Source organism: Vibrio amylolyticus (assembly GCF_023145695.1).
GTDB lineage: Bacteria > Pseudomonadota > Gammaproteobacteria > Enterobacterales > Vibrionaceae > Vibrio > Vibrio amylolyticus.
Genome location: NZ_JAJHVV010000014.1, coordinates 1 through 57,671 on the forward strand (window position 1 = coordinate 1; position 57,671 = coordinate 57,671).

The window sequence follows — 57,671 nt, forward strand, 5'->3', positions numbered from 1 at the left end:
ATGGTTCGAATCCGTCCCCCCCCACCATATTCTTAAAAAGAATCGAAAGCCAACTCATTGAGTTGGCTTTTTTTGTTTCTGGAAAGAAAGAATTCTAGCGAATAAAAAAGGCCTCGATTACTCGAGACCTAAACGATTGATTCAAACATTCATCGTATCTAATTGGGGGCATCTAGCTAGATACTAAGACTCAATCAAAATAATCTTCGTTTCATAAGGTTTAAGCACTTGGTGGCGAGAAACCGCGCTACTCTCACCCCCTACACCCTTATCTAATAAATAATCACCTAATAGATAGTTACCTAATAAGTAGCGAGCACCTTCTACGTTTAAATGCTCTGGCAACACACACTCAACCTCATCTGCATAATAGTTATTTAAGCAGATCAACGTCTGTTTATCTGATTTCCTCTGATAAGCGAAAATCGCGTTGTGCTCGGGGAATAAGTCAACATAGCTACCTGATGTGATGACATCGACCTCTTTACGTAGCTGAATCAGCCTCTGGTAGAAATAGAACACGGAATTCGGATCATCAACGGCCTGATTGGCATTGATGTCTAGGTAATTCTTAGCAACTTCAAGCCACGGTAACCCTTTAGAAAAACCCGCAAACTCAGAGGTGTCCCACTGCATCGGGGTACGAGAGTTATCACGAGATTTTTGTGCGAGGATTTTGATCATCTCATCATGACTTGTACTTTGATGGTTCACCATGATGTCGTACATATTGGTACTTTCAACATCTTGGTACTGAGATAATTCCGTATAACCAGGATTGGTCATTCCTATCTCTTCACCTTGGTATATGTACGGTGTCCCTTGCATCATATGGACCGATGCGGCCAACATCTTCGCAGATTCTAGTCGATATTCAGTATCGTTCCCCAATCGGCTAACAACACGAGGCTGGTCGTGGTTACACCAAAACAGTGCGCCCCATCCTTTACCGTTTAAACCCGTTTGCCAATGATTAAAAATCTGTTTAAGTTGCAGAAAATCAAACGGAGCATTAGTCCACTTTTCTCCGTTTTCATAATCCGCTTTTAAATGATGAAAATTGAACACCATCGATAACTCTTTTCCATCATTTGAAGAGTACTGCTGGCAATGTTCTAGTGTGGTTGATGACATTTCACCTACGGTAACGCTGCCATACTTCTGAAATACCGCTTCGCTTATCTCTTGTAGGTATTCATGAACACGGGGACCATCAGTATAAAAACGTCGTCCATCACCTACATCATCACTGGCGTAATCTTGCTGTTTGGAAATAAGGTTTATGACATCGAGCCTGAAACCGTCCACACCTTTTTCAGCCCAGAAACTAATGACCTGTTTAACTTCTTCACGAACCTTAGGGTTTTCCCAATTGAGATCCGCTTGTTCTTTAGCAAAGAGGTGGAGGTAGTATTGACTCGTCTTTTCATCCATTTCCCAAGCACTGCCACCAAACTTTGATTGCCAGTTATTTGGAATATCGCCTTTAACGGGATCTTTCCAAATGTAGAAATCACGGTAAGGGCTATTTACATCGCCAAGCGCCGATTGAAACCACTGATGGGCCGTTGAAGTGTGGTTGACCACGATATCCATAACAATTCGAATCCCACGTTGATGCGCTTGTTTCAATAGCTCATCAAAATCGGCCATGGTGCCAAAGTCTGGGTTAACAGTGTAGTAATCAGCAATATCATAGCCGTTGTCGATCATTGGAGAATCGTAAATCGGCGTCAACCAAATCGCATCAACACCTAGCAATTTAAGGTAATCTAATTTGGAGATGATTCCTTGAATATCTCCCGTTCCTTTATTGCCACTATCACAAAAGCTTTTTGGGTAGATTTGATAAATCGTCGCTTTTTTCCACCACTCTTTATCTTGAATAATCGTTGTCATTAATAGGCTCACTTACCAAATAAACTAAAAAGTGGAGTGGTAAAAGCACCACTCCAATCTAACGTACTGAATATAATTAAGCGCTGACAGGCTCTAGCTCACCTTTTAACTGTGCTCGTTTGTAGAAGAACAGCGTCAGTGCTGCAGGAACAAGAATGGCAACAAGCATTGCGATTGCGTAGATACCCCAGTATTGTGGTTGAATCGACAAAATACCCGGCAAGCCACCAACACCAATACCATTCGCCATCACACCTGCACTGCCACATATTGCTGCAGCCAGTGCACTGCCCACCATTGCGCTCAGCATTGGAAATTTGTATTTCAAGTTAATCCCGTACATTGCCGGTTCAGTTACCCCAAGGTATGCAGAGATAGCAGCAGGAACTGAGATATCACGCTCGCCATGTTTTTTACTGATAATAATGATCCCAACAACCGCAGACGCTTGTGCAATGTTTGACAGTGCAATCAATGGCCAGATTGGCGTGCCACCGAGATCTTGCATGAGTTGTAAGTCGACTGCATTGGTTGTGTGGTGAATACCAGTAATAACTAGAGGTGCGTAAAGAAACGCAAACACCATCGACCCGATAATCGCAAAATCTCCAGTCATGGCTGCTTTTGCGGCAAATGCAACGCCATTACCTAACACTCGGCCAAATGGGCCAATTAACGCATGAGCAAGTACAACAGATAGAATGATCGAAACAAACGGAACTACAACAAGGTAAAGGTAAGAAGGAACAATACGTTTTAAATTAGTTTCGATAAAGGCCAATGCAACACCAGCAAGCATGGCAGGAATAACTTGTGCTTGATAACCCACTTTTTCAATAACGAACAACCCGAAGTCCCAGACTTCTGGCACCTCCTTACCAATAAGATAAGCATTCATTAGCTGAGGAGACACTAACGTGACACCCAATGTGATACCTAAAATAGGCGTACCACCGAGTTTTTTCACTGTTGCCCAACAAACACCAACCGGTAAGAAGAAGAAGATCGCTTCACCAATCAACCATAAAAACGAGTGCACTGTCGCCCAAAATTGGCTGATTTCCGTGAGAGACTGACCATCAAACATCTTGATGTCACCAATCACATTACGGAAACCCAGAATAAGACCACCAGTAATAATGGCAGGAAGCAATGGGACAAAAATTTCGGCTAGGTGAGAAATACCGCGCTCTAGAATGTTCATATTCTGACGAGCCGCCAACTTTGAATCGTCTTTTGAAGACTCTGATTTACCAGACAGTTCGATTAGGATGGCGTACACTTCATCAACTTCAGTTCCAATGACCACTTGGAATTGCCCTGCATTCGTAAAGCACCCCTTAACGACACTGAGTTCCTCAAGTGCTTTCTCATCCGCTTTATCTGTATCATTCAATACAAATCGGAGTCTCGTTAAGCAGTGACTAACACTCGCTATATTATCGCTACCGCCGACCAGTTGTATAAGACGCGCAACGTCTTGTCTCGCTATCTTGCCCATATCCTTGTCCACCCTATTGGAGTCTTACTTGATTCTAATTTTGTTACCACCACAAAATGGGAACATTCCCATAACTTAAGATTATAATGACAGATGCAAACAAAAACCAAAATGGGAACAGTCCCATTAATTGAGTGTGATCACAGTATAATTTTAATTCAACTAGAAATTAATGAGTTAAGAAATGATCGGATTCTGAGTGAGGTGAACCAGATCCTGGTTACCATTTACATGAGAGATCAACAAGTTAGCTGCTTGTTGCCCAGCCAAAGTGTAGCCAGGATCAATACTATGTACTTTGGGGAAAAGAAACGAAAGTAGCTCATTACCACCAACACCCGTTACCATGACATCTTCACGCCCTAGTTCTTGAAGTCGCTTTATTACCCCAAGAGCAAGAGTGTCACTGGCACACACAATGGCCTGCGTCGAGTCAACGAGTACTTTATCCACCAGTTGATAAGCGCTTTCATGATGCAATTGACCCGTTTGATAAACAGGGGTGATCTGATGAGACTGACACCACGTCAGGTAAGAATCTAAACGCAGTTTCCCAGTTGTTTTATCACTAGGATCAACGCCAATAAACGAAATCTCATTTAAGTTAAGATCCGTTAAATACTGCAGAGCATGATAAATGACACCGGAATTATCGTAATTGATCGATGACGTGACCTCGGTATCCATAGCGATAACAACCGATCGTCCTTGCCAGTGTTCTAACTGTTCTGTATCTAAATCGGTAAAGCCAAAAACAATCACGCCATCAACGTTACGCTTTTTTAATACATCCAAATGCTCATTGGTTTTTTCTCTGTCAAACTGACTCTCCATGATCACAGCGTCGTAGCCTGCTTCATAAAGTGTACTTAACATACTTCCCACCGCTTTATTCTCAGACGGAGAATCAAGGCGAGAAATAATCACTCCCACCACCTTCTGACTTCCACCACGCATAGACTGAGCAGACTTAGAGGGAATGTAGCCAGACTCTTGAATGATCTTCTCTACTTTTTCTCGTGTCGCAGGTTTCACTTTCGGATCATTCGTCAATACTCGTGAAACGGTTGATTTCCCAACCCCAGAAAGCTTTGCTATGTCATGAATTGTGAGTTTTTTGGTCATACTATTTGAAAGAAGTCGGCAAAGGGAAAGTACACCGGTGAACCTATAACTCATCGGCAACAAGAAATGGATGTGTCACCTATTGGGCTTTATTCTCCTGTTGTGGAGATAAGCTCAATAGACTGATGGTAGATAACTTATTGTGTTTTACAGTTTTTGTAAACTTGCTGATTATATTCTAAACGAGCTTCATCGCCTTTTGTGCGTAACGTAACAGGGTTTGTTACCTCCGCAGTGCCATCATTAAGAATATAGCGAGTACCCGAACCTGAGCGGATTTGAATTAACGCGTACTCCATCTCTTCAACACGCAACACCGCAATTTCACTGTCTGGGATATAGGCGACATCAAAACTCATATCAGACTGACAACGATAAGTGTGATAAAGACTCTCATCAATCTTCATCTCATTAACTGAAGATTGCGAGCAACCCATTAAGCTTAGCCCTAAGGCCAAAAGAAAAAACATTCGTAACCGCATTGTTCCCTCCAAACTTTATCTTATCTTGCCTCTCTATCTGCTCTAGTTCGAAGCAACAAATAAAAAAGGCCGCTAGGCGACCTCTTACTTCGATAGATAAGCGGGGACATCTCTGATGCTATCGAGCACGGTGGTCGCTAAGGCTTCACCTTTGTCCGTAACAGGCTTGCCCGTACGAACCAAAATCTTAGTGCCAACACCAGCTGCTTCTGCCGCCATCATATCTTCGGCTTTGTCACCGACCATGATGGATTTCGCCATATCAATCTTGAGGAAGTCTCTTGCTGATATAAACATGCCTGGTTTTGGCTTTCGGCACTCACACTCTTCTTTGTATTTACCCACGCCATGTTCAGCATGATGGGGGCAATAATAGAAGCCATCAAATTCAACACCATGGTCAACAAAGTTCCAATCCATCCACTGAGTGAGTGAAAGGAATCGCTCTTCATCAAACATGCCTCGTGCAATACCTGACTGGTTAGTGACTAATACAAGCATATACCCCATATCTTGAAGTTGCTTAGTTGCCTCAAAAACCCCTTCAACAAACTCAAAGGAGTGTTCGTCGTGAACATAACCATGATCCACGTTAATCACGCCGTCTCGGTCTAAAAACACTGCTAGTTTAGCCAAAATTCATTCTCACTTACTCTATATTGCCTAGAATTATCGCACGCTTTATTTCTTTCATCACTATCTAATTACTTTTGATACTAGCACAAATGAACGTTTAGACGTCTAGACGTAAAAATATCTATTGACTTGATTCTGTGAAAGCCATAGCATCCTCTGCTAAATGAGATACAGTTCAAAATATTATTCTGTTGTCCCTGCACAGGAAAGAAAATGATTGAGATAAATCAAGTAAATAAAGTTTTTTACCAAGGTACAAAAGAAATTGTCGCGGTAAAAGACATCAACCTTCACATCGAGCAAGGCACTATCTTTGGTGTCATTGGCTCATCAGGTGCAGGGAAAAGCACCCTGATCCGTTGTGTGAATATGCTATCAGCGCCAACGACAGGTTCTATTATCGTCGACGGCGTGGACTTAACTAAGTTAAGTAAGTCAGAGCTAAGCGAAGCTCGTCGTAACATCGGCATGATCTTCCAGCACTTTAATCTGCTTTCATCTCGTACGGTATTTGACAATATCGCGTTGCCACTAGAATTGGCCGGAAAAAGCAAACAACACATTGAAGAAAAGATTAGCGAGCTGCTAAAGCTTGTTGGTTTAGCGGATAAACGTGATACCTACCCAGCGAACTTAAGTGGTGGTCAAAAGCAACGTGTTGCTATCGCACGAGCATTGGCGTCCGATCCAAAGGTATTACTATGTGATGAAGCAACCAGTGCGCTTGATCCAGCAACGACGCAGTCAATCTTAGAGCTGCTACGTGAAATCAACAACAAACTAAAAATCACGATTCTACTGATCACACATGAAATGGATGTGGTGAAAGGTATCTGTCACGAAGTGGCGATTATCGGTGATGGTGAACTGGTTGAGAAAGGCACTGTTGGTGAGATATTTGCTCACCCTAAAACAGAGCTTGCACACGAGTTTATCCGTTCAACCTTAGATTTGACGATTCCAGAAGATTATCAAGTTCGCCTACAAGAAACGCGTGTTGAAGGTAGTTACCCATTAGTTCGCTTAGAGTTTACGGGCGAAACGGTTGATGCGCCTTTGATGTCTCAAATCTCTCGTAAATTCAATATCGACGTAAGCATTCTAAGTTCGGACCTCGATTACGCGGGCGGTGTTAAGTTCGGCATGATGGTCGCTGAGCTATTTGGTAACGAACAAGACGACAACGCAGCCATTGAGTTCCTGCGTGAGCATAAAGTAAAAGTAGAGGTACTTGGTTATGTCCTTTAATAACGTAATGGAATGGCTTAGCCTAAATGGAAACCTACTGCTAGGTGCAACATGGGAAACCATCTACATGGTCGGTGTTGCAGGTATCGTTGGTTTCGGCATTGGTATCCCTCTAGGGGTTATTCTGCACACCACGAAAAAAGGCGGTTTACTTGAGAACACGAAACTCAACGCTGTCTTAGGTGCGATCGTTAATATCGGCCGTTCAGTGCCCTTCTTGGTGCTTATGGTTGCGATTATTCCGGTCACTAAGCTACTCGTAGGCACATTTATTGGTACAACGGCTGCGATTGTTCCACTGACAATCGGCGCGATTCCTTTTGTGGCACGCTTAATTGAAGGTGCTCTTTTAGAGGTACCAACAGGGCTTGTTGAAGCAGCGCAGTCTATGGGTGCAACACCAACACAAATTATTACCAAAGTTCTATTACCGGAAGCACTGCCTACCATTATTAACTCAGTCACTATTACCTTAGTAACACTTGTGAGTTATTCAGCAATGGCAGGAACGGTTGGCGGCGGCGGTCTCGGTGATGTTGCTATTCGATACGGCTTCCACCGTTATGATGTTGTCATCATGGGTGTTACGGTCGTTATGCTAATTGTACTGGTACAAATTATTCAATCTATTGGCGATGCAATTGTACGCCGAGTTGATCATCGATAACGCTAATCATTGATACAGTTAGTTATTGATAAAAAGTGTCACAGATAAAAATTTAAAAGAGCTCGCGAGTAAAAGCAGCGAATTACACAATATTCATTTTTTAATAAGGAGATAATCATGAAATTTAGCCTTAAAGGTTTACTAACCATCGCAGCAGCAGCGTCTGCACTTGTTCTTGCAGGTTGTGGCGATAAAGCAGAAGACAGCAGCAAAATTAAAGTTGGTGTTATGGCTGGCGCAGAAGCTCAAGTAGCAGAAGTAGCAGCTAAAATTGCTAAAGAGCAATACGGTCTTGATGTTGAGCTAGTTACTTTCACTGATTACGTAACTCCTAACGCAGCGCTGGATGATGGTTCTATCGATCTTAACGCTTTCCAACATAAGCCATACCTTGATCAGCAAGTGATTGATCGTAACTACAAGATCACAATCGCGGGTAACACTTTCGTATACCCAATCGCGGGCTACTCAAAAGAAGTAGAGTCGGTTGATCAAATCGAAGATGGTGCACGTATTGCGGTTCCAAACGATCCAACAAACCTAGGTCGTTCATTACTTCTTCTAGAGCAACAAGGTCTAATTACTCTACGTGAAGGCGCTGGTCTACTGGCTACCGTTCGCGATATCGTAACGAACCCTAAAAACATCACTATTGTTGAACTAGACGCAGCACAGCTTCCTCGTTCACTGGATGACGTAGCGCTTTCTATCATCAACACAACGTACGCAAGCTCTATCAACCTAACACCACAAAACGATGGTATCTTCGTTGAAGACAAAGAGTCTCCATACGTAAACCTAATCGTTTCACGTGAAGATAACCTAGATGCAGAAAACGTTCAGAACTTCGTTAAAGCATACCAAACTGAAGAAGTGTACCAAGCCGCTTCAGAAATCTTCAAAGGTGGCGTAGTTAAAGGTTGGTAATCACTTTTGCTTTCAAAAGTAAAACGCCTTTAATCTAAGTAATACAATCAAAAAAGCCGATACTTTCCACTCATTGCAGTGAGAATGTATCGGCTTTTTGTTATCTACAATATGAACGACAGAGAAGTTCTACCGCTCTTGTAAACGATTAAGAATGATAAGTTTTAATCTGATCCCAAGATATGTTGGAAACAATTCGACAATCATCACACTTGAAATGGAACATATCGTGAGCCGGTTCATCCAGTAACCACTCACCTCCACACTTAGGGCACTTACGTTCTTTCTCTTTAGCTAAGCTCTCTCCACCTACTCTATATTGATAGTAGTAAGTCGGCACTTTAGTTAGAAACTCAATGCGGCCTCTTAAATCCCAACCACGACGAAACAGTAGGCTATCCACATTACAGATCTCAGCTTGAGTCGCATGCTCTGCTTTACAACTGCCTGCCATTTGAATTTCATCGCACGCTTGCCATTCCGTTTGCCACTTGATCAGCGCTTTATGATCGCCATTAAAGGTCGCGGGGTTACGATAAAGGGGAATAGGCAACAATGTCTCGCCACTTCTTAACGGAGAACAGGTATGAACAAAAGTGGTGTATAGAATTTGCCAGCTTGGCGTCTCTTCTTCCGCTGTCTCTTCAGAGTTTAGGTCTCTACCCAGTAATCTCATTTTAGGCGCGAGTAGACTCGCTTCTGATAAACGATTAAAACAAACCTTAACAAAGTCAGAGTGGTTTTTAGGGTGCAAGCTATCTTGCTCTGGGCAAACAGCGCGAACATAGAACTCGCCCTCTCCCATTACAATAGGGAATTCACGACCAAGCACTTGCCCATTGTATCGAAAGGCATCCATCAGGCCATTCACGGCTTTATCAACAGCGCTTACCGTTGTGTTATCAAAACACTCGAATTGCAATTCAACGACGTACATTATTTATTTCCAATCATCAGTTACACCGCAGGCTCTAATTTCGTTAAGAACTCAACGATATCATTGGCCAAAACATCGCGCTTATCCGTTCCAAGGCGTTCTAAAACCACGTTACCTGACAGGTTACAGATGGAGATGACATCTAGCTCGGCGTCGGTCGCAGCGATGAAGACAGTCGGTTTTAATTTTAAACGGCGTTGTGTCACGAGATGCCCTAGAATGTTTTCTTGTAGCATGACAAAGTCGTCGTCGCTCCACACTTGTAATAACGTTAGCTCGTTACCTTCCCATGTGGCGTTCATATCAGCACTGTATTGGCTACAATAAAACGCAACAATGTCCTCATGTAATGTTAATTCAATGCCCTTTTCTACATTCGAAAGATCCGCATTATTTTCGCGAGGGAATGCTTTCCATAGCACACTATCTTGCAGTTTTTTTTCAACACATGGTGACACTAACTCAAATAGGTCTTCGTTTTGAGGAAGAGAGTTATGCGCGACTTGATACGCATCTAAATACCGTTGGCTAAATGAAAAAAGCGCTTGAGAGGCATGAGAAGTCATTGATGTCTCCAGAATATGAGTAAAGAAAGCCATCGAAGTGGCACATCATTTGATGACAGTTCGATGGGGATTGCGTAAAATTCTCGCCATTCTAATCTAATTTAAGACAAAGTATGAGCAAATATTCTGATGCCAAAGAGCTTGCGGGCCTGACGTTAGGCCAAAAGACGCAATACACCAATCAATATGATGTGAGCTTATTGCAACCGGTACCAAGAAGTTTGAATCGGGATGATTTAGACCTTGGTGAGAGTCTGCCATTTCAAGGCTGTGATATTTGGACCATGTACGAGTTGTCTTGGTTAAATAGCAATGGTCTACCCCAAGTTGCCGTTGGCGAAATCGCCATCCCTGCAACAAGTAAAAACCTAATTGAATCAAAGTCTTTTAAACTTTATCTTAATAGCTACAATCAGACTAAGTTTGATAGCTGGGAAGAAGTGACTAAACGCCTTCAAACCGATCTCTCTGACTGCGCTGGAGAGGCCGTTAGTTTGAATATTTTCCCTGTTACGGATTACACAGGGCAAACTATTGTTTCGATGGCGGGTGATTGCATTGATGATCAAGACATTGAAATTGATAGTTACGATTTCGATGACAAGCTTTTAGAAGGGTCAACAAGTGAAGAAGTGGTTGAAGAAGCACTGCATAGCCACTTATTAAAGTCTAACTGCCTAATTACCAACCAACCAGACTGGGGCAGTGTTGAGATTCAATATCAAGGTCAACAAATTAACCGCGAAGCTCTGTTACGATACCTCGTCTCTTTTAGAGAGCACAACGAGTTTCACGAGCAGTGTGTTGAACGAATCTACACCGATATCATGAAATATTGTCAGCCGAGCAAGTTAACGGTATACGCACGCTATACACGTCGTGGTGGCCTAGACATTAATCCTTACCGTTCATCAGAAAATGCTAAGCCAGCCCATAACAAGCGCATGGCCCGTCAATAAGGAATCAAATAGGATGTTACCAATGCGCTGGAAGCGAGCGACTTACCTAGCCTTTTGCTTAATTGCTTGCTTAGTTTCAAGTATTGCCAATGCTACTCTTTACTCTTCGGCAATCTTAAATGAAGCGAGCAGCTTTCTAGATATCGTGCCAGCGCAATCTAAAGCACTAACGCTCAATTATCTATCACAGCGTAAACTGAATACGGATCAGAGCGAAATCCCATCAGCGATGAACCGTGATGAAAGTGACAGTACGATTCGCACACCAACCAGTACCATTGATGCATTAACCATTCTTGCACAAGCTGAATATAACCTTGGTAACATCCCTGCAGCGAATACTCGCTTAGAAGAGGCAGAACAACTGGCGGAGAAACACCGTTTACACTATCTCGGGCTGAGTGTACGACTTCTCCACACTAGGCTCTCGTGGTTACAAACGCGCAATTCGCAACAAACCAATCAAGCTATTGAAGATATTCAACTAAGATACAGTGCTATCAAACACGCCGATCAATTTGCTCGTGTTATCTATTATAAGATTTTCATGCTCAAGGCTGATGTGGCGTCTTACGATGGCCATATCGATTTAGCCAATCAATACTTTGCCAAAGTAAAACCTTATGTCGACTCTCTCAAATCGAGATCGACCTATATTGATTACCATATTGCCGTAGGGCAGCACTACCTCAATCATAAGCTCTATAATCGCGCTCTATCACAGCTTTTGATTAGTTACTGGCAAGCAATTGAAGATAATTCAAGCGCTCAAATTGCAGAGGTAAACCGACTACTTGCTCAAGTTTTTTATGAGAGAAAGGTCTATGACACTGCACTGAGACACCTTTCTCAGGCCGCTGATTTTTATGACAATTACCAAAGCTCCACCATTCTTGCTGAGGTTTTAAAGCAGATGGGTGATATCTACTTCCAACAATCAAAATATAATCTCGCATTGGTTCACTACTTTAACGTGATTGATCATGAGAGAAAGATCAACAAGATAGAAAACGTTATCGATATTCGTCTCTCACTCGCAGCAACCTATCTACAACTCTACAATTTCTCGTTAACTGAGCAGTATTTGAATCGTGCGGAAAACTTGCTTGAATATGCAAAAATCCCTCACCTAAAAGCTGAAGCGCTTCTTCTCAATGCAGGGTTGGCGTACCACAAGAAAGAGCCAGTACTGGTTTATGCTTATGCTAACGAGGCGCTTGAGTTAGGCATTGAACTTAAAGATATCACGATTCAAACCCAAGCCTATCAACTTCTCTACCTTGGCTACGAACAGAAAGGAAAGTTCGCAAAAGCGCTTGAGAACCTAAAACAGTTCAACTCCCTTTCGCGCATTCAACAGCAGTCTCTTAATCAGATCAATGAAGAAGCATTTCGTCAGCAAAAAGAGTTTGTCGAACAAACACTCCACCTTGCTGGGCAAAAAGAAGAACTCAAAGAAACACACGATAAATTCATTAAAACTCGTCGAATTTCATGGGCACTGTTTGCGATGGGGGTGTTGATTTTTATTGTGCTATTGCGTCGAGGCTACGTAATACAAAGACTGAACTCAGATAACACCACGCTCAATGATGCATTGTTTACTCACTCTCGCTCAACATTACCCAATTTGCGTATGCTCAATGACAGGCTACCAACCTCGCTTGCACAAAATCGACATCAGTTTGAACAATGGCAGTCAGGGGAGTTGATCAATGAGCCACTCAATGATCGGTTGAAATTCGTCCTTATTGATATTCCTTTTTTACGTAATATGTATTTACAGCATGGTTATCAAGATGGACTGAAGCTTGAGGCCGCGTTTGGAACATTTCTAAAATCAAAAATCATCGCTCCTGCTCGTATCTATCATTTCTCGGATGCTAACCTTCTCTATATTGAACCTCAAAACGAGGAGAACAGTGATACCGAGCAACTGTTTAATAAAGTCCAAAGTTGGATAGAAGAGTTTGAGTCTGAGTATGACATGACCAGAATCGTTCGAATTGGCATCGCTGACTATCCCTTCTTGCCACGAGCTTATACAGCAATTAGTGATAAAGAGTTGATTGATATATTACTCATGTCGACAAGTGTAGCTCGTACATTAAGTATGAAAGAACATTCAAGCCAATGGGTCTATTTAAAGGCGATAGAAAATGCTCCCGCAGCAAGCCTTGCAACAGGGAACATAAGAAAAGCGTGTAAACATTCGATCAATCAAGGGTTAATTAAAGTGCATTCTTCTTACAAGAATGAGGACAGCATCAAAAAACTATTAAAAGATGGGTAAAACCTGAGCGTTCAAGCATTAGATTCAGTGACGTAATGATTTATTTTGTTATTATCGATGAATTAGTTAATAAGATCATATTTGATCTTTTTTTAATCAGCTTATAGTTAAGTTTGCATGGGCGTTCTCGAAAAAGAATTAGAATCAGAGCTTCAGAAGCTAAAAATCGAACTGGAACAAGTTCGTTTGACACAACGAGATTCATCGTTCAAATTTAAAAGAGAACAAAACGTTCTTAAGCGTATTGTTGCATCTCTAAGTTTTGCTTGTGGCGAAGAAAATTCGAAACTAAGCACTAACTTGGCAGAATTGCGCCATGCCCTTGAGCAACAAAAAGATATCAGCACGCTAATACCGCGATTGGCCGTATTAGAGAGAATGCTGAAACAACAGACGTTGGCTATGGAAAAAAAGACTGTTCAGCTCGATTCACAAGTCAAGCACAGTGGAGAAACGCTCTTGCGCGTGACTGGGTTACCGCCTAGATTAAAACGTGATTTAAGAGATCTCCTTAGCTACTCTGGTGCCCAAGACCCAAAGAATTCTACCCATGCCTTACAGCTGCTCACTATCTATGAGCGTGCGATTAAAATCATCACCTCAAACCCAGATACCGCGCTAACCGAAATAAACAATGCAGCAGACAAAGAATTACTGACTCGTTTATCAGATGAACTTCAGCACCTGATTACAGAATTAGACTTTGAAGGCGAGTCTGGTGATCTGTTAATCGATATACGAGCTAAACTGCTCATTGGTGTTTCAACCCAATCACTGCTTGAGCTGACTTTACAAGTGCTGAAATTGGTTATTGATGGCACTAACTTCGAGCGTAAAACCTCTGAGCAATTCCTCGAGCAAGTCAATTCCTCTCTCTCTTCTACACTGAAAAGTACGGAACAGAGTGTCGATCAAAGCCAAAGTTACTTTGAACAGCGCCAAAATATGAATCAAGAGCTCGATGCCTTGGTGGTCAAATCCAAATCGACCCTCGACGCTTCTGATGATATCGCCACTGTTAAACAAGAAATGACCCCACTGCTTTCTCAACTGGCCGCGTTATCTGAACGGTTAAGCCACGCAGAGCAGCGTGAGCAGGCTCTCATCGAACGTATGGGATATGGAAAGCAACAGTTAGAAGCGTTATCGGAGTTGACTCAAGATCATCGCCGTCGCTTAGATGATCAAGCAAAACGAATGTTACTTGACCCTCTCACTAAGGTTTACAATCGAACCGCATTTAATGATCGGGTAGAGTTGGAATATCGTCGTTGGATCAGAGCACAACATAACCTACGAATTGTTCTGCTTGATATTGATAAGTTTAAAGCGATCAACGACAGTTTTGGCTATGTCGCTGGCGATAAGGCATTAAAGATAATCGCTCGGACCATTTCAAAAGAAATCTCAGACACCGATACCGTAGCTCGATTTGGTGGTGAAGAGTTCATTCTTTTGCTGCCTGAGCGTGAAGACAATGAATGCTACAAGATCATTCAAACCATACAGAGGCAAGTCAGTAAACTGCCATTTAAGTTTAAGGATAAGAGTATTACTATTACTCTTTCCGCAAGTAGCACACTCTTTAAAGAAGCAGACACTCCAGAAGAAGTTCTTGAACGTATCAACCTCAATTTAATGGAAGCAAAGAACCTAGGGAATAATCAAATCGCTTGGAAATAAACGTTAAAGAATCCACAGCCAAACCTACAGCTTCATCCATTCCATTCTCAGCATATTCACCAAATACCCGAGTTCACAACCTTTCACTTTTCTTGCACCAACGTTAATCCCGTAGCACGTTTTTATTGATTTAAATGTTTTCAAATAGTTACATACGGAATTTCTTTGCTAAGATAATAGATACACCTTTATGTTTTGACGTGGTGTGTCTGTTCTCTAACGAGTTATTCTCTCAATAAAAGGAGGCGACTATGATCACTCATATTAGCCCTGCTGGCAGCATGGATCTGCTTTCTCAACTTGAAGTTGAGCGCCTTAAAAAAACCGCTTCAAGCGATATATATCAGCTGTATCGAAACTGTACTCTAGCCGTACTAAACTCTGGTAGCCATACCGATAATTCCAAAGAATTACTAGAAAAATACCGCTCCTTTGATGTCAATGTGGTCCGTAGGGAGCGAGGAATCAAACTTGAATTAAACGATGCTCCCGATCATGCCTTCGTTGATGGGAACATCATTAAAGGCATCCAAGAACACTTGTTTTCCGTACTGCGTGATATTGTTTACGTCAATATGCACCTAGCTGATAACCAGCGCCTTAACCTCACCAACCCTGCCCATATAACCAACCTAGTGTTTGGTATATTACGCAATGCAGGGGCGCTTACGCCGGGTATCGAACCTAATCTAGTTGTGTGTTGGGGTGGTCACTCAATTAACCCAACCGAATATCAATATACTCGAGAAGTCGGACACGAATTAGGGCTTCGGGAACTCAATATCTGTACAGGTTGCGGTCCGGGTGCGATGGAAGGCCCAATGAAAGGAGCCGCAATTGGGCACGCGAAACAACGATACGAAGAACGTCGTTATTTGGGGCTCACAGAGCCATCCATTATAGCTGCTGAACCGCCAAATCCAATCGTGAATGAATTGATCATCATGCCCGACATTGAGAAGCGTTTAGAAGCATTTGTTCGCATGGCGCATGGCATTGTTATTTTCCCAGGTGGTCCGGGCACCGCTGAAGAACTGCTCTATATCCTCGGTATTATGATGCACCCTGATAATGCAGACCAACCTCTACCTATTGTGCTAACGGGTTCAAAAGAGAGCGAAGAATACTTCCGCTCTATTGATCAATTTATCGGCGATACTCTAGGCAAAGAGGCACAAAAGCATTATCAGATTGTTATTGATGACCCAGAAAAAGCCGCACAGATCTTAAGCCAAGCGATGCCTGATGTTAGACAGCACAGAAAAGAGACGGGAGATGCCTATAGCTTTAACTGGTCTCTAAAGATTGCGCCTGAATTTCAGCTTCCTTTTGAGCCTACCCATGAGAGCATGGCAAGTTTAGACCTGCACCTTGATCAACAACCTGAGAACTTAGCAGCGGCTCTGAGACAAGCCTTCTCTGGTATTGTTGCCGGGAATGTTAAGGCGGAAGGTATCCAAGAAATTGAACGTCATGGGCCATTCACCATCAACGGTGACGCTGTGCTGATGAAAAAAATGGATAAGCTACTCAATGATTTCGTTGATCAACATCGAATGAAATTACCCGGCGGTAGTGACTATGTTCCTTGCTATCAAATCGCAACATCCGATGGCGACAAAGGATAGAGACTTCAACTCTTCGCCAATAGTAGCAATCTACGATTGATTCATTACAATAAGGGCTGAATAAGCCCTTATTTTTTGGAACGTTATGTCTATACACCTTGTGATCATTGATGCGCTTAACCTCATTCGCCGCGTCCATTCAGCCCAGCCAGACCCTGCTGATATCACAAGAACAATAGAGACCACCAGCCGTACCTTAAATAGAATCATCAATGAAGCTGAACCAACGCATATCATCGCGGTGTTTGACCATCATTTACAAGATAGAGGCTGGAGGGCAGAAGTCCTTCCTCGCTATAAAGAAAACCGCAAACCAATGCCAGAACCGCTGCTTCACGGGTTAGATAAAATCCAACAAGCATGGTGGGATCTAGGCATAGATTCACTGTTATCTGATGGAGATGAAGCGGATGATTTAGTGGCAACGTTAGCCGTCAAGGTTGCTGAACACGGTGAAAAAGTAACGGTCATCTCAACTGATAAAGGGTATTGCCAGCTACTCTCCCCAACATTGCAAATCCGCGATTACTTTCAGCACCGTTGGTTAGATGCGCCTTTCATTGAACTAGAGTTTGGGGTTAAGCCAAGCCAACTTTCAGATTACTGGGGGCTAACTGGAATAAGCTCAAGTCAAGTTCCGGGTATCCCTGGTGTTGGACCAAAGGCGGCGAAAGAAATCCTTAATTTATACCCAGATATTGAGACAGCTTACTTAGCGGAAGATTTACCTAAAAAGTACCGTAAGAAGTTTGATGAACATATTGACACGGCGCGTACCTGCAAAATTGTCTGCGCACTGAAAACTGACATTGAACTCGGCTTTAACCTTCAAGATATTCGTTATCGTAAATCCAGTTAACTTAGTTCACGCTTATTAGGCTAAACTAACTGAAAATATTGATAATAATTATTAATAACAGGTGACTAATATGCGGACAAAAACAATGCTTACTAACTTGAGTCGACTTAGTTTGTTACTCATCGCATTGTTTACTATTGCTGGATGTGAAGACGTATCCGATCCCGCTTTATTTGAACCTTCAACAGATCTTCCCGACTATCAACAAGCCAGCTTTTCCCTTTACCAGTCAGAAACCAAAGCCTGGTTAAGTCAGCACCGATATTTTTTCACCAATGACAAACTGAGTGAAATAGAACGCATTGCGCCTCAAGAAGTTCTTCCTTTAAAACCTAACGGGAAAGCGGTGCTGCTTGTCCATGGATTGGGGGATAGCCCTTACTCATTTGTCGATGTCGCCGAACACTTAGCAGAACAAGGCTACTTGGTTCGAACGGTACTGCTACCTGGTCACGGAAGTAAACCCGCTGACCTTACCCTACCGGAACTGAATGATTGGCAAGCGATCGTTTCTCACCATGTAACACTCTTAAAACAGAAGCAGATGAATATTTGGTTAGGGGGTTACTCAACCGGTGCTAATCTTGTGACACAATATGCGATAACAGATAATGACATTCAAGGGCTGCTCCTTTTCGCCCCAGCCTATCAACCCGTCTCTTTTTTCACTCAATTTGCTTCATTGGCTAAGCACTTTACGTCATGGGCAACCAGAAACCTTGAGGATAATTATTTACGTTATAACTCGCTTGCTATGAACGGCGTGGCTAATTATCACCAAACAACCCAATTGGTCGAACAGCTTCTATCAACGTCGACCTACAATCACCCTGTTTTCATGATTTTGAGTGAGTATGACAGCGTTATTGATTCTAACTATTCAGCTGAGCAGTTTTCTAGCAAAATGATGAATCCTTCAAGTCACCTAATATGGCTAGGTGAAGAAGCTCAATCGGACACTCGCTCAACCTCCTATTCCATGAGAAGGAACGATCTAAAGATTTCCTCAGGCTCCCATATGGCTATGTTATTTTCACCTGAAAATATAGAGTATGGAGAAAAAGGGAAAAATAAGATCTGTCAAAATGGTCAAGGTTCTGAGAAGCAACAACGCTGTGAAGCGGGTGAAGAGGTATGGTTTTCAGGGCGAGGTTATGTAGAAGAGAACAAGATTTTCGCAAGGACGACCTACAACCCCTATTTTGATCAATCGATGCGTGCGATGGATAATGTAATGAAAGATTCTGAACTAAAAAGGGCTGAATAATCAGCCCTTTTATAACAAGAAAATCGACGTTTAGTGCGCGGAGATATTCGATAAGCACTGAACATGAACAGTGATCTCTTCACGGTCATGATATAAATGCTTGGCTTGAAGTTTAAACTTCACATTGTTCTCTTCTAAGAAAATCTTCAAGTTCTCAATATCTTGCAAAACTTCATCGTAGCGGCCTTTCATTGGCAGCTTAAGGTTAAATATCGCCTCTTTAGCCCAACCACTGATGATCCACTCACCCATTAACTGCGCCACGCGTGATGGCTTCTCAATCATGTCACAAATAAGCCAGGTGATATTCTTACGGTCTGGTTCAAACTTAAAGCCATCAGCTTGATGGTGTTTCACCTGACCTGTTTCCATTAGGCTATCCGCCATCATACCGTTATCAACCGCATGAACGAACATCGAGCGCTTAACCAATTGGTAAGTCCAACCGCCTGGACACGCTCCTAAATCAACACCCCACATGCCAGAAGCTAAACGCTCATCCCACTCATCACGAGGAATGAAAACATGAAACGCTTCTTCCAGTTTCAACGTTGAGCGGCTCGGCGCATCCGAAGGGAACTTTAATCTTGGGATGCCCATAAAGAACTTAGAGTTGTTATTAGCATTAGAAAAGCCAACGTAACAATGGCCTGATGCGATAAAACAGATATGTAGCACTGGCTTCTTTGGGTTATCTTTCGCAAACAGTAGCCCTTTCCCACGCATCGCTTGACGCATTGGAACGGTAAATTTTCGACAGAACTTCAGCAGCTCTTTCGCTTCATTGGTGTCAGGCGTTTCAATTCGAAGATCGCCACAGCGCGGAAAACCTTCTACGCCACTAAGCTGCTCAAGGATCGGTGAGATACGATCTTCGGTTGGCAACTCGCTAAATTCAAGAGCCACGGCAAACATCTGACGTGCAAAAATCAGTGATTGGAAATCAATCGCTTTGACTAGCTTGGCTGCATCGCCATCTTGATAGCACTCAAACAGCACATAGCCAGTATTTTTCTTTACACGAGGAAAGCCAAACACTTCTAAATGGTTCGCTTTATCTTGGATTTCACCTGCGCACTCTTTTTCAAAACCAGAGCGGCAATAGAGCATGACGTGTTTCACTTGTTAACCTCTTTTAACTGTAGTGCTGCGGCAGTAAACAAACCCCAGCCGAAAATAAAGAATAGACCACCAAACGGAGTGATAGGCCCGAACCATTTTATTCCGGTGAGAGCGAGTGCATAAAGACTGCCACTAAAACAAAGGATGCCGATGATAAAGCAAATCGCGGCAAGGAAAAAATACTTTCGTGCTTTTATTCCAATATTTATATGGATTAAAATCGCGCACAATGCAATCGCAATCGTATGAATAAATTGATACTGCACACCCGTTTCAAATACACCGATTAAATACGGTGACAAGATCGCTTTCAGCCCATGAGCTGCGAATGCCCCTAATACGACAGAAAGAATCCCAGACAACCCGCAAAAGGTGAGTAAATACTTACTTTTCATTATCGACCTCTAGGATAAATTGGCTCAGTTTTTCTACCGTTAACGCAATATTTTGAGCTTCCGTAAAGCCAGAACGAACTCTGGGTTTAAAGCTATGATCACCGTCCGGCAGAAAGTTAACCGCTATGCTCTTTGATAAAGCAAACTCAGCAAACTCCTCTTTTTTTCCCATGGTGTCGCGCTCCCCCTGCAAGATAAGGCAAGGCTTACTCAGCGTTGCTAGATGTTCACCTTTATATTTCTCAGGCTTGCCTGGTGGGTGAAAGGGGTATCCTAAGCACGCAATACCGGCAACCTGTTCATCGTCAGCCAACAAGCTCGCCATGCGTCCACCCATTGACTTACCACCGATAACAATTGGCTTATCACCAAGCTCATTCATGACGTGTTGGAAGGCTTCTAAAAGCTTAGGGGCACGGTCAGGTGGACGTCTTTTACCATCCTCAGCACGCTTAATCATGTAAGGGAAGTTAAAGCGAATAACCTGAATGCCTTCTTTCACTAAGCCTTTGGTAACTTGCTTCATAAAATCATGATTCATATCCGCGCCTGCACCATGGGCAAATATAAATCGCGGCCGTCCGTTTTCCCCATCAACAATAACGTTGTTGATATTATCGCACTCATCTCGTTGATAATGGTTCGAAATCACATCGTTACTCATCTAAAAACACCTCTTGCTCACTTTGAGCTTTCGCTAACATCCAGTCCCTAAATGTCGCTATACGTCCCATATCCGCTTGTTTGTCGTGACACACCACGTAAAAAGCATTCTTGGTGACAAACTTTTCATCAAAAGGAGCGATAAGACGGCCCGCTTCAAGCTCAGGTTGGGCAAGAACATTGTTGCCAAGAGCAATTCCTTGTCCATGAGCCGCCGCTTGAAGCACCATTGTAGAGTGACTAAAAATCGGGCCGTGATTTACATTAACGCCTTCCAAGCCATACTGCTTAGTAAATTGTTTCCAATCTTTACGCGATGTATCGTGAAGTAACGTATGCGCTTTTAAATCGTCAAGTGACTCAAGGGGTTTCGCCCCTAAAAGAAGTGCTGGTGAGCACAACGGTACTAAGTACTCTTGATACAGTTTATCTGCACGTAAACCTGGCCAGTTTCCACGACCATAATAGATAGCCACATCAACGTCATCGGTCAGTGAACCGTCATCCATATCAACCGCTTTAATACGTACGTCAATATCCGGCTGCTGCTGATTGAAATCCGCCAAGCGAGGAACTAGCCACTGAATCGCGAAACTAGGCTGTAAACTAATGGTTAACGCCCCTTTCTCACTGCGTTCAAGCACTTTATCCGTCGCTTCGGCAAGAGAAGAAAAAATATCTTTAATATCGAGGAAGTAACTTTGTCCCTCTTCAGTTAAGAGTAACGATCGGTTTCGACGTCGAAAAAGCTTTAAACTCAAAAACTCTTCTAATGCTTTTATTTGGTGGCTGACCGCAGCTTGAGTAACAAATAATTCTTCAGCTGCACGGGTAAAACTAAGGTGCCGTGCCGCGGCTTCAAACACTTTTAACGAATTAAGTGGTGGCAATCTTCTAGACATAGGGGCACTCAATAATATGGATTAGTTTTTTTAATCTGAAACATTATAAATTGTCGATTGCTTAGCGGCTAGAGAAATTCTATATTTCATCCCGCAGCGCTAGCCTGAACGGCTTAATTCTCTCCAGAATTAATTGGTTAGTTGTTGCGATGTTGTGTTTGCAAACTCGTTTTTCGAGTTAGGTAGATTTCTACCAATATTTTGTTTGGGTTACCCCAAAACAAAATCAACTTCCTGTATTTTTGACCTGTCTGTCAAAGAATTTTTCACCGCCTTATTAAAGGCGGTGTTTTTTTATCTGTCCAATTCAACTTTCCTAGCAATCGATCCAACCTTAAATAGTAGGCATAAAAAAAGCGCAAACCGCTTTTACGATTCACGCTTTAATTTCACGACACCAAATGGCGCTAGAAAGGCCTTAGGCTAATCTATGGGCGATATACTTTTACATTGCTATAGCCTTGCTCTTGCAAGTACAGCGCCTGTAAACGGCTCATTACGCCTCTATCACAGTATAGAAGATACTCTTTGCTCTGATCTAGATCGCCAAACTTAGTGCCAAGCTTAAAGAACGGGATGTGTTTCACTTCCACGCCATCAATTTCTAATGGGTTACCGTCTTCTTCTTCAGGGCTACGAATATCAAGAACGATAGCACTAGAGTCTGCTTGTTGAACATGTTCAACTTCAGGCGCCGCTTTTTCACTCTCTTTGGCGATATCACGAATATCCATCACACGAGCATTCGTCACTACATCGTCTAGAATCGCAAAGTCAAACTTGGCTTCTTCCGCTTCAAGCTTACCTTTTACCGCTTTCACTGTTGGCTTCTTAGAAATCACACCACAGTACTCTGGCATGGTTTTAGCGAAATCTTCGGTTCCAATCTCACGAGCAACATCAATGATGTCTTCTTTATCCCAGTTAATCAGTGGACGAAGAATTAAAGAGTCAGTCACGTTATCGATGTGGCGAAGATTAGTCAGCGTTTGGCTCGACACTTGTCCTAGGGCTTCACCGGTTACTAATGCTTGGATACCGAATTTCTCGGCAACCTGACCAGCTGCACGCATAAACATACGCTTGAGCACAACGCCCATTTGACCGTCATCGACTTTTTCTAGAATCTCAGCCACAACAGGATCAAAATCAACAGAGATAAATTTAACCTTGGCTGACGAGCCATATTTGTTCCATAAGAAGTGTGCGACTTGCTTTACGCCAATCTCATGAGCAGGGCCACCTAAATTAAAGAAGCAGTAATGCACTTTAGATCCGCGCTTGATGTGTAGGTAACTTGAAACACCGGAATCAAAGCCACCAGAGATAAGGCTAAGCAGATCTTCTTGAGTACCAAGAGGGAAGCCGCCTAAACCTTTATGACGTGCAATCACTTGGTTTAGTTTCTCGTTAGCAATCTCAACCTTAACTGTGACCTCTGGCTTAGTCAGTTTAACTTTTGCACTCTCAACTGCTTGGTTTAAACCACCACCAACGTAACGCTCAAGCTCTATTGAGGTAAATTCATGCTTACCACGACGCTTTGCGCGTACAGAAAAGGTCTTACCCTCAATGTTTGGACGGTTGAGTTCAAGCACTTGCTCATAGATATCGTGCAGATCTTTAAATTCAGATTGCTGAACTTCTAAAGAGTGATGAATACCAGGCGTGTGCGTCAGTACTTCAAGCGTCTCTTTATAAAACTGATCCGTTTGAGCAGTCACTTCAATATGATCACGACGGTTGAATACCGCGACAGATTCAGTGCGACTCTGTAAAACGTTGCGAATATTACACTCAAGAATCCTTGTGAAGCGCTTACGCACAGAATCACTTTTTACAAAAATTTCTGGATGGGGCTTAACAATAAATTTCATACTTCACTTCACAGGTTGAACGCTTTCGCAACGTGGCTATTGTATTTTCAATCTTCAAATTAGAAGAGAAATAAAATAACCGCTCTATAAGGGCGCAAGATTATACACGAGGTCACAGACATAAAAAAGGTGAGCGTCATGCTCACCTTTTCTCTTTTTCTTAACAGCGACAATTTATCAGCGAAACCAAGTACTAAGGTTCTTGGGGTATCGATGGGACTTCGTCACTATACAAAGGCTCACCTTGCATAATACTGATTTCAACTCGGCGATTTCTAGAACGCTGAACAGCGGTATCATTAGGCTCTAATGGATCAGTATCAGCCATGCCCCTTACTCTCAAACGTTGATGCGAGAATCCACGGACCTTCTCCATCTCTTGTGCGACCGATACAGCACGCTGGGAAGAGAGATCCCAGTTAGAGCGATATAGCTCTGAATCCAAACGTTGATCATCGGTGTGACCTGAGATTCGAACTATACCTGGTACATCTCGAACCAGTTCCGCAATCTGGCGAACCAAAGGTCTAAACTTAGGTTGTAAGAAAGCAGAGCCTTCTGGGAATGCCCCTTTCTCTCGAATTCGGATGACAATCTGCTGCCCTAGATTTTCAACCTCAATCGCCCCTTCTGCAATTTCTCGTTCGAGCGCCTTCTTAATCGCCTCTTCAAGCACCTCTAACTCTTGAGACTGCGCCTGAGCTTGTTGTTGCTGTTGCTGCTCTTGGGGATCGGTATTTTGATTATCTTTGGTTGAGCTTTCAGGTGACTTACCACCCGTTTGTTTACCCTTATCCCGCTGATTACCACCGGCCCTATCAGACTCTCCTTCATGAAACTCTAAGGTCTGCTGGGTAATATCGATAGTTTGCTGCATGATAACATCAATAGGTGTGGGCTCTGGACGACCCGGTCTAAATTCCTGAGCAATAATACTGGTGCCTTTCGGGATGTCTTTTACTTCAAGGCGGTTTTGCACACCAAAAGCAAATTTCATCGAACCTGCTATCTGTTTAAATTTCAGTACGTCCATCTCTGAGAATGATAGCAGCAGTACAAAGAAACACATCAGCAGTGACATTAAATCAGCAAAAGTCCCCATCCAAAGGGGGAGCCCTGGAGGGGGGCATTTACAGCTTTCTTCATCATCCATACTGAATTCCTTACTCGCTATCTACATCAAGAGCACGTTTACCTTCGTGGAGGTAATTCTTAAGGTAGCTGTCGATAACGCGTGGGTTTTGACCATCTTGAATCGCTAATACGCCATCCATAATCAAACGTCGGTTAAGCTTCTCTTGTTCACGCCTCAACGAGAGTTTGTCAGCAATAGGGAAAAACACCATGTTAGAAAGAATGGCACCGTATAACGTGGTCAAAAGAGCTACTGCCATCGCTGGGCCGATAGATTTAGGATCATCCATGTTTGAAAGCATCGCAACCAGACCAACCAGTGTACCGATCATCCCCATTGCAGGGGAAACATCACCAAAGGCTCTAAAAACACTCGCGCCAAAATCATGACGTTCATCGGTTAGCGCGATGTCTTTCTGCAATGCTGCACGAACCACATCCGCATCATGACCATCAACCAACAGGTCGATCCCTTTTTGCATGAAACCATTGGTAATTTCCATCTCTTCGAGTGCTAAAAAGCCCCCTTTACGAGCAGCGTCTGCCATCTCTACAACTTTAGCAATCAGATCTTCAGGCTCATCAGCTTTAAACATGAAGGCTTTTCCGGCGATTTTAGCCGCCCCAAAAAACTGCCCCATCGTAAACTTCATCAATACAACGAAGGTAGAGCCACCTACAACAATCAAAACAGAAGTGACATCAACGAACATCATGATACTTCCGCCTAAAATCATCGCCATGATGACAAAGGCAAAACCACCAATGAGTCCTAATAGCGTTGCTAAATCCACAAAGCACTCCTCATGCTATTTATTAGCGAATATGAGATTTATACCAATCAAAAAACAGACAAGACGAAGGTTTAAGTTAACTCGCTTCAAAATTCGTAAAAATTGGTATTATTTCGTCAGTTAAATTAGTTATCGGCCCGATCATAAGATCTTTAACTAAATTATTGGAATTCCTTTCAAAGTATTTCGCCACACAGATCAATTTATCACGACATTATGGCTAGATTTTTATCACAATTGCCGTTAATTGTATCAATATGGCGTCACACTATTCCATTGATACCTGTGTCATACAATCTTTGATGTATAGATTAGGTATAGAGAAGAGACCGTTTAAGCTCCACTTTTCTAACAATTTCTTTTGGTTAAATTTGACCATAACCACGCCCTGAGGTAACTTTCGTCCATCTTTCTCAACTAGACAGCTAAACCAGACAAATTATGGCGAGCAAAAAACCAGAAAATATGTCGTTCGAAGCGACCATCGATGAACTCGATACCTTAGTTGATCAGTTGGAAAATGGTGATTTAGCACTTGATGACGCATTGAAGAAATTCGAACGCGGCATTGCTTTAGCCCGTTCCGGTCAAACCAAATTAAGTGATGCTGAACAACGTGTCAGCATCTTGCTCCAAAATGACGACGAAGCGCCACTCAGCACTTTTGAGTCTCCTTCAGAATAAGAGTGAAGATCCGTTATGATTGAAGCGTTAACCGCTTATCAGCAACAGAATAATCGCATTCTTAATGCATGGTTAGATCGTCTGCCACACCAAAGCCAAACTCTTATTGAGGCCATGCGTTACGGTCTACTGCTTGGTGGTAAGCGAGCAAGACCTTTTCTTGTTTACGCGACGGGACAAATGCTCGGCTGTGAACAAAATGAATTGGATACCCCAGCAGCTGCGATTGAATGTATTCATGCCTATTCATTAATTCATGACGATCTTCCCGCAATGGATGATGATGAATTGCGCCGTGGACAGCCAACTTGTCATATCAAATTTGATGAAGCAACCGCTATTTTAACCGGTGACGCACTGCAGACGCTTGCTTTCACTATCTTAGCGGAAGGTGAATTAGCGCAAGACGCAGAAAGCTTACGAATTAAGATGATTCAATCTCTTGCACACGCTTCCGGTGCACATGGCATGTGTATTGGGCAGTCATTAGATCTCGAAGCCGAGAATCGACAGGTTAGTTTAGAAGAGTTGAAAGAGATTCATCGCAATAAAACAGGGGCATTGATAAAGTGTGCGGTTCGATTAGGGGCACTTGCCGCTGGAGAAAAAGGCGTTCAAGTACTGCCTCAGCTTGATAAGTTTGCTGACGCTATCGGCCTTGCCTTCCAAGTCCAAGATGACATCTTAGACATCATTGGCGATACTGAAACACTAGGTAAGCCACAAGGCTCAGATCAAGAATTGAATAAAAGCACTTACCCTTCGCTGTTAGGGTTGGACGGTGCGATAAATAAAGCGCACACTCTATTGAATGAAGCCCTTCAAGCACTCGAAGCGATTCCATACAATACTAAAACACTTGAAGAGTTCGCAAAATACGTCATCGAACGCAAGAACTAAACATAATAAGCACGCAAAACTATGACTCTTGATATTTCAAAATATCCAACATTATCACTGGCCAATACGCCAGATGAATTACGAAGCCTTCCTCGAGATACGCTACCTAAGCTGTGTGACGAGCTTCGTTCTTATTTATTGAACTCAGTGAGCCAATCAAGTGGCCACTTAGCATCAGGCCTTGGTACTGTTGAGTTAACAGTTGCTTTGCACTATGTCTATAACACTCCGTTTGACCAGTTAATCTGGGATGTAGGCCATCAAGCTTACCCACACAAGATTTTAACTGGACGCCGTGACCAACTCTCGACCATTCGTCAAAAAGAGGGGCTACACCCTTTCCCTTGGCGTGAAGAGAGTGAATACGATACCCTTTCCGTGGGCCACTCTTCAACGTCAATCAGTGCTGGTCTAGGAATGGCGATTTGCGCTGAAAAGGAGAATAAAGGCCGTAAAGTCGTGAGTGTTATTGGTGATGGTGCGATTACTGCAGGCATGGCATTTGAAGCGATGAACCACGCTGGTGATGTTCACTCTGATATGTTGGTTGTGCTTAATGACAACGAAATGTCTATCTCTGAGAACGTTGGCGCCCTCAATAACCATCTTGCTCAAGTGCTTTCTGGGAATCTATATACCTCTATTCGTGAAGGCGGTAAAAAAGTGCTTTCAGGTGTCCCTCCAATTAAAGAATTGGTTCGACGCACCGAAGAGCATCTTAAGGGTATGGTGGTACCGGGTACTCTGTTTGAAGAACTTGGTTTTAACTATATAGGCCCAGTTGATGGTCACGACGTTAACGAACTCATCAAAACATTAAAGAACATGCGTGAGCTAAAAGGCCCGCAGTTCCTACACATCATGACCAAGAAAGGGAAAGGCTACGAGCCAGCAGAGAAAGACCCGATTGGTTACCATGGTGTACCGAAATTTGACCCAAGCCATACGAGTCTGCCAAAAAGCAGTAATTCAAAACCAACATTTTCTAAGATCTTTGGTGATTTCCTTTGTGACATGGCAGCGCAAGATCCTAAATTAATGGCAATTACGCCTGCAATGAAGGAAGGATCAGGCATGGTTCGCTTTGCCAAGGAGTTCCCGAAACAATTCTTTGATGTGGCGATTGCCGAGCAGCATGCCGTTACACTTGCGACAGGTATGGCAATAGCAGGTGATAAACCCATCGTCGCTATCTACTCGACGTTCTTACAGCGTGGTTACGATCAACTGATCCATGATGTCGCTATTATGGATTTGCCTGTGATGTTTGCCATTGACCGAGCAGGCCTTGTTGGTGCTGATGGTCAAACCCACCAAGGGGCATTTGATTTAAGCTTTATGCGTTGTATTCCTAATATGACCATCATGACACCAAGCGACGAAAATGAGTGTCGTCAAATGCTGTATACCGGCCACCAACACACAGGCCCTAGTGCTGTTCGTTATCCACGTGGTAATGGTCTGGGCAGCGAAATACACGCTGAGTTTAGCGCTCTTAAAATCGGCAAAGGCCGTACACTTCGTCAAGGTGAGAAGGTAGCTATTCTAAACTTTGGTACTTTCCTCCCTGATGCTCTGGAAGCGGCTGAAAAGCTTAATGCCACAGTTGCTGATATGCGCTTTGTTAAGCCTCTTGATGAGACATTGATTGAAGAACTGGCTGCTAGCCATGATGTACTCGTCACTCTAGAAGAGAACGTGATAGCAGGTGGTGCTGGCGCTGGTGTAATTGAGTTTATGATGAGTAAGAAATTACTTAAGCCAGTTTTGAACTTAGGTCTTCCTGACCGATTTATCCCTCAAGGCTCACAACAAGAGTTGTATGCAGATCTTGGGCTTGATTCTGACGGTATTGAAACCTCAATCAGAGGCTATTTAGCTTAATCTGTTTATTTTTCAACTCTCATTTTTGCCACGACATTACACCTATAAACGAAGCCATTGGCTTCGTTTTTTCTTTCTACTAATGAAATAACTCAACGACCTATTCAAGCAAGCGAAGTAAGAAAATAATCAAAAATAGTGACCAAACTTGTGACTCATTACATTTCAACCCCTTCCAACCTTATGCGCAAAGGCGCATATTGATACAAAACCATTCACTTGACCTTGTATTTTCTATGGCTTCTACTAATTTATAAGTAATTAAAATCAGTCAAAGTAACTGTGTAAAAGGCTTATGTAATACAAACATAGAATCGTGTTGCGAAGAACAACATGGCATATTGCTAGGTAGGTGTAAGAGTGAGTAATAAACAAATTGTAGTCATTGATGACTCCAAAGCTATGCTTGTGACAATAAAAAGCATGTTTTTAGAGCTTGGTTATACTAATGTCGTCACATCCTCAGACCCCGAAAAAGCGCTCCAAAACATTCGTAATAATCCTCAACATTATCTCGCTGTATTTACTGACCTTAATATGCCCAACCTAGACGGGATGGCAATCATTAAGGAGTTAGGAAGTATCTCATTTAAAGGTGGCATTTGTATCATTTCTCAAATGGAGACAAGGGTCATTAGGTTAGCGTCAGAAATCGCTAAACAGCATCGAGTCCATCTTATTGGTAACATAGCTAAGCCTGTTGACCTCAATTGCATCAAACAAGTGATGACTAAATTACAGCAAATTGAAGAAAGAAAATTTGTTCATTACCAAAAAATGTCAAAAGATGAGCTAAAGGAATGCATCGAACAAAACTTGATCACTCCTTATTATCAGCCAAAGATCGACACACATAATAGCCAAGTCAAAGGCTTAGAAGTATTAGCCAGAATTTGTAAGCCCGGTACCCCTAATGCCATTTTACCTGGGGCTTTTATACCCACTGCGATACAATTTGATTTAATTAATAACATCACCCTACAAATCATTAAGAAATCTCTAAAAGCCTTTCCTGCTTTAACCAAAGAATTTGGTCAAAATATCAGCCTCAGTATCAATCTATCTCCGAGTCAATTAACCAGCGTTGAGCTTCCGAAAAAACTGGATCATATTCTAAAAAAAGCAGGGGTAGAAAACTCGAGAATAATACTTGAAATAACAGAAGAGTTTTCACTTAAAACGACTGAGCAACTGGAATCGTTAAATCGTTTTCGAATGTTAGGTTTTGGTCTTTCACTGGACGACTTTGGTACGGGCTATACCAACATTCAGCAACTAAGAAGTTTACCCTTTACCGAAGTCAAAATTGATCGCAGCCTTATCTCTAACATCCATTGTGATAAATTTAATCAAGTGGTTGTTAAATCACTGACTGAGCTTTGCCCAGAACTTGATATGAGGTTAATTGCGGAAGGTATTGAAAATGTAGATGATCTTACATATCTAGAAATTAATATGAAACATATCGATATGCAGGGCTTTCTTCTTTGTACACCGAAACCCTTTGATAGCTTAATTCGTTGGTATCATAGTTGGAACTTAACTATGACAAACTAGTGGCAATATCGTTATAAGCTTGATATATACGATTAGAGGCGAGTCATGTTCGGGTAGCTTAAACCAGCTACCCACCGAGCGTTAGATCACCAACCAAATTCCATTAATAACTTTTTCCATGTGTCATCAAAATTAGCCTTAAGCACTACCTCTTTTTTCGTCAATGGATGAGTAAATTTGAGCTCCGATGCATGTAACATCAATTGGTACACATCGTAGTTCTCTCTGAAAAGACGATTATGCTTTCCATCACCATGAGTCGTATCACCTACAATTGGGTGCCTTAAGTGCGCCATATGGCGACGAAGTTGATGCTTTCGCCCAGTTTTTGGTTTCATTTCCATCAAACAATAGCGGCTCGTTGGGAACCTTCCTGTTGAATATGGTACTTCTACTTTGGCTAAAGGTTGGTAAGCCGTCACCGCGTCTTGAGCTTCTTTTTCTTGAGTCGCAAACTTATCGGCAATTTTGTCTAGTTCTACTTTCAGTGGGTAATCGAGTACATCCCCCTCCTCTATCCAACCACGAACAATCGCGTGATAAGTCTTTTCCATCTCATGATTGGCGAACATCGGCATGACTTGTGAAGCCACTTCACTCGACAGTGCAAATACAAGAACGCCTGAAGTTGGTCTATCTAACCGATGTAGCGGAAACACATGCTGACCAATTTGATCACGCAGAGTCTGCATGACAAATTGAGTTTCGTGTTTATCTAACCAACTTCTGTGAACCAACATTCCCGCGGGTTTATTAACGGCAACCAGATACTCGTCTTGATAAATTATCTCTAACACGGTTGGCATACCTTATCTATTTTCTGAGTCACCTTAATCACGCCTTGGCATTGCGGTGCTTCTTGCCATGCTTGTTCAAAATAGGGCGCCATCGAAAACCCACTAGGTAATTCCCCACCTTGCTCTAACATTACCCGTATTTTAGGAATAAATATCCACTGTAACCACTGCTCGGGATCGAGTGTGTCTAGGGCAAAAGGCTGCTCACTTTGTAACACTTGTTCAGAAGGCATATTTGTTTGCCATAGCTGATTTTTCTCTAGCTCTTGCTGCAGTTCATCGAGCAAAAGAAGAAGTTGTTCAGATTGGGTCATAAATCACCCTGAAATTTGTTAATGGACCTTGAAATTACGCACTAGGATACCATGTTATAAGCAAAGAAACTTAAGGTCATTATCTCCATGGAACTGATTCATACACTTACAGAGCTGCTAGAAAACAGCGGCTGCCAATATAAGATTTTTGATCTGGGTCGCCGTATCAAAACGATAGAGAACAAAACGTTTTCTCGAGTAGAAAAAGGGCAGCAACCCTACCCTTACCCGCTTCAACGTAAAGCTCACTTAGCTATCGCGTATTGGAATGAAGAACAACAGCCATGGATCTGGTTCTTAAAGTTTGAGCTTGATGAGCGCGGTTTGTTTAAACAAGCCGAAGTTGGAAACTTCTTAAAATATGTTCTTGAAGCCATGGGATCGCGTATCAACCAAGAGATGAGCGAAGAGCAGCAAGAGAAGCTCTCTAATAACCCTTATACGTTTAAACCAAGCGAAGACAAAATGGCGGTATTCAACAGCCAAATTCGTGCAGAATTAAACCTTGCTTGCAGCCAGTACTATGAGCATGCTCAGCACTACTTTACCGGTGACCTCGGCTGGGACAACTGGCAGACTGTCGGTTTACAAGGAATCACCGATCTTTGTGCTCGATTAGGCCAGTCCCAAAACAATGTTCTCGTTCGTAAAGCGCTGCGTCATCTGCCTAATGAACCGCTTTACGCATTGCTTGGCGCCTTAGAGCATACCGATCTATCGGAAAAACTCGCGCAAACCATCGCTGAAATAACCACTCAAAAGATATCGGAAGACCAACCTGATCTGTTTTTAATCTCAGCGCTTTGTCGAGCTTTATCAGGGGCCGATCGTTCAATCTCTCTACCGGTCATCAATGCCATTTTAGCGAGCCCACGCTTAAGCCACCAAGAAGTATTGATTGGAGTTGCAGGTCGCGCTTGGCACTTATTATCAGAACCAAAAGTGGCAGAGCTATTTCTATTGAGACTTGCACAAAGTGGTAATCAAAATCTGTTTAATCAGCTGTTTTCCGACCTAGTCATGCTACCGGAGCTTCGTTTAGTGCTGTTACCACTTCTACACTCTAATCCATCAGAAGAGCTGACCAATGCGCTGCTGCTCCTACAGCAATCCACTCGGGCATCCTAATCAGTTAGGTGGTTGCTCAAAATCACCCGAGTACTTTGGGTTAGTAAAAAGCGATATGTAGGTTTAGTAGAAGGAGAACTATGATTAATAACTTGATGGCTATCGTAGGCTTAAGCTTAGTCTGTTTCCTATTTTGGCAGCAAAGACGACAAGGTGAGTTAGCGAAAAATGCAATAGAGAGAAAATGTAAACAACTTGATTTGCAATTGGTTTCGGTGGCGCTTGGGCAGCATAAATTGAGAACACCTAAAGGCGATTGGCGTTGGTATACAGTGTATCACTTTGAGTTTTCAGCACTTGGTGATGATTGCTATCAAGGGGAGTTAATGATGAGTGGCTTTAGGCCATTGAACTTTCACTTGCCACCACATCGGATGTAAGCTCATATTCGTAATACGGACCATGAAAATCTTGGTTTTCACCCACTTGTTGGAAACCAAGTTTTTTGAGCAATTTGATTGAGGCGGTATGATGAGTATTCGCCGTCGCAATGACTTTGTTTAATGACAGCTCGCGATAAGCTTTAGGTAGAAATGCTTTAAGTGCTTCCGTTGCTAACCCTTCCCCCCAATAGGCCTTATCCAAAATAAAACCTAATTCAGGCGTTGAATCCAGCTGAGAAATAAAGATATGGCCAATATACTCACGATTATAGTTATCTAATATCGCCATACAGTACATCGATTTATCGTTTAATACTCTCTCAAACAACTCTCTCGCTGAAGAGACTGTATGTGGACCATTCATCTCCGCGCGATTCTTCACACAACAGTGCAGCATCAGAAACTCTGACTGCAATGATTCACTGTAGGGAAGTAACATCAAACGACGGGTTACTATGGTCATATCTAATCCTTGATAGCGACTCGAAAGTCTAATTTCCACGCTAGAAAATGTAATACTTAATTGAGGAGCGAAAAATAAACTAACTGATGGTACGAAGCATTGATCTAGGTTTATTTTCTGCCCTGTTAATGACTTTTATATCAAAAGAATAGGCAACCAAGGATGAAGGTAAAAAAGAAAAACCCCGATACTCGCGTATCGGGGTTATAGTCTTACTCGCAGCAGTCCGGCTACTCGTTAGTGCTCCATGCATCATCCATAATAGTGGCTGAATCCATCAGCATTTCCATACGTCGCCGTCCTAGCGGTGTCCTAATCATCCTGATCGCTAACTATCCTAGTCAGCACTCATCACTTGTTCCTTGAGCGGTGTCCTTTGCATCATCCTAATGCTGTCCTTGCCTCTTCCTAGAGGTGCAGCTACCATCCTCGCAACTGTTGTATCCGTACAATGTCCTTCGCTTCCTGCTGACCGCTTTCCTAGCCGTCATATCTTCTTCCTGAAGATAACCAAATCCTTGGTTGTTCCTGTTCCGTGTTGAACTCCTTTCAACAGGTTCTAATTTACGTGATTTCCCAATTTAGACAATACACCCGACTTTTAATTATTATTATCGTCACAACAAGAATTACAAATAAATATAAAAATCAAAAAGTTAATCAACTTTGCACTAATATATGCGGCGTTATAATGCTGTTCTCTTACGTGTTTTGTAAGAGATCTCTCACACGCAAGTGCCCATTTTGAGATTCGCCAAATTACCGAATAGAAAGTATGATGTTTTCAAGAAGATTTAAGAGGAACAAATGATGTTAACTCAAAATATCACTGATGAACTGACCACTATTTTGTCGAGCCTTGCTCAAGAAGGAAAAGAACCGACAGTCGCGTTAGTAAAAGCACGTTTAAGCACCTCTGTCCCTATACCTGCGCTAATTACTGCGATCAAAAGTTGGAAAGCCTCTAATCGAGTTCCAAAAGTAGAAGTCGCTAAAGCAACAGTAACTGATCAAGACAAGCTCACTCAGTTGGAGCAACAAGTTTCAATGCTTCTTAAACGTGTCGAAGTACTAGAAGATAAACTAAACGAGAAATCATAATGATGAAGATTTGGGTTGATGCCGATGCGTGTCCAAAAGTGATCCGTGAAACCATTGTACGTGCGGCTGAGCGTACTGGTGTCGAATGTACATTCGTCGCAAACCATGTCGTTCCAGTGCCAAAGCGTGCCAATATTCATTCTCTGCAAGTCCCCGCTGGGTTTGATATTGCTGACAACGAAATTGTACGTAGAACCAATGCCGGGGACTTAGTCATTACCTCTGACATCCCTCTTGCCGATGAAGTAATTACAAAGGGAGCTTTGGCTCTGAATACACGCGGTGAACTCTATACGACTGAGACCATTAAAGCGCGCCTCAATATGCGCGATTTTATGGATACACTACGCTCAAGCGGTGTTCAAACCGGCGGCCCAGCCACACTGTCTCAAACTGACCGACGCGAATTTGCCAATCACCTAGATAGAATTCTCGCTAAGCGAAAATAACTGCCTTCACTGCGTCACTCTTTTATTCTCGCCACTCTCCTATTTAAAGTACTCATTTCCGATATATTAAGTACATAAAAAAACCTGCGAAGTTCGCAGGTTTTTTATTTATTTCATAATCATTGACTATGGCGTGTAGTAAGTTTCAGCGCCAGGGCCAACTGGTAAACCTAGTAGGAATACCCAAATGTAGAACATTAAGCTCCAACCCACCATGAATACGACCGAGTAAGGCAGCATGGTTGAGATAAGCGTACCGATACCTAGATTCTTCATGTAGCGAGTTGCAACAGCAAGAATAAGACCGAAGTAGCTCATCATTGGGGTAATGATGTTCGTTGTTGAATCACCAATACGGTAAGCCGCCTGAATCGTTTCTGGTGCGTAGCCTACTAGCATCAACATAGGAACAAAGATAGGCGCTGTTACCGCCCACTGAGCAGATGCAGAGCCGATCATTAGGTTAATGAAGCCACACATTAGAATGAAAGCGAAGAACAGCATTGGACCTGTTAGGCCAATGTTCTGTAGGAAGCTTGCACCACCAACCGCAAATACTTGACCAAAGTTAGTCCAGCTAAAGAAAGCAACGAACTGAGCTGCGAAGAATACAAGAACGATGTATAGGCCCATTGAAGACATTGACTTAGCCATTGCATCAATAACATCACGGTCGTTCTTCATCGTTCCAACAACTCTACCGTATACAAAACCCGGAATAGCAAAGAAGATAAAGATAAAGGCAACGATACTTCTTAAGAATGGAGAACCTGCGATTTCACCCGTTACTGGGTGACGTAAAATGCCATCAGCTGGAACAACCGTCCAAGCTAGTACCGCACTTACTAATAGAACAGCAACACCTGCAAACTTAAGACCTTTCTTTTCAATGTCTGTTAGTTTACCAACTGAATCGTTAGATAAGTCTTCGGCAGCTTCTTCTTCGTTGTATTTACCTAGTTTTGGTTCAACAATTTTCTCAGTAACAAACGCACCAGCAATGGTAATAAAGAAAGTAGAAACAAACATGAAGTACCAGTTCGCTTCAGGGCCAACAGAGTAGCTAGGATCTAGCATCTGTGCCGCTGTCTCTGTAATACCTGACAGTAGCGGATCAACCGTACCGATAAGAAGGTTTGCAGAATAACCACCAGATACACCAGCGAACGCTGCTGCAAGACCTGCTAGAGGGTGACGGCCTAACGAGTGGAACATCATCGCAGCAAGTGGGATAAGTACAACGTAGCCTAGCTCAGATGCTGTATTAGAAATGATACCAGCGAAAACGATGGCAACCGTTACCATACGCTTCGAAGCACCCATTACCATGCCGCGCATTGCAGCAGATAAAAGACCAGAGTGCTCAGCAATCGCTACACCAAGTAGTGCAACAAGAACGGTACCTAATGGTGCAAACCCAACAAAGTTACTCACTAAACTAGTAACAATGCGCTGCAATCCTTCAGCATTCAATAAACTGACAACATGAATCATACCATCAGCAGCACGACCACTTGCGCCTTCTGGGCGAGGGTCAATTACGGACACTTCAAAATAGCCGGCAATACCTGACGTAACGAGAATCGCTACACAGAAAATAGCAAAAAGAGTAATAGGATGAGGTAATAGATTCCCCAAGTATTCTACGGCATCAAGAAAGCGCGTAAAGATCGGCTTTTTTGGTGAGTTTTGTTTAATCGAAGCAGATGAACTCATCTGTTCCCTCCATTGTGTTTGCTTTTAATTTATAATTTGTTTTTTCCTGACCTAACGCTGTCAATACGCAGGGATTCAGCACATTACTTTACAGATCGTAAAAACTGAAGCCTAAACTGTAACAAAAAATGTAAAAATACAGTCTAGTTAACCACCAAATAACAATCACATAGAGTTTATAACTAAAAAAACACAACAAGTTATATAAAAAAAGGTAATTAACACATTGTGAGAATGTCTATAAGTACTTACTCTCCATCTAATTTTGTTAAACTCGAACCACATCAAGAAAGCTGAACGACTTTCTGTTCATATTCGGCTCAACAGAGTCACCTAAAAGACAAAAGTGTGAGGTTACGCGTGTACTCAGTGAAGCCAATTGGAGTGATCCAGACTCCTTATAAAGAAAAGTTTGCTGTTCCAAGGCAGCCGAGGCTCGTACCAAGTGCCACTTCTCGCGTTAAATTACTCGATGAAGCAAACTGCATTGAATCAGTGAGGGGGCTTAGCGACTTTAGCCATTTATGGCTTCTCTTTTTATTTGATAAGAACCTTGAAGCAGGATGGAAACCCACAGTTCGTCCACCAAGATTGGGGGGCAATGAACGCATCGGCGTTTTTGCTTCTAGAGCAACCTTTCGCCCTAATGGTATTGGCATGTCAGCAGTGGAAGTTCGAGGCGTGGTTCAAGAAGGCAATCAGGTGTACATTGATTTAGGCAGTGTCGACCTAGTCGATGGTACCCCGATTATCGATATCAAACCGTATATCCCCTACTCCGATGCAATAAATGACGCAACAGGAAGCTATGCAGAGCAAGAGCCAGAAAAAGTAGACGTCACTTTCACACAAGAAGCCTCAGACTCGCTACAAAACAGCGGTGACCATGTAATGAAAATGAGCGTTATCACTCAAGTTTTATCACAGGATCCTCGACCAGCCTATAAGAAGAATAAAGCCGACAACAAAGAATATGCCGTTAACCTATTCGACTTAAATGTTAAATTCGTCGTTTCACATAACTTAGTGACGGTAACTTCAATAGAACACTTTTGACAAACCCGTTTGACTGCTATTATTGCGGGCTAACACTTTTTCCTATGCCACATCGAACTCGGCAATGACTGAGATTCATGCTTAAGGCGTTTAACTTAGATGAACGGATATAATAATGCGCACCAGTAACTATCTTCTTGCTACTCTGAAAGAGACTCCAAACGACGCAGAAGTCATTAGCCACCAGCTGATGCTACGTGCAGGTATGGTCCGTAAGCTCGCTTCAGGTCTATACACTTGGCTACCAACTGGCCTACGTGTGCTACGTAAAGTTGAAAACATCGTTCGCCAAGAGATCGATAATGCCGGCGCGGTTGAAACACTAATGCCTGTTGTTCAACCATTCGAACTTTGGGAAGAGACAGGTCGTGCTGAAAAAATGGGCGCAGAACTGCTTCGCTTTACCGATCGTCACAGCCGTCCGTTTATTCTTAGCCCAACAGCTGAAGAAGTGATTACTAGCCTTGTTCGTAACGAAGTTAACTCTTACAAACAGCTTCCACTGAACTTGTACCAAATTCAGACTAAATTCCGTGATGAAAGACGCCCTCGTTTCGGTGTAATGCGTGCTCGTGAATTCTCAATGATGGATGCATACAGCTTTGACATTGATAAAGAAGGTCTAGAGAAATCTTACCAAGCGATGCACGAAGCATACTGTAAAGCATTCGATCGCATGGGCCTTGATTATCGCCCAGTTCTGGCCGATACCGGTGCTATCGGTGGTAACGGTTCTCACGAGTTCCACGTTCTAGCGGAAAGTGGCGAAGACCTGATCGCATTCTCTTCTGAGTCTGACTACGCAGCGAACATTGAAAAAGCGGAAGCGCTTGCTCCTACTACTGAGCGTGCAGCGCCTTCTCAAGAGATGACGCTGGTTGATACACCAAACGCAAAAACCATCGCCGAGCTTGTTGAACAATTTGAAATGCCGATTGAAAAGACAGTGAAAACACTGTTTGTTAAGGCATCAGATGAGATTGAAGCTGAGATCGTTGCATTGATCATTCGTGGTGATCATGAGCTAAACGAAATCAAAGCAGAAAACCTATCACAGGTTGCGTCTCCACTAGAAATGGCAGATGAAGCAACAATCCGTGCTCTAGTCGGCGCTGGCCCTGGTTCACTAGGCCCTGTTGGTCTTGAGCTACCTTTCATTGTTGATCGTAGCGTTGCTGTTATGAGTGATTTTGGCGCAGGTGCAAACGTCGATGACAAACACTACTTCGGTATCAACTGGGGTCGTGATGTTGAACTTGGTCAAGTTGAAGATTTACGTAACGTAGTTGAAGGCGATGCAAGCCCATGTGGTCAAGGTACTATTCAGCTAAAACGTGGTATTGAAGTTGGCCATATCTTCCAATTGGGCAAAAACTACTCAGAGAAAATGAACTGTAACGTTCTTGGTCCTGATGGTAAGAGTACGATCCTTGAGATGGGCTGTTACGGCATCGGTGTATCACGCGTAGTTGCGTCGGCTATCGAGCAAAACCATGATAAATTCGGCATCATCTGGCCTGAAGCGATTGCACCATTCCAAGTTGCAATCGTTCCAATGAACATGCACAAATCTGAGCGAGTTAAAGAAGCCGCTGAGAAACTCTACGCTGAGCTAACCGCTATGGGTATTGAAGTACTGTTTGATGATCGTAAAGAGCGTCCTGGCGTCATGTTCAAAGATATCGAGCTTGTGGGAATTCCACACACCATCGTTATCGGTGACCGCAGCATGGATGAAGGAAACTTCGAATATAAGAACCGTCGTGCGGGTGAGAAATCTGCCATTCCAATGACGGATATTGTTGAGCATGTAAAAGCACAACTAAAATAAGAAGTCTTTAACTCTCTAAAAGGGTTGGCAATTGGCCAACCCTTTTTCTTTTCTCGTTCCTAACAACCTCTTCCTCTCCCCCTACCACTCCTTTATTTATAAAATTACAACATGTTAATCTTGTGTTCATTCACTCCACTTTAGACTTCAACTAAATCTACTGGAGGTGTTTTATGAATCTAACTAGTCTTCTCAACCAAGCGCTCAAATCTGACATCCTAAAACAGGGCTCTGAAAAATTAAGTAAACATGCATCTGGCCTTGGCTCAATGAGTACAGACAAAGGAAAATTGAAAACGTTAGGAGCTGGAGCCATTGGAGGCGGTTTAATTGTAGCGCTTATGGGATCAAAAAAAGCGCGAAAGGTAGGTTCTAAAGTGGCCGTAGTGGGCGGTGCTGCTGCACTCGGGACATTAGCATACAAAGTGTATAATGATTGGCAGGCAAAACAACCAACTCACACTTCTGAAAACACGTCATCAGCTTCCTTTGATGAAACAGACAGTAGCCATCAAGTTCTTATCCTCAAGGCCATGATTGCCGCCGCTAAATCCGATGGTCATGTAGACGAACAAGAAATGCAGCGAATCGAACTCGCTGTTTCTGAAATGGACGCAGATAGCTCTGTACAACAATTGATTCATCAAGAGCTAAATAAGCCCCTCGACCCAAGTGAGATAGCACGACTTGCAAACTCCCCTCAGCAAGCGAGCGAAATTTATCTGGCTTCGCTACTCGTAGTGGATGAACAGAATTTTATGGAAAAAAGTTACCTACAAGAGCTAAGTAAACAACTCAATCTTGATTCAGAAGTCACTTATCAGTTAGAGCAACAAGTACAAGGCTAACTTTCAACCAGACTCTAGCACTCCTTGAGATAAAACAAACTCCCGCTTTGTTTTTACTTTAGCCAATGTGTATATTGAGAGCAGTTATCATTTTTAGGAAATAGGCATGCAAGTATACGGTTGCTGTGATTTAGTTCGTGAGCTTTACGCTCAAATTGGCAGTGGTGATCAAGGGTATATACCACAAGCTATTTCATGTGCAGTAAAAGCACTCAATGAAGTCGCAGCAGATGAAACACTCCCGAAAGAGACTCGAGAAAAAGCGGCATTTGCAGCCGCAAATCTCTTGATCTCGGATTTTGAGGATAAGTAATGCAGCTTTCAAATTTTGAAACGATGGATCCCATCATGCTAATGAGCATTGTGAACATGAAACTTCGTGACGATTTTGGTGGTGATCTTGATAAATTAGTATCTTACTTCGAAATTGAACGAGCATCATTAGAGGCTAAGTTAGCAACGGCTGGTTTTGATTTTTTACCAGAAGCCGGTCAGTTTCGTTAGCGTGTGATTTATAAATCAAGCATACAAAAAAACCGCCAGTTGGCGGTTTTCTTTTTCTAACGCTGTAATAACGCAAGAATTATTCTGCATCATCTTCAGCAGCAAGACGTGCTTCGCGTCTTTGCTCTGCTTCACGAGCAGCCGCCGCTTCGCGTTCTTCACGCTCTTGGCGTTGTTGACCTTTACGCTCGTTACGTTCAGCTTGGTTTTTAACGAAACCAGCAAGCTCTTTCTCAGCCCAAGCTTGCGCTTCAGCTTCTGTTTCAAAGCCCATTTCACGCTTTGATACGACAACTTTACGTGAAGTTACTTGGCGCGTAATTTCAGCAGCCCAGCCAGTACGCTTTTCAGTTAAGCGGATAGCAAATTTTTTATTTGAAGCCATTTTTATATTCCTAAGGGATTAATCAGGGATTGCCCAACGCTAAGAAATCTATCTATATTGAGCGCGTTTAAAACCATCCCTTGGTAAGCGCGGTATTAGAGCATAAATAGATTTACTTTGCTGCTGTTTTATCAACTCACTTTCATCAAATTACAACCTATTTACTGATTTTTAGGTTGAAAGTTTAACTGCCATCTATAATGCTTGTCCCGTTTCGTCCATTTTCTTTCACTTTATAGAGTTCTATGTCCGCTTTATGGATCAAACTTTGATAGTTCTCGGTTGAGCCTCTCACACACTGTATTCCTCCGACACTGACCGTTAAGGTTTCTGCTACTTTTGAATACTCATGTAATATCCCTAAGGTCTTCATATTCATATGAATTTGCTTGGCAATCGCTAAGCTATCAAACGGTGTTGAAGCAGCAATCACTAAACAGAACTCTTCTCCGCCAAAACGAGCAAGCACTTGCTTTTCAATCTGTATCGACTTCGGCAACCGCTTTGCAACTCGCTCAAGAGCTTGATCCCCTGCTAAATGACCATAGTGGTCGTTATAGGGTTTAAAATAGTCAATATCGATCATAAAAAACGTTAAATAGGCGACTTTAGGGTCATCTATCCATTTCGTTGTTAACTTTTCTAATAGACGCTTATTGGCAAGCCCAGTTAAAAAGTCGTGCTCCGATTGCCACTTTAGTTCCTTTCGACTTGCATCTATCTCATTCACCAGTTTATTGATTGTCATTGAAAACTGTTTCATCTCTTTAGAGACAAACTGCTGATCATCTGGGAGAGTTTTACCTTGTTGAGCAAACTCGATAAGAGCCTTACGCGCTTGTTTAATTGGCGCAGTTAACTTATGAACTAACAGCATATTCATTAAGAACAGTGTCAATGAAAAACCAATCACAACACTGAGCTCATCAACTTCAATAAACGTAGGACGAATAATACTGTGGATGATCTTTATATTGATGTTGATATTGGATATTGGGTCAAGATAGTTTAAATAACTCTCAGCAGAAGAGCCATGTTCGTGGTGAAAAACAGGAATGGTTTTTAAAGTTCTAATCGACACCTCTAGCCCTGTGGTCTTCTCGACCAACTGCAGATAGTCAGGCTCGAGCGGGGCAATAAAGATAAGAAAGCCGTTATTGCACTCTAGCGCTTCACTGTTACAGATTCGAGCTAGTGAGTAGATATAAGCATGCTCTTCAAATGCAATTAACCCCGTAAGCGCGTTAAGCTTATCCACAGGTGTTTGTTCAGCTTTATGCAATAACAGATCAAAATAACTGGGGAGCTCTTTCCCCATCAATACTTCTTTCTCTTGTATATGATCATAACGTCTGGAATAAACGGTTTCTTTATCCTTATTAAAGACAATCACCCCCTCTAGCCCCATAGAACTCAACGTATGGATATTAAGATCATCTTTACGGAAGGCTTCGTTTCCATCACTAGCAAATTCAGCCATTGAGTCCCATGCTGCATAATCTGACAGCTTACCTTCTAAGTCATCTTTAGCTAGAGTAAGCATGGTATTAACTTGTTGCAGCTCTCTCTCATGAATGCTTTCGATTTGCGCTAAGGCTTTGTCATAAGACCAAAAAAATTTAAAAACAAAATAAGCGCAAAGAAACATGACAACAATAACAAAGGACATCAATCCAGAAAGGGTTCTCATGCTCCAGTTCGATACCGACATTCCATGCTTCTCCTTTAAGACATGTACTTATTACCTTAGCTAGCGCCCTCAATTTTAGCCAATATCAATACACACCTCAGCAAACTCAGCTTACGACTTAGTTATCATACCTTCCAATCGCCCAAAAAAAATCGCCACTCAATGAGTGACGATTTCTATATTTTAAGATAAATCAATTTACGCTAATCGTTAGCCTACGTTTTTACGTGCATTTTGGAACATACGCATCCAAGCACCGTTTTCACCCCAACCTTCTGGAGCCCAAGAGTTAGCAACCGTACGGAATACTCGCTCTGGGTGAGGCATCATGATAGTCACGCGGCCATCAGTCGTTGTAAGACCTGTAATAGCGTTTGGTGAACCATTCGGGTTATTTGGGTATTGCTGCGTTTGGTTACCGTTGTTATCAACATAACGTAGCGCTACTGTACCTGAACTTTCAATCGCCGATAGGTGCTCACCATCTCGTACTTCTACGCGGCCTTCACCGTGAGAAACCGCGATTGGCATGCGAGAACCTTCCATCCCATCGAAGAATACAGAATCTGATTTCTGAACTTCAACTAGGCTGAAACGAGCCTCAAAACGCTCAGATTCGTTACGAACGAAACGTGGCCAGTTATTTGCGCCTGGAATCAGCTCTTTTAAATTCGACAACATCTGACAGCCGTTACACACACCTAGTGAGAACGTGTCTTCACGTTGGAAGAAGCCTTCAAATTGGTTACGAGCTTGTTCGTTAAATAGAACAGACTTCGCCCAACCTTCACCAGCGCCTAGAACGTCACCGTAAGAGAAGCCGCCACAAGCAACAAGACCGTTGTACTCTTCAAGTACAGCAGAACCTGTCAGGATATCACTCATGTGGATATCCGTTGCTTCAAAGCCAGCGCGATCAAACGCCGCTGCCATTTCAACATGAGAGTTAACACCTTGTTCACGTAGAATTGCCATTTTAGGTTTAGCACCTGTCGCAATGTATGGTGCAGCAATATCTTCGTTAACATCGAAGCTTAACTTAACATTTAGACCTGGGTCTGAGTTGTCTTTCTTCGCTTCATGCTCTTGGTCTGCACAGATAGGGTTATCACGTAAACCCTGCATCTTATGTGTTGTTTCAGCCCAGATAGTACGTAATTCTGTACGGTTGCGTTCAACAACAACTGTGTCACCAGACTTAATCACTAACTCATCAGACGCTTCTACTGAGCCGATAACGTGTGAACATTCCGCTAAGCCGTTTTCTGCTAGCGTTGCTTTCACAGCGTCTAGGTCTTCGTTACGAACTTGAATTACCGCACCAAGCTCTTCATTGAATAGTGCTGCTAGCGTGTCTTCGCCTAGCGCTGCAATATCAGCATTAACACCACAGTGACCTGCAAACGCCATTTCAGCAAGAGTAACGAATAGACCGCCATCGCCTTTATCGTGGTAAGCAACAACTTGATCGTTTGCTACCAGAGCTTGAACGCCTTCGTAGAAGCCTTTTAGTTGCGCTGCGTTATCTACATCTGCTGGCTTATCACCAAGCTGCTTGTAAACTTGTGCAAGCGCCGTAGCACCCATGCGGTTTTGGCCGTTACCTAGGTCTATAAGTACTAGACTTGAAGCGCCTTTGTCAGTACGCAGTTGAGGAGTAATTGTCTTACGAACATCCTCAACACGAGCAAACGCTGTGATAACGAGAGATAGCGGAGACGTTACTTCTTTCTGCTCACCATTCTCTTCCCACTTGGTCTTCATAGACATTGAGTCTTTACCAACTGGAATCGTTAAGCCAAGTGCAGGACAAAGCTCTTCACCAACTGCTTTTACCGCTTCGTAAAGACCCGCGTCTTCACCTGGGTGACCAGCTGGAGACATCCAGTTAGCAGACAATTTAATGTGTTTGATATCGCCAATGTTTGTCGCTGCTATGTTAGTGATTGCTTCACCAACCGCTAGACGAGCAGATGCACCGAAGTCTAGAAGTGCAACAGGAGTACGCTCACCAAGAGACATCGCCTCACCGTGGTAAGAGTCGTAGCTCGCTGCCGTTACTGCGCAGTTAGCAACAGGAACCTGCCAAGGGCCTACCATTTGGTCGCGAGCAACAAGGCCAGTTACCGAGCGGTCACCAATGGTGATTAGGAATGTTTTCTCTGCAACGGTTGGGAGACGTAGAACACGGTTAACCGCTTCATTCATCTCAATGCCAGAACGGTCAATCGCAGGATTGCTTACTTTCAGCGTTTTCGCATCACGGTGCATCTTAGGTGTTTTACCTAAAAGAATGTCCATTGGCATGTCGATTGGCGTATTGTCGAAGTGTGAATCTTCTAATTTAAGATCACGTTCTTCAGTCGCTTTACCAACCACTGCGTATGGTGCACGTTCGCGTTTACAAATTGCATCGAACGTTGCCATGTCTTTATCAGCAACGGCCATAACGTAACGCTCTTGAGATTCGTTACACCAAATTTCAAGAGGGCTCATGCCCGGCTCATCGTTTGGCACATCACGCAGATTAAAGATACCGCCACGCTCACCATCGTCTACAAGCTCAGGAAGTGCGTTCGAGATGCCGCCCGCGCCCACATCGTGGATGAATGCGATTGGGTTTGCATCACCTAGTTGCCAACAACGGTCAATAACTTCCTGACAACGACGTTCCATCTCTGGGTTTTCACGCTGTACCGAAGCGAAATCTAAATCTTCAGAAGAAGAACCAGAATCCATTGAAGATGCCGCACCGCCACCAAGGCCGATGTTCATCGCCGGACCACCAAGAACAATCAGGCTTGCACCGACTGGGATCTCTTTTTTCTGAACATGATCGTCACGAATGTTACCTAGACCACCAGCCAGCATGATTGGCTTATGGTAACCACGAACTTCTTCACCTGCGTGCGAGTTAACTTTCTCTTCGTAAGTACGGAAGTAACCTAGCAGGTTTGGACGACCAAATTCGTTGTTGAATGCTGCGCCACCAAGAGGGCCTTCAAGCATGATATCCAAAGCTGTCACGATACGGCTTGGCTTACCAAAGTCAGTTTCCCAAGGCTGTACGAAGTTTGGAATCTTAAGGTTAGATACAGAGAATGCCACTAGACCCGCTTTTGGCTTACCACCAATACCTGTCGCGCCTTCATCACGGATTTCACCGCCTGAACCTGTTGATGCGCCCGGCCATGGAGAAATAGCAGTTGGGTGATTGTGCGTTTCAACTTTCATCAAGATGTGTGTTTGTTCTTGGTGGTAGCTGTACTGGCGAGTTTCTGGATCTGGGAAGAAGCGACCAACCTCTGAACCTGTCATTACCGCAGCGTTATCTTTGTATGCCGACAGAACGTTTTCAGGCGTCACTTCGAATGTATTTTTAATCATTTTAAATAATGATTTATCTTGCTTAACGCCATCAATTGTCCAATCAGCGTTGAAGATCTTATGACGACAGTGCTCTGAGTTCGCTTGTGCAAACATCATTAACTCGATGTCAGTCGGGTTACGCTCAAGCTTTACTGTAAAGCTTTCAAGTAGGTAATCAATCTCATCTTCTGCAAGAGCAAGACCAAGCGTCACGTTAGCAACTTCCAAAGCTTTACGACCACCAGAAATAAGATCAACCTCTGCATAAGGTGCAGGCTCAGCAACTTGGAAAAGCGCTTCCGCTAATTCGAAATCAGTGAAAACCACTTCCATCATACGATCGTGTAGGATTGCTTTTAGTTCAACTAACTGAAGCTCAGACAGCTCAGAAGAAGATTCAATATAGTAAGCCGTACCGCGCTCTAAACGTGCAATCTTATCTAGACCACAGTTGTTAGCGATATCGGTCGACTTTGAAGACCAAGGAGAGATAGTACCCGGACGAGGTGTAGCAAGCAGCAGTAAACCTGTTGGCTCATGCTCTTCAATCGTTGGACCGTAAGTCAGCAGCTTTTCTAATTTTTCTACTTCAGACGCATCTAGGTCTGCCGTTAGATCAGCAAAGTGGGTAAATTCAGCATAAATACCAGTTACTGGTAAGCTTAATTCACGGCAAAGCTCTAAAAGCTTGTTAACACGAAACTCAGAAAGGGCAGGGGAGCCACGCAAAATTCTCATGTACTTAGGTCTCTTATGCAAGTGGATAGGGTCTATTTACCTTTTGCGGTAAAGTTTTGTTCGAGATAAAAGCGTTTTAATCGCGGCGAGAGGTGTGATGCCTAGTCATTCTAAGCAAATACCTCTCAACAAAGAGTAAAACGCTTTTAGCCGAACCCTTCGGGCAGTGCTTGTGACTTATTTCTACGGCGTTATCGACTTATCAGGTAGAAAAACTACACTTCCAAGTCTCTGCCTTGTATAAACAACTCACAAACCACTGCAAAAATCATCTCAAAAGGTCAATAGACCCTGAGGTGATATTGGTATAAATTCAGTGGGTTAGCTTACAAAGCCAAACATGAACTTCGAACTTATGCCGATTGCACCTCTTCTGTTGCGAGCGCATTATAAAGCAATTAGTTTTGTGATGTAACACCAAAAGCAACCGTTTGCGTCATTTTTTTTGTCAATTTGCAGTTACACCTAAATTGATGAATAAATGCTCACTCCGCTCAATCTTTTATGACTCTTCTTTTATAGAGCGTTAGGCTTTGATATAAAAGCGATACTAGAAGTATGAGAACTTAAAAATGTTGAACAGCACACTGTCAAAACTAAAACTGACTGCCGCCTTTATATTTGCATCCGTAATACTGACAGGCTGCCAAATAGAATCAGAGCCAAAAAGTGAGCTCCAAGAGATCCTCGACCGTGGCGTTTTACGTGTGGGCACTCTAAATAATCAACTCTCTTACTATATAGGCCCAGATGGCCCTGCGGGGTTAGATTACGAATTGGTTCGCGAATTTGCTAACGAACTGGGCGTGAAGCTTGAGATGAAACCCGCTTACCGTATGTCTAGCCTCTACCCTGCACTAGAGAATGGTGAGATTGATATTATTGCTGCGGGATTAAGCCAATCGGAAAAACGCTTAAACAATTTTCGTGCTGGTCCTGCCTATTACTATGTGAGCCAACAGCTTGTCTATAAAACGGGACAATGGCGACCAAGGAACATAAATCAACTACTCGAGAGGCAAGAAGAGCTCATTGAGCAAAATGATGGTAACTCGGTAGTAAGCATTGTTGACGACTCACACTTTAAAAACACTCTAGAGCAGTTAAAACATCAGCATGAAACGTTTAACTATGCTGTCGATATCGATGCCGATATTAACGAGCTTTTAAAACAGGTATCTGAAGGTAAGCTTCCGTTTACGGTGGCCGATTCTATCGAGATATCTTTGTCACAGCGTATCTACCCAGATATCGCTATCGCTTTTGAACTGACAGAAGACCAACCTATCTCATGGTTTATCAATCGCTCTGAAGATGAAAGCTTATACGCGCTGCTCATCGAGTACTTTGGCTCCATCAAACAGTCAGGTCAGCTGGCTGCACTTGAAGAGAAGTACATTGGTCATATTGGCAGCTTTGATTATGTTGATACTCGCGCCTTCATTCGCGCCTTAGACAGTAAACTTCCAGAGTGGTCTCCTTTATTCATCAAGCACTCACAAGAGTTTGACTGGCGTTTGATTGCTGCACTGGCTTACCAAGAATCACACTGGAACCCGATAGCTCGCTCACCAACAGGAGTGCGAGGCATGATGATGCTTACCCTACCTACAGCCAAAAGTGTTGGGGTAACGAATCGACTTGATCCTGAGCAGTCCGTATGGGGTGGTGTCGCTTACCTAAGAAAAATGGTGGACCGCATTCCAGATAGTATCTCTGAGCATGAGAAAATCTGGTTTGCCCTTGCGTCGTACAACGTTGGCTTTGGGCATGTGATGGATGCTAGACGCTTAACCAAGCGCCAAGGAGGCAACCCTGACGCTTGGGCTGATGTAAAGGATCGCCTTCCACTACTAAGACAAAAGAAATATTACAGTCAAACCTATTACGGTTTCGCTCGAGGTGATGAGGCAAGAAATTATGTCGAAAATATCCGCCGCTACTATCAGTCGATTATTGGCCATGTAGAGCAGAGAAGCGCAACAACGGGCACCGATACTGAAGGGCTAACCGTTATTGCAGCACCAGAAATCAGCGTATCTGGAGCGGAAGGATCCGAGTCGCCGGCGATTGAACCCGACACACAGAAATCGGATGCTGTTTCTTCTGACTAAGAAACTGGAATTGCAGGGAATTACGTCCTTCTAGCTCAAGTGTGTAATAGAATTTTCTACTATTACACACTTGAAAATCATCTAAATAGCCCTTATATCTTAGTTTGTTCAGACACATTCATATTGCCGTAACATTCCCTTTCTATAAAGGATAGGTAATCGAGTTTGAATGGCTCAAACCGACGTGTTTGAGAAGATAATAGTAAGAACTTAAGGAGTGTTTTATTATGAAACGTAAAATGCAATCCAAGCGTTTGAGTAAGACTGTTTCAGCAACGCGTAGAAAACGTATGCTATCGAATAACAAGAAAAAGATTATTTGGCGAAACCGCACTTACACTCAATTACAGATGGATTAATCAAACAAGCAAGCATCTATCAGACGAGGTAGATTCACAAAAAGCTATCCCAATAGCATGGATGTTTGCTGAAATCCCCCCACTCTAAGTGAACAAACCAAATTCTTTAATCGCCCTAATTTACCCCTGACTGGCTCTCCTACTGTTCGGATTTACCTTCCAAGTCGAGTTTCATTTGCTTCTTTTTCTCTTTAATCTCTTTTCGTCTGCGTTTAAAGAATGCTTGTAGTACTGCTTTACACTCTTCCTCCAATAACCCTTTTTCAACCTCTGCATAGTGATACGCCGCTTGGCTTTCAAATAAATTCAGTACGGTTCCCGCGGCCCCCGCTTTAAGATCAGAAGCGCCAAAAACCACTCGTTTTACTCTGCTGTGTAGGAGCGCTCCAGCGCACATAGGGCAAGGCTCTAATGTGACGTATAAGGTGGTATCAAGTAGTCGGTAATTCTCAAGGGCTTCTCCTGCTTTGCGGAGCACTTCAACTTCAGCGTGCGCGGTGGCATCGTGGTGGCCAATAGATCGGTTCCAGCCCTCGGCAATAATCACTCCCCCCTTAACTAATACCGCTCCAATAGGCACTTCCCCTTCACGCTCAGCCTCTGCTGCAAGCTCTAAAGCGCGACGCATAAAGTGTTCATCTTGTGAGGTGAATTGATCGAGGGGCACTATGTAACTCCAAATAAAAAAGTTGTGATAAACAAAGTTAAGATAAGCGGTCTGCCAGAGTTTACCCTGTTTCAGTAGATAAGAAAAAGCCCGCGATTATAATCGCGGGCTTGAGTATCTGTATATCGCTTAAATTAACAGATTACATTGTGTAAGTGTAAGGAGCATTGATACCTAGAGGAATACCAAGTGCCCAGTAAGCGAGTAGGAAGACAGTCCAACCAATTAGCATCGCGATAGAGAACGGCATCATCAATGCAGCTAGTGTACCGATACCCGTAGACTTCACGTAACGTTGACAGTAAACAACCACAAGAGGGAAGAACACCATTAGTGGAGAAATGATGTTAGACACTGAATCACCAACACGGTAAGCCGCTTGAGATAGCTCAGGAGAGATACCAACAACCATCAACATTGGAACAAGGATTGGGCCAATTAGAGCCCACTTCGCCGATGCAGAACCAACCAGTAGGTTAACAAACGCAGTCAGAAGAATCATACCAACGATCGTAAATTCACCCGACAGGTCCATCGCTTTCAAACCTTCAGCACCGTAAAGCGCAAGCATAGTACCAATGTTTGATTGGCCAAATGCAGATAGGAACTGAGCACAGAAGAACGACATTACAATGTAAGCACCCATCGTAGACATCGTCTCTGACATTGACTTAATGATGTCGTTATTGCTGTTAAACTTACCTGAGATACGACCATAAACGATGCCAGGAATAACAAACAAAATAAAGATAAGTGGAACGATTGACTGCATTAGAGGCGCAGAGAATGCAGTAAGCTCACCTTCCGGAGAACGTAACGCTGAATCTTCTGGCATAAGTGCGAAGACTAAAGCTGCAATACCTGCAACCATTGCCCAACCAGCCCAACGGAATGCTTTAGACTCAATCTCTGTGAACGTACCTAGATCAGGTGCTTCTTCTGCATCTTCATCAACGGGTGTATTAGAAAGACGTGGTTCAATGATTTTCTCAGTTACCCACCAACCGATACCAACGATCAGGAATGAAGAAAGGCCAGTAAAGAAGATGTTCGCTAGAGGGTTAATAATGTACTCAGGATCAAGAACATTTGCTGCTGTTTGCGTAAAGCCAGCTAACAGAGGATCGATACCAGAAGGGATAAAGTTAGCTGAGAAACCACCTGATACACCAGCAAATGCTGCTGCTATACCCGCAAGAGGGTGACGACCCGCTGCGTGGAAGATAATACCACCTAGTGGAATGACTAATACGTAACCGGCATCAGCTGCTGTGTGAGACACAATAGCGACCAAGATAAGCATAGGAGTTAGAAGCTTAGCTGGCGTGAAGTTAAGCATTTTCTTAAGGCCAGTTTGGATAAAGCCAGAAGCGTCAGCAACACCAACACCTAACATCGCAACCAAAACAATGCCTAAAGGAGCAAAGCCAGTAAACGTTGTTACCATGTTTGCCATAAAGCTAGCGAGTGCTTCGCCAGTCAGTAGGTTGTTTACTTCTAACGCATCACCCGTACGTGGGTTGATAAGGTCAAATGAAACATTAGATAAAATCGCAGATGATACCCAGACAATAACGAGTGCCCAGAAAAATAGAATTGCAGGATCAGGAATTTTATTACCTGCTGTTTCAATCGCGTTTAAGAAGCGATCCATGCCGCTCGGCTTCGGCGATGGTGCTTGTTTTGCAGCTTGGCTACTCATGGTAACTCCGTATTTTTTTGATGTGGTTGCCTTAGACCTTATAAATACTATTTGTGGTCTATATAACGCTGCGCATTGTATAAAATTCAGACCTTAAAAGCACAAGGTTCTATGACATTTTCTTTAAACAGAGGCATGTTTTGCAAAAACACAATCTACGTGCAACAAAATAGACACAATTTAGCATACCAAACCAACACAACATTTAAACCTATTAAAAACACACACTAGCCAAATCAATAACCATTAACTTATTTACTATGTAAAATATAAAACCAAAAAAACCAACAAATTCGACATTTAATCGAACTCGCTATATTTAGATAACATTGTCACAATGTTTACTTCTTTATCTTGTTGATAACGATCATGCCAATACCCCTTTATTGATATTGAACTAACCGTATCACTTAAACTCAGTGTCGATTGACAAGTGAGCTGAACATCTAGCGTGGCACTATTCTCAATCATTGCATTGCATTCATCGTGCATATTAATAAATGAGTAGCTTGAGCTTGCCGACGATACTCCTCTTTGACGAAAATACTCTAACTGTGACTCAATCATATACAGAGCTTTTAAACTCGTTTTAGCCTGTTCTGCCCTCGCTTCCACGTAGATCTGAAGCTTAACAAGACCTAAAGAAGCAACCCCAATAAGAATAAAGGCCACCATTACCTCAATTAAGTTGAAACCTTTCTGTTTAGTGATCACTCCAAGACCCCTCTTTCCACTTTGGTTTCGCTGAAAAAACAAAACTCTCAGTGATATCACTGTTATATTGAAGTCGCATTGAGTTATTGAAAAGAGCCATTTGCCCTTGTGTATCAAATATCATTCCCCCAGTAAACTTGAATGAGCCCGATTGAAGATACGTTGCATGTTTGGGTGTTAATGTTGTCGTTGCGCCATAAACAGTCTCAATCGGATCAGTAAAATTGGCATTCAGGTCAGCCTGAAGAGTCGTAGAGAAAGCATCCCAATGTTCAGGATTTGCAGCAAAGTTTTCAGTAAAATGAAAGACAATACCTTCAATTGAACCAGAACCTCGTATACCCAAAACGCCATTATGAACGAGCAAGAATAAATACGTCCCAGAATTGGTTGACTGAATAGCTGTAATTTCGTCTATAGCCGACTGATCAAATTCACAGCTCCCATCAATCCAGACCTTATTGGGTTGGCCTGTGACTAAGTCCGCTTTAAACTTCGCTACACAATCAACATCATTGCCTAGCATGGTGTAACTAAGGAACTCAAAATCAGGATGGTCTCTTACCTGCTCCCAATCTCCACGCTCAAAATCAAATTTCGTTGTAAATGGATTAAGTGTTTCATCTCGTTGGAAGTCTAGTTTCACACCTGTTGAGACATAGTTATTACTCGCATCCTGCCAAATACCATTGATTCCTCCAATACCTGTCTTATGGGAAGGAGCACAATCAGAACTATTATCAAAGTCTTCACTTGGTTTAGATATTGTACTCCCTACACCTTGGTTACTTATGTTCCCTTTAATAATGATATTGCTCCGGACAACCACGGCTACACATTCATACATACCGTCACTATTTTTCTCTCCTGGGTCTGGAGGTGGAAATTCTGCATTACCAAATACAACTAAATCAGACGTTGACTTAATTGCGCCCGCCCCCGAGTCACTCGTAAAAACAATCGTCTTACCAATTTCTCTATTACCATACTTTGCGATAAGTCTTTCTGGATCAGCACTGCTGGCTTGAAGATAAACAAGATCCATATCAGAGCAGGTCGTGTTTAAATCAATTGGGATGCTAGTGTCATTATTGAGTACGATCGAGCTAAACCCGCACTCTAGCCCTCCCTCTGCACGCCAATGTGCTTTCCGAGCATCAATTTGGTTATTGGCGACTTTTATCTGGTAGAACACACCTCGATAGGATCCTAGCGCAAAAGCTAACGCGCCCATTAAAAGTAACGCCGTGACGAGCAATGCCGTTGCACCTCGTTGAGCCTTTAACCCATCAATACATACCATTCCATTTTTCATAGCCAGTTCCTTTGCTTGATTGCCATCGAAACAGACTGGTTATATCCACCATCAAGTAGTTCAGCTTCTAGGTAAACATGAGTTAATAAATTGGTTGCGCTGCTGGTAACCAAAGGTGTTGTCGTTATTGCCATGGATACGACCTTCATAATATTTTGATCGAGCAAGTTTGCGCATCCTGTTAAGTTATCTAACGATGCGATAACCATGTCCTTTCTTTCACAGCTATAAAGAGAGCCATCACTTAACCTATATTTAATATTCTGGTACTTGTTTATGTTTGGTAAGTAGTAAACAAAACCGATGCTTGCCCCACTTACTGCAACTGTACTGGTCGCTCCTTGAAGTGTGAGAGAGTTTCCAGAACCACCATCAAATCCTGCTCTTTGCATATCCGCTCTCATCATGGAACTTGTGCTCATTAAACTCTGTAAAACGAGTAACTCAAGAGTGCGCTCTTTAGCAATTTTCTGTCCTGTGAGAAATACCGAGCCGATAATACCAAGCGCAATAATTCCAATAAGCGCAGAGACCATCACTTCAATCATTGCAATGCCCTTCTGATGCTTAGCAGCTTTTATAGCCATAATGCTCCCCTCCTATACCGCACACTTTGACTCTTCCTGGTGGGTTAGAAGTTTTGAGTGCAAGTTGGTTAGATCCGTTCTGAATAGGCTTAAAAAAGAAACTGCCCGACTTTGGCCTTCCTCTAATTTCGTCAAACACAATTTGCTGAGAACTATAGGTATGCTCAACTTTTAGACCATGAAAGGGTCTACCATCGAAATAGGCGATATGGTTGGCGGTATCTAGATCATCAGAGTCCGCTAGAGTAATACTCCATGCTCCGGTCGAATTTTCGGTATTTTCAGCAATCGAAAAGTGGGCATACAGCTTTTTATTTCTCAGAACGGTTTCGGATTTAGCCTGAATAATGAAGCCATTAACCTCTGTTGCCAATCGCTTCATCTTGCTCATTGACACTAAATAACTAAAACTAGGTGCGGCAAAAGCGAGAAGAATTCCACACAAACTAATCGTTATCACCAACTCTAACAAAGTAAACCCGCGAGTCATTTCCCAACTTCCTATGAAATTCGTTGTTTATAATCTAATTCACTTGCGCTGATGCTAACAGCTCATAAAAATAGGGGTAAAATATCTCAGGACAACTCGTGATGATTCAATTAATCAACTGTAATCTCTACAAAAAAAGAGCACTTGGAATGACGCTGATCGAATTATTGCTCACTATCTCTATCGTTACGATCTTAGCAACCATTGCTTACCCTCGTTATACTGACCACATCCTAAAAGCCCATAGAACGACAGCTAAAGCTGATATGTTGCGTATGCAGCTTCTGTTAGAAGAGAGCTATCAAGGAAGCTATGATTGGTCTAATCTCATCTCAGGAGGGAGCTGTACGATATGCGACAGTGATACTGATAGGTATCAATTTTCGGTGGCAAGTTCAGCGACAACGCCCTATACCATCGTTGCTACTGCGCAGACGACGAAAGGGCAACATAACGATGATTGCTTAGATAACGATCAAGTAATGAAATTGGATTCTAAAGGTCAAAGAATCCCTGTAGATTGTTGGTAAATAAGAACTATGAACAAAAAAACGTAACTAAAATGAATTAAGTTACGCTTTCTAATTAAAAGCTGAAAAGATTTAAAACTTAAAAGAGATAACTAAAAATAGACTCTCAAACCCGCTTTAGCTTCTAATTCAAATTGCATTTCATCAAGGTATAAATTCGGTCCCACATCGATATAGAACCCCATCGGCTTTACCCTTAATTCAGCGCCTATTCCTGAGGTGACAGCCATATAATGTGTATTACGGTCAATATATTGGCCACCGACAAATAAATACAACGGCGTATTAGAAACTTGAAACGATTTGTTGGCCCCCAAACCAAATTGATCATCGAGACTTAGATTGAACCGAATATCATTATGTTTGAATTCTAGCCCCCAAAATGGTTCGCCAACAAAAAGCCCCACTGCCGTATCAGCCTTCGCAGTAAGACTTGCTAAGCAAAGCCCAACCACTAGCATTGTTTTTCTAACGATGTTCACATCTCACCTTCAATTTCGGATATTTGAAAGCGACGAGACTATCAGGAGTTAGGCATAATTAGGTAAATAGAAATGAATATTGACGCAGCTTTTACAGCTGCTGATAAAGCAAACAAAATTATGACGCTAGACTAACAGCACTTTGAAAAATTTGGTCGTTTAACAATAGATCGGTAGAGGAATCGAGTTAAAAATCAGAATGCTAGATACAAAAAAGACCTGCAATATAGCAGGCCCTTTAGGTATTTTTTTAGCTAGAAAATACGTCGGCTGTCTCTAGCTCGTTAGGTCGTCAAAAAACTTCTTAACGCCATTGAAAAAACCTTCAGACTTCGGCTTGTGTTTGTTCGCCGCTTCGCCACCACAGGTATCTTCAAACTCACGTAACAGTTCTTTTTGACGAGAACTTAGCTTAACTGGTGTTTCCACCACAAGTTTCACAATTAAGTCACCAACACCGCCGCCACGAACGCCTTTAACGCCTTTGCCGCGCATACGGAACATGCGGCCTGTTTGTGTCTCATCTGGCACTTTCAAGTTAACACGCCCATCAAGAGTTGGGACTTCCACTTCACCACCTAACGCCGCCATAGAGAAGCTAACTGGCACTTCACAGTATAGGTTGTTGCCGTCACGCTCAAAGATATTGTGCTCTTTTACATGAACCTGAACGTACAGATCGCCTGCTGGTGCGCCCATATCGCCCGCTTCGCCTTCACCTGATAAGCGAATACGATCGCCAGTATCAACACCAGATGGGATTTTAACGTTAAGTGTCTTAGTCTTTTGCTTGCGACCTTGACCGTGACATGAGTTACAAGGATCTTTAATGATCTTGCCTTTACCATTACAGCTAGGACACGTTTGCTGAACAGCAAAGAAGCCTTGACGCATTTGAACTTGGCCATGACCGTGACACGTACCACATGTCTCAGGAGAAGAGCCTTTCTTAGCACCATTGCCATCACACGTATCACAATGCACTAGTGTTGGAATCTCAATCTCTTTAGAAACACCTTTTACCGCTTCTTCTAAAGTGAGCTCCATGTTGTAGCGAAGGTCGGCACCGCGCTGTGCACGTTGACCACCGCCACCACGACGACCACCGCCGAAGATATCACCGAAAACATCGCCAAAGATGTCACCGAAGTCACCTTGACCGCCGCCACCGAAGCCGCCGCCACCCATTCCACCTTGCTCAAATGCGGCATGGCCATATTGGTCATACGCTGCTTTCTTTTGAGCATCAGTCAAAATTTCGTACGCTTCTTTTACTTCTTTAAACTTCTCATCTGAAGTGTCATCACCTTGATTACGGTCAGGGTGGTATTTCATCGCTAAGCGCTTATA

General features: G+C 42.8%; 54 protein-coding genes (1 of these 54 running past the window's edge). 25 read left to right on the forward strand and 29 right to left on the reverse strand.

What is annotated here, in order from left to right:
* Window positions 1–183: 183 nt before the first annotated feature.
* From treC to gmhB, 5 genes are all read right to left on the reverse strand, one after another.
* Window positions 184–1,899 (reverse strand): alpha,alpha-phosphotrehalase, encoded by a 1,716-nt coding sequence (gene treC / locus KP803_RS18750; RefSeq protein WP_248010381.1) that lies wholly within the window; start codon window positions 1,897–1,899, stop codon window positions 184–186.
* A 76-nt stretch (window positions 1,900–1,975) separates the two neighbouring features.
* Complete coding sequence (treB, locus tag KP803_RS18755; RefSeq protein WP_248010382.1) at window positions 1,976–3,400, reverse strand: PTS trehalose transporter subunit IIBC; 1,425 nt, start codon at window positions 3,398–3,400, stop codon at window positions 1,976–1,978.
* Window positions 3,401–3,577: 177 nt separating this feature from the next.
* Entirely contained in the window at window positions 3,578–4,525 is a 948-nt protein-coding gene (gene treR, locus KP803_RS18760) for a trehalose operon repressor TreR (RefSeq protein ID WP_248010383.1), read from the reverse strand.
* A 137-nt stretch (window positions 4,526–4,662) separates the two neighbouring features.
* Window positions 4,663–5,007 (reverse strand): MliC family protein, encoded by a 345-nt coding sequence (locus tag KP803_RS18765; protein ID WP_248010384.1) that lies wholly within the window; start codon window positions 5,005–5,007, stop codon window positions 4,663–4,665.
* An 84-nt stretch (window positions 5,008–5,091) separates the two neighbouring features.
* Entirely contained in the window at window positions 5,092–5,643 is a 552-nt protein-coding gene (gene gmhB / locus KP803_RS18770; RefSeq protein ID WP_248010385.1) for a D-glycero-beta-D-manno-heptose 1,7-bisphosphate 7-phosphatase, read from the reverse strand.
* A 213-nt stretch (window positions 5,644–5,856) separates the two neighbouring features.
* On the opposite strand from gmhB, the gene metN reads away from it, so the two are divergent.
* From metN to KP803_RS18785, 3 genes are all read left to right on the forward strand, one after another.
* Window positions 5,857–6,891 (forward strand): methionine ABC transporter ATP-binding protein MetN, encoded by a 1,035-nt coding sequence (gene metN / locus KP803_RS18775; protein WP_248010386.1) that lies wholly within the window; start codon window positions 5,857–5,859, stop codon window positions 6,889–6,891.
* Window positions 6,881–7,558: a methionine ABC transporter permease gene (locus tag KP803_RS18780; protein ID WP_248010387.1), complete on the forward strand. Its 678-nt coding sequence runs from the start codon at window positions 6,881–6,883 to the stop codon at window positions 7,556–7,558. Before metN ends, KP803_RS18780 begins: the two co-directional genes overlap by 11 nt.
* A gap of 117 nt (window positions 7,559–7,675) precedes the next feature.
* Window positions 7,676–8,485 (forward strand): MetQ/NlpA family lipoprotein, encoded by an 810-nt coding sequence (locus KP803_RS18785; protein WP_248010388.1) that lies wholly within the window; start codon window positions 7,676–7,678, stop codon window positions 8,483–8,485.
* 148 nt (window positions 8,486–8,633) lie between these two features.
* On the opposite strand, the gene KP803_RS18790 is transcribed toward KP803_RS18785, so the two are convergent.
* Both KP803_RS18790 and syd read right to left on the reverse strand, forming a co-directional pair.
* On the reverse strand, window positions 8,634–9,422 hold the full coding sequence (locus KP803_RS18790) for a Zn-ribbon-containing protein (RefSeq protein WP_248010389.1): 789 nt from the start codon (window positions 9,420–9,422) through the stop codon (window positions 8,634–8,636).
* 20 nt (window positions 9,423–9,442) lie between these two features.
* Window positions 9,443–9,988: a SecY-interacting protein gene (gene syd / locus KP803_RS18795; protein ID WP_248010390.1), complete on the reverse strand. Its 546-nt coding sequence runs from the start codon at window positions 9,986–9,988 to the stop codon at window positions 9,443–9,445.
* A gap of 113 nt (window positions 9,989–10,101) precedes the next feature.
* Between syd and queF the strand changes: the two genes are divergently transcribed.
* The 6 genes from queF to KP803_RS18825 all read left to right on the forward strand — a co-directional run bounded on the left by queF (window position 10,102) and on the right by KP803_RS18825 (window position 18,677).
* Window positions 10,102–10,947 (forward strand): NADPH-dependent 7-cyano-7-deazaguanine reductase QueF, encoded by an 846-nt coding sequence (gene queF / locus KP803_RS18800; protein WP_248010391.1) that lies wholly within the window; start codon window positions 10,102–10,104, stop codon window positions 10,945–10,947.
* Window positions 10,948–10,969: 22 nt separating this feature from the next.
* Window positions 10,970–13,240 carry a tetratricopeptide repeat protein gene (locus KP803_RS18805; RefSeq protein ID WP_427916971.1) on the forward strand — a complete coding sequence of 757 codons (2,271 nt, stop codon included), beginning with the start codon at window positions 10,970–10,972 and terminating at the stop codon, window positions 13,238–13,240.
* A 117-nt stretch (window positions 13,241–13,357) separates the two neighbouring features.
* Window positions 13,358–14,923: a GGDEF domain-containing protein gene (locus KP803_RS18810; protein ID WP_248010393.1), complete on the forward strand. Its 1,566-nt coding sequence runs from the start codon at window positions 13,358–13,360 to the stop codon at window positions 14,921–14,923.
* Between the two features lie 251 nt (window positions 14,924–15,174).
* On the forward strand, window positions 15,175–16,551 hold the full coding sequence (gene ppnN / locus KP803_RS18815) for a nucleotide 5'-monophosphate nucleosidase PpnN (protein WP_248010394.1): 1,377 nt from the start codon (window positions 15,175–15,177) through the stop codon (window positions 16,549–16,551).
* An 85-nt stretch (window positions 16,552–16,636) separates the two neighbouring features.
* On the forward strand, window positions 16,637–17,410 hold the full coding sequence (xni, locus tag KP803_RS18820) for a flap endonuclease Xni (protein ID WP_248010395.1): 774 nt from the start codon (window positions 16,637–16,639) through the stop codon (window positions 17,408–17,410).
* A gap of 70 nt (window positions 17,411–17,480) precedes the next feature.
* Window positions 17,481–18,677, forward strand: coding sequence for an alpha/beta hydrolase (locus KP803_RS18825; protein ID WP_248010396.1), 1,197 nt, complete (start codon window positions 17,481–17,483; stop codon window positions 18,675–18,677).
* A gap of 30 nt (window positions 18,678–18,707) precedes the next feature.
* Here KP803_RS18825 and rlmM read toward each other — a convergent pair whose 3' ends face one another.
* The 7 genes from rlmM to pomA all read right to left on the reverse strand — a co-directional run bounded on the left by rlmM (window position 18,708) and on the right by pomA (window position 25,564).
* A complete protein-coding gene (gene rlmM, locus KP803_RS18830) occupies window positions 18,708–19,799 on the reverse strand; it encodes a 23S rRNA (cytidine(2498)-2'-O)-methyltransferase RlmM (RefSeq protein WP_248010397.1) in 1,092 nt (363 codons plus the stop codon).
* Window positions 19,796–20,194 (reverse strand): DUF423 domain-containing protein, encoded by a 399-nt coding sequence (locus tag KP803_RS18835; RefSeq protein ID WP_248010398.1) that lies wholly within the window; start codon window positions 20,192–20,194, stop codon window positions 19,796–19,798. The genes rlmM and KP803_RS18835 overlap by 4 nt, the downstream gene beginning before the upstream one ends.
* Window positions 20,184–20,807: an alpha/beta fold hydrolase gene (locus tag KP803_RS18840; RefSeq protein ID WP_248010477.1), complete on the reverse strand. Its 624-nt coding sequence runs from the start codon at window positions 20,805–20,807 to the stop codon at window positions 20,184–20,186. Before KP803_RS18840 ends, KP803_RS18835 begins: the two co-directional genes overlap by 11 nt.
* Before the next feature lie 43 nt (window positions 20,808–20,850).
* Window positions 20,851–21,759, reverse strand: a complete 909-nt coding sequence (locus tag KP803_RS18845; protein ID WP_248010399.1) for a transcriptional regulator GcvA — start codon at window positions 21,757–21,759, stop codon at window positions 20,851–20,853.
* 428 nt (window positions 21,760–22,187) lie between these two features.
* Window positions 22,188–23,636, reverse strand: a complete 1,449-nt coding sequence (thiI, locus tag KP803_RS18850) for a tRNA uracil 4-sulfurtransferase ThiI (RefSeq protein ID WP_248010400.1) — start codon at window positions 23,634–23,636, stop codon at window positions 22,188–22,190.
* A gap of 193 nt (window positions 23,637–23,829) precedes the next feature.
* A complete protein-coding gene (locus KP803_RS18855) occupies window positions 23,830–24,789 on the reverse strand; it encodes a flagellar motor protein MotB (protein ID WP_248010401.1) in 960 nt (319 codons plus the stop codon).
* Window positions 24,790–24,799: 10 nt separating this feature from the next.
* Window positions 24,800–25,564: a flagellar motor protein PomA gene (gene pomA, locus KP803_RS18860; protein WP_248010402.1), complete on the reverse strand. Its 765-nt coding sequence runs from the start codon at window positions 25,562–25,564 to the stop codon at window positions 24,800–24,802.
* A 441-nt stretch (window positions 25,565–26,005) separates the two neighbouring features.
* Between pomA and xseB the strand changes: the two genes are divergently transcribed.
* From xseB to KP803_RS18880, 4 genes are all read left to right on the forward strand, one after another.
* A complete protein-coding gene (gene xseB, locus KP803_RS18865) occupies window positions 26,006–26,248 on the forward strand; it encodes an exodeoxyribonuclease VII small subunit (RefSeq protein ID WP_248010403.1) in 243 nt (80 codons plus the stop codon).
* Window positions 26,249–26,263: 15 nt separating this feature from the next.
* Entirely contained in the window at window positions 26,264–27,148 is an 885-nt protein-coding gene (ispA, locus tag KP803_RS18870; RefSeq protein WP_248010404.1) for a (2E,6E)-farnesyl diphosphate synthase, read from the forward strand.
* 21 nt (window positions 27,149–27,169) lie between these two features.
* Entirely contained in the window at window positions 27,170–29,032 is a 1,863-nt protein-coding gene (dxs, locus tag KP803_RS18875) for a 1-deoxy-D-xylulose-5-phosphate synthase (protein WP_248010405.1), read from the forward strand.
* Window positions 29,033–29,392: 360 nt separating this feature from the next.
* The gene (locus KP803_RS18880) at window positions 29,393–30,589 is read left to right on the forward strand and encodes an EAL domain-containing response regulator (RefSeq protein ID WP_248010406.1); all 1,197 of its coding nucleotides are present in this window, start codon (window positions 29,393–29,395) and stop codon (window positions 30,587–30,589) included.
* Window positions 30,590–30,675: 86 nt separating this feature from the next.
* On the opposite strand, the gene truC is transcribed toward KP803_RS18880, so the two are convergent.
* Window positions 30,676–31,395 (reverse strand): tRNA pseudouridine(65) synthase TruC, encoded by a 720-nt coding sequence (truC, locus tag KP803_RS18885; protein WP_248010407.1) that lies wholly within the window; start codon window positions 31,393–31,395, stop codon window positions 30,676–30,678.
* Window positions 31,380–31,700 (reverse strand): YqcC family protein, encoded by a 321-nt coding sequence (locus tag KP803_RS18890; RefSeq protein WP_248010408.1) that lies wholly within the window; start codon window positions 31,698–31,700, stop codon window positions 31,380–31,382. The genes truC and KP803_RS18890 overlap by 16 nt, the downstream gene beginning before the upstream one ends.
* Window positions 31,701–31,787: 87 nt before the next feature.
* On the opposite strand from KP803_RS18890, the gene KP803_RS18895 reads away from it, so the two are divergent.
* Both KP803_RS18895 and KP803_RS18900 read left to right on the forward strand, forming a co-directional pair.
* Window positions 31,788–32,828 carry a DUF3549 family protein gene (locus KP803_RS18895; protein WP_248010409.1) on the forward strand — a complete coding sequence of 347 codons (1,041 nt, stop codon included), beginning with the start codon at window positions 31,788–31,790 and terminating at the stop codon, window positions 32,826–32,828.
* An 80-nt stretch (window positions 32,829–32,908) separates the two neighbouring features.
* Complete coding sequence (locus tag KP803_RS18900; protein ID WP_248010410.1) at window positions 32,909–33,208, forward strand: DUF3301 domain-containing protein; 300 nt, start codon at window positions 32,909–32,911, stop codon at window positions 33,206–33,208.
* Here KP803_RS18900 and KP803_RS18905 read toward each other — a convergent pair.
* Entirely contained in the window at window positions 33,168–33,674 is a 507-nt protein-coding gene (locus tag KP803_RS18905; protein WP_248010411.1) for a GNAT family N-acetyltransferase, read from the reverse strand. The genes KP803_RS18900 and KP803_RS18905 overlap by 41 nt on opposite strands.
* An 810-nt stretch (window positions 33,675–34,484) precedes the next feature.
* Here KP803_RS18905 and KP803_RS18910 point away from each other — a divergent pair.
* Entirely contained in the window at window positions 34,485–34,775 is a 291-nt protein-coding gene (locus tag KP803_RS18910) for a hypothetical protein (RefSeq protein WP_248010478.1), read from the forward strand.
* 2 nt (window positions 34,776–34,777) lie between these two features.
* Window positions 34,778–35,224, forward strand: coding sequence for a YaiI/YqxD family protein (locus KP803_RS18915; protein ID WP_248010479.1), 447 nt, complete (start codon window positions 34,778–34,780; stop codon window positions 35,222–35,224).
* Between the two features lie 126 nt (window positions 35,225–35,350).
* On the opposite strand, the gene KP803_RS18920 is transcribed toward KP803_RS18915, so the two are convergent.
* Entirely contained in the window at window positions 35,351–36,940 is a 1,590-nt protein-coding gene (locus KP803_RS18920; RefSeq protein WP_248010412.1) for an AbgT family transporter, read from the reverse strand.
* 360 nt (window positions 36,941–37,300) lie between these two features.
* Between KP803_RS18920 and tsaA the strand changes: the two genes are divergently transcribed.
* From tsaA to KP803_RS18945, 5 genes are all read left to right on the forward strand, one after another.
* Window positions 37,301–37,996 carry a tRNA (N6-threonylcarbamoyladenosine(37)-N6)-methyltransferase TrmO gene (gene tsaA, locus KP803_RS18925; RefSeq protein WP_248010413.1) on the forward strand — a complete coding sequence of 232 codons (696 nt, stop codon included), beginning with the start codon at window positions 37,301–37,303 and terminating at the stop codon, window positions 37,994–37,996.
* 115 nt (window positions 37,997–38,111) lie between these two features.
* Window positions 38,112–39,827, forward strand: coding sequence for a proline--tRNA ligase (locus tag KP803_RS18930; RefSeq protein ID WP_248010414.1), 1,716 nt, complete (start codon window positions 38,112–38,114; stop codon window positions 39,825–39,827).
* Window positions 39,828–40,000: 173 nt separating this feature from the next.
* Window positions 40,001–40,675, forward strand: a complete 675-nt coding sequence (locus KP803_RS18935) for a tellurite resistance TerB family protein (protein ID WP_248010415.1) — start codon at window positions 40,001–40,003, stop codon at window positions 40,673–40,675.
* A 106-nt stretch (window positions 40,676–40,781) separates the two neighbouring features.
* Window positions 40,782–40,988 (forward strand): YaeP family protein, encoded by a 207-nt coding sequence (locus tag KP803_RS18940; protein ID WP_248010416.1) that lies wholly within the window; start codon window positions 40,782–40,784, stop codon window positions 40,986–40,988.
* Complete coding sequence (locus KP803_RS18945) at window positions 40,988–41,179, forward strand: DUF4250 domain-containing protein (protein ID WP_248010417.1); 192 nt, start codon at window positions 40,988–40,990, stop codon at window positions 41,177–41,179. Before KP803_RS18940 ends, KP803_RS18945 begins: the two co-directional genes overlap by 1 nt.
* A gap of 79 nt (window positions 41,180–41,258) precedes the next feature.
* Here KP803_RS18945 and KP803_RS18950 read toward each other — a convergent pair whose 3' ends face one another.
* From KP803_RS18950 to purL, 3 genes are all read right to left on the reverse strand, one after another.
* Window positions 41,259–41,564 (reverse strand): DUF3622 domain-containing protein, encoded by a 306-nt coding sequence (locus KP803_RS18950; RefSeq protein WP_248010418.1) that lies wholly within the window; start codon window positions 41,562–41,564, stop codon window positions 41,259–41,261.
* Window positions 41,565–41,748: 184 nt separating this feature from the next.
* Complete coding sequence (locus KP803_RS18955) at window positions 41,749–43,275, reverse strand: diguanylate cyclase (RefSeq protein WP_248010419.1); 1,527 nt, start codon at window positions 43,273–43,275, stop codon at window positions 41,749–41,751.
* Window positions 43,276–43,464: 189 nt separating this feature from the next.
* Window positions 43,465–47,361: a phosphoribosylformylglycinamidine synthase gene (gene purL, locus KP803_RS18960; protein ID WP_248010420.1), complete on the reverse strand. Its 3,897-nt coding sequence runs from the start codon at window positions 47,359–47,361 to the stop codon at window positions 43,465–43,467.
* Between the two features lie 572 nt (window positions 47,362–47,933).
* On the opposite strand from purL, the gene mltF reads away from it, so the two are divergent.
* A complete protein-coding gene (mltF, locus tag KP803_RS18965) occupies window positions 47,934–49,475 on the forward strand; it encodes a membrane-bound lytic murein transglycosylase MltF (protein ID WP_248010421.1) in 1,542 nt (513 codons plus the stop codon).
* Window positions 49,476–49,702: 227 nt separating this feature from the next.
* Entirely contained in the window at window positions 49,703–49,834 is a 132-nt protein-coding gene (locus tag KP803_RS21960; RefSeq protein ID WP_282437335.1) for a hypothetical protein, read from the forward strand.
* A gap of 139 nt (window positions 49,835–49,973) precedes the next feature.
* Here the strand turns inward: KP803_RS21960 and tadA are convergent, their stop codons facing one another.
* The 6 genes from tadA to KP803_RS18995 form a co-directional block, all read right to left on the reverse strand.
* Window positions 49,974–50,501, reverse strand: a complete 528-nt coding sequence (tadA, locus tag KP803_RS18970) for a tRNA adenosine(34) deaminase TadA (RefSeq protein WP_248010422.1) — start codon at window positions 50,499–50,501, stop codon at window positions 49,974–49,976.
* Window positions 50,502–50,643: 142 nt separating this feature from the next.
* Window positions 50,644–52,203 (reverse strand): AbgT family transporter, encoded by a 1,560-nt coding sequence (locus KP803_RS18975; protein ID WP_248010423.1) that lies wholly within the window; start codon window positions 52,201–52,203, stop codon window positions 50,644–50,646.
* A 300-nt stretch (window positions 52,204–52,503) separates the two neighbouring features.
* On the reverse strand, window positions 52,504–52,917 hold the full coding sequence (locus KP803_RS18980; protein ID WP_248010424.1) for a type IV pilus modification PilV family protein: 414 nt from the start codon (window positions 52,915–52,917) through the stop codon (window positions 52,504–52,506).
* On the reverse strand, window positions 52,907–54,232 hold the full coding sequence (locus KP803_RS18985) for a hypothetical protein (protein WP_248010425.1): 1,326 nt from the start codon (window positions 54,230–54,232) through the stop codon (window positions 52,907–52,909). Before KP803_RS18985 ends, KP803_RS18980 begins: the two co-directional genes overlap by 11 nt.
* The gene (locus KP803_RS18990; RefSeq protein ID WP_248010426.1) at window positions 54,229–54,819 is read right to left on the reverse strand and encodes a hypothetical protein; all 591 of its coding nucleotides are present in this window, start codon (window positions 54,817–54,819) and stop codon (window positions 54,229–54,231) included. The genes KP803_RS18985 and KP803_RS18990 overlap by 4 nt, the downstream gene beginning before the upstream one ends.
* Entirely contained in the window at window positions 54,800–55,309 is a 510-nt protein-coding gene (locus KP803_RS18995) for a pilus assembly FimT family protein (RefSeq protein WP_248010427.1), read from the reverse strand. The genes KP803_RS18990 and KP803_RS18995 overlap by 20 nt, the downstream gene beginning before the upstream one ends.
* Window positions 55,310–55,410: 101 nt before the next feature.
* Between KP803_RS18995 and KP803_RS19000 the strand changes: the two genes are divergently transcribed.
* Window positions 55,411–55,839, forward strand: a complete 429-nt coding sequence (locus tag KP803_RS19000; RefSeq protein WP_248010428.1) for a type IV pilin protein — start codon at window positions 55,411–55,413, stop codon at window positions 55,837–55,839.
* 92 nt (window positions 55,840–55,931) lie between these two features.
* Here KP803_RS19000 and KP803_RS19005 read toward each other — a convergent pair whose 3' ends face one another.
* Window positions 55,932–56,321, reverse strand: coding sequence for a hypothetical protein (locus tag KP803_RS19005; protein WP_248010429.1), 390 nt, complete (start codon window positions 56,319–56,321; stop codon window positions 55,932–55,934).
* 276 nt (window positions 56,322–56,597) lie between these two features.
* Window positions 56,598–57,671 carry the 3' portion of a molecular chaperone DnaJ gene (gene dnaJ / locus KP803_RS19010; protein WP_248010430.1) on the reverse strand. It continues 72 nt past the right edge of the window, so 1,074 of the gene's 1,146 nt are visible here — the last part of the coding sequence; its start codon lies beyond the right edge, outside the window — the gene reads right to left on this strand; the stop codon is at window positions 56,598–56,600.

Coding starts and splice junctions, on each gene's coding strand:
- KP803_RS18995 (WP_248010427.1), bottom strand. CDS start 55,309: ATGACTCGCGGGTTTACTTTGTTAGAGTTGGTGATAACGATTAGTTTG.
- KP803_RS18810 (WP_248010393.1), top strand. CDS start 13,358: ATGGGCGTTCTCGAAAAAGAATTAGAATCAGAGCTTCAGAAGCTAAAA.
- KP803_RS18930 (WP_248010414.1), top strand. CDS start 38,112: ATGCGCACCAGTAACTATCTTCTTGCTACTCTGAAAGAGACTCCAAAC.
- purL (WP_248010420.1), bottom strand. CDS start 47,361: ATGAGAATTTTGCGTGGCTCCCCTGCCCTTTCTGAGTTTCGTGTTAAC.
- ispA (WP_248010404.1), top strand. CDS start 26,264: ATGATTGAAGCGTTAACCGCTTATCAGCAACAGAATAATCGCATTCTT.
- syd (WP_248010390.1), bottom strand. CDS start 9,988: ATGACTTCTCATGCCTCTCAAGCGCTTTTTTCATTTAGCCAACGGTAT.
- KP803_RS19000 (WP_248010428.1), top strand. CDS start 55,411: ATGATTCAATTAATCAACTGTAATCTCTACAAAAAAAGAGCACTTGGA.
- xseB (WP_248010403.1), top strand. CDS start 26,006: ATGGCGAGCAAAAAACCAGAAAATATGTCGTTCGAAGCGACCATCGAT.
- KP803_RS18785 (WP_248010388.1), top strand. CDS start 7,676: ATGAAATTTAGCCTTAAAGGTTTACTAACCATCGCAGCAGCAGCGTCT.
- KP803_RS18845 (WP_248010399.1), bottom strand. CDS start 21,759: ATGTCTAGAAGATTGCCACCACTTAATTCGTTAAAAGTGTTTGAAGCC.
- KP803_RS18835 (WP_248010398.1), bottom strand. CDS start 20,194: ATGAAAAGTAAGTATTTACTCACCTTTTGCGGGTTGTCTGGGATTCTT.
- KP803_RS18910 (WP_248010478.1), top strand. CDS start 34,485: ATGTTAACTCAAAATATCACTGATGAACTGACCACTATTTTGTCGAGC.
- KP803_RS18935 (WP_248010415.1), top strand. CDS start 40,001: ATGAATCTAACTAGTCTTCTCAACCAAGCGCTCAAATCTGACATCCTA.
- KP803_RS18780 (WP_248010387.1), top strand. CDS start 6,881: ATGTCCTTTAATAACGTAATGGAATGGCTTAGCCTAAATGGAAACCTA.
- KP803_RS18765 (WP_248010384.1), bottom strand. CDS start 5,007: ATGCGGTTACGAATGTTTTTTCTTTTGGCCTTAGGGCTAAGCTTAATG.
- KP803_RS18945 (WP_248010417.1), top strand. CDS start 40,988: ATGCAGCTTTCAAATTTTGAAACGATGGATCCCATCATGCTAATGAGC.
- KP803_RS18990 (WP_248010426.1), bottom strand. CDS start 54,819: ATGGCTATAAAAGCTGCTAAGCATCAGAAGGGCATTGCAATGATTGAA.
- dxs (WP_248010405.1), top strand. CDS start 27,170: ATGACTCTTGATATTTCAAAATATCCAACATTATCACTGGCCAATACG.
- KP803_RS18940 (WP_248010416.1), top strand. CDS start 40,782: ATGCAAGTATACGGTTGCTGTGATTTAGTTCGTGAGCTTTACGCTCAA.
- KP803_RS18790 (WP_248010389.1), bottom strand. CDS start 9,422: ATGTACGTCGTTGAATTGCAATTCGAGTGTTTTGATAACACAACGGTA.
- truC (WP_248010407.1), bottom strand. CDS start 31,395: ATGCCAACCGTGTTAGAGATAATTTATCAAGACGAGTATCTGGTTGCC.
- KP803_RS21960 (WP_282437335.1), top strand. CDS start 49,703: ATGAAACGTAAAATGCAATCCAAGCGTTTGAGTAAGACTGTTTCAGCA.
- KP803_RS18955 (WP_248010419.1), bottom strand. CDS start 43,275: ATGTCGGTATCGAACTGGAGCATGAGAACCCTTTCTGGATTGATGTCC.
- KP803_RS18985 (WP_248010425.1), bottom strand. CDS start 54,232: ATGAAAAATGGAATGGTATGTATTGATGGGTTAAAGGCTCAACGAGGT.
- metN (WP_248010386.1), top strand. CDS start 5,857: ATGATTGAGATAAATCAAGTAAATAAAGTTTTTTACCAAGGTACAAAA.
- ppnN (WP_248010394.1), top strand. CDS start 15,175: ATGATCACTCATATTAGCCCTGCTGGCAGCATGGATCTGCTTTCTCAA.
- KP803_RS18855 (WP_248010401.1), bottom strand. CDS start 24,789: ATGGATGATGAAGAAAGCTGTAAATGCCCCCCTCCAGGGCTCCCCCTT.
- mltF (WP_248010421.1), top strand. CDS start 47,934: ATGTTGAACAGCACACTGTCAAAACTAAAACTGACTGCCGCCTTTATA.
- treR (WP_248010383.1), bottom strand. CDS start 4,525: ATGACCAAAAAACTCACAATTCATGACATAGCAAAGCTTTCTGGGGTT.
- xni (WP_248010395.1), top strand. CDS start 16,637: ATGTCTATACACCTTGTGATCATTGATGCGCTTAACCTCATTCGCCGC.
- KP803_RS18825 (WP_248010396.1), top strand. CDS start 17,481: ATGCGGACAAAAACAATGCTTACTAACTTGAGTCGACTTAGTTTGTTA.
- KP803_RS18920 (WP_248010412.1), bottom strand. CDS start 36,940: ATGAGTTCATCTGCTTCGATTAAACAAAACTCACCAAAAAAGCCGATC.
- KP803_RS18950 (WP_248010418.1), bottom strand. CDS start 41,564: ATGGCTTCAAATAAAAAATTTGCTATCCGCTTAACTGAAAAGCGTACT.
- KP803_RS18915 (WP_248010479.1), top strand. CDS start 34,778: ATGAAGATTTGGGTTGATGCCGATGCGTGTCCAAAAGTGATCCGTGAA.
- KP803_RS18895 (WP_248010409.1), top strand. CDS start 31,788: ATGGAACTGATTCATACACTTACAGAGCTGCTAGAAAACAGCGGCTGC.
- treB (WP_248010382.1), bottom strand. CDS start 3,400: ATGGGCAAGATAGCGAGACAAGACGTTGCGCGTCTTATACAACTGGTC.
- KP803_RS18975 (WP_248010423.1), bottom strand. CDS start 52,203: ATGAGTAGCCAAGCTGCAAAACAAGCACCATCGCCGAAGCCGAGCGGC.
- queF (WP_248010391.1), top strand. CDS start 10,102: ATGAGCAAATATTCTGATGCCAAAGAGCTTGCGGGCCTGACGTTAGGC.
- thiI (WP_248010400.1), bottom strand. CDS start 23,636: ATGAAATTTATTGTTAAGCCCCATCCAGAAATTTTTGTAAAAAGTGAT.
- treC (WP_248010381.1), bottom strand. CDS start 1,899: ATGACAACGATTATTCAAGATAAAGAGTGGTGGAAAAAAGCGACGATT.
- KP803_RS18900 (WP_248010410.1), top strand. CDS start 32,909: ATGATTAATAACTTGATGGCTATCGTAGGCTTAAGCTTAGTCTGTTTC.
- KP803_RS18805 (WP_427916971.1), top strand. CDS start 10,970: ATGCGCTGGAAGCGAGCGACTTACCTAGCCTTTTGCTTAATTGCTTGC.
- KP803_RS18905 (WP_248010411.1), bottom strand. CDS start 33,674: ATGACCATAGTAACCCGTCGTTTGATGTTACTTCCCTACAGTGAATCA.
- KP803_RS18890 (WP_248010408.1), bottom strand. CDS start 31,700: ATGACCCAATCTGAACAACTTCTTCTTTTGCTCGATGAACTGCAGCAA.